Annotated in this window: 53 protein-coding genes and 1 tRNA gene; 22 read left to right on the top strand and 32 right to left on the bottom strand. The window is 69.6% G+C overall.

The features are described from left to right. Window positions 1-51 precede the first annotated feature (51 nt). Complete coding sequence (locus ACIBQX_RS38830; protein WP_397013579.1) at window positions 52-429, top strand: DUF4267 domain-containing protein; 378 nt, start codon at window positions 52-54, stop codon at window positions 427-429. A 421-nt stretch (window positions 430-850) separates the two neighbouring features. Next, a complete protein-coding gene (locus ACIBQX_RS38825) occupies window positions 851-1114 on the top strand; it encodes a hypothetical protein (RefSeq protein WP_397013577.1) in 264 nt (87 codons plus the stop codon). Between the two features lie 231 nt (window positions 1115-1345). Here the strand turns inward: ACIBQX_RS38825 and ACIBQX_RS38820 are convergent, their stop codons facing one another. Together ACIBQX_RS38820 and ACIBQX_RS38815 are read right to left on the bottom strand one after the other, a co-directional pair. After that, window positions 1346-1687: a DoxX family protein gene (locus ACIBQX_RS38820; protein ID WP_397013575.1), complete on the bottom strand. Its 342-nt coding sequence runs from the start codon at window positions 1685-1687 to the stop codon at window positions 1346-1348. 179 nt (window positions 1688-1866) lie between these two features. Further along, a complete protein-coding gene (locus tag ACIBQX_RS38815) occupies window positions 1867-2748 on the bottom strand; it encodes a sigma-70 family RNA polymerase sigma factor (RefSeq protein WP_397013573.1) in 882 nt (293 codons plus the stop codon). A 112-nt stretch (window positions 2749-2860) separates the two neighbouring features. Between ACIBQX_RS38815 and ACIBQX_RS38810 the strand changes: the two genes are divergently transcribed. After that, window positions 2861-3103 carry a hypothetical protein gene (locus ACIBQX_RS38810; protein WP_397013571.1) on the top strand — a complete coding sequence of 81 codons (243 nt, stop codon included), beginning with the start codon at window positions 2861-2863 and terminating at the stop codon, window positions 3101-3103. Window positions 3104-3226: 123 nt separating this feature from the next. Here ACIBQX_RS38810 and ACIBQX_RS38805 read toward each other — a convergent pair whose 3' ends face one another. Further along, window positions 3227-3556 (bottom strand): hypothetical protein, encoded by a 330-nt coding sequence (locus ACIBQX_RS38805; protein ID WP_397013569.1) that lies wholly within the window; start codon window positions 3554-3556, stop codon window positions 3227-3229. A gap of 489 nt (window positions 3557-4045) precedes the next feature. On the opposite strand from ACIBQX_RS38805, the gene ACIBQX_RS38800 reads away from it, so the two are divergent. The 5 genes from ACIBQX_RS38800 to ACIBQX_RS38780 all read left to right on the top strand — a co-directional run bounded on the left by ACIBQX_RS38800 (window position 4046) and on the right by ACIBQX_RS38780 (window position 8575). Then, the gene (locus tag ACIBQX_RS38800) at window positions 4046-4804 is read left to right on the top strand and encodes a DUF4241 domain-containing protein (protein ID WP_397013567.1); all 759 of its coding nucleotides are present in this window, start codon (window positions 4046-4048) and stop codon (window positions 4802-4804) included. Window positions 4805-4897: 93 nt separating this feature from the next. Further along, a complete protein-coding gene (locus ACIBQX_RS38795) occupies window positions 4898-5284 on the top strand; it encodes a hypothetical protein (protein ID WP_397013565.1) in 387 nt (128 codons plus the stop codon). Between the two features lie 380 nt (window positions 5285-5664). Further along, a complete protein-coding gene (locus tag ACIBQX_RS38790) occupies window positions 5665-6090 on the top strand; it encodes a hypothetical protein (RefSeq protein WP_397013564.1) in 426 nt (141 codons plus the stop codon). Between the two features lie 536 nt (window positions 6091-6626). Beyond that, window positions 6627-8399: a carbamoyltransferase gene (locus tag ACIBQX_RS38785; protein ID WP_397013562.1), complete on the top strand. Its 1773-nt coding sequence runs from the start codon at window positions 6627-6629 to the stop codon at window positions 8397-8399. Then, window positions 8399-8575 carry a hypothetical protein gene (locus ACIBQX_RS38780; RefSeq protein WP_397013561.1) on the top strand — a complete coding sequence of 59 codons (177 nt, stop codon included), beginning with the start codon at window positions 8399-8401 and terminating at the stop codon, window positions 8573-8575. The genes ACIBQX_RS38785 and ACIBQX_RS38780 overlap by 1 nt, the downstream gene beginning before the upstream one ends. A gap of 10 nt (window positions 8576-8585) precedes the next feature. On the opposite strand, the gene ACIBQX_RS38775 is transcribed toward ACIBQX_RS38780, so the two are convergent. The 9 genes from ACIBQX_RS38775 to ACIBQX_RS38735 form a co-directional block, all read right to left on the bottom strand. Further along, window positions 8586-9176 (bottom strand): malonic semialdehyde reductase, encoded by a 591-nt coding sequence (locus tag ACIBQX_RS38775; RefSeq protein ID WP_397013559.1) that lies wholly within the window; start codon window positions 9174-9176, stop codon window positions 8586-8588. Beyond that, complete coding sequence (locus tag ACIBQX_RS38770; RefSeq protein WP_397013558.1) at window positions 9173-9739, bottom strand: aspartyl/asparaginyl beta-hydroxylase domain-containing protein; 567 nt, start codon at window positions 9737-9739, stop codon at window positions 9173-9175. Before ACIBQX_RS38770 ends, ACIBQX_RS38775 begins: the two co-directional genes overlap by 4 nt. 21 nt (window positions 9740-9760) lie before the next feature. Further along, complete coding sequence (locus ACIBQX_RS38765) at window positions 9761-10579, bottom strand: hypothetical protein (protein WP_397013557.1); 819 nt, start codon at window positions 10577-10579, stop codon at window positions 9761-9763. A 133-nt stretch (window positions 10580-10712) separates the two neighbouring features. After that, window positions 10713-12473: a glycosyltransferase gene (locus tag ACIBQX_RS38760; protein WP_397013555.1), complete on the bottom strand. Its 1761-nt coding sequence runs from the start codon at window positions 12471-12473 to the stop codon at window positions 10713-10715. After that, window positions 12466-13395, bottom strand: a complete 930-nt coding sequence (locus tag ACIBQX_RS38755) for a hypothetical protein (RefSeq protein WP_397013554.1) — start codon at window positions 13393-13395, stop codon at window positions 12466-12468. Before ACIBQX_RS38755 ends, ACIBQX_RS38760 begins: the two co-directional genes overlap by 8 nt. Before the next feature lie 2 nt (window positions 13396-13397). Further along, a complete protein-coding gene (locus ACIBQX_RS38750; RefSeq protein ID WP_397013553.1) occupies window positions 13398-14582 on the bottom strand; it encodes a DegT/DnrJ/EryC1/StrS family aminotransferase in 1185 nt (394 codons plus the stop codon). Further along, a complete protein-coding gene (locus ACIBQX_RS38745) occupies window positions 14572-15639 on the bottom strand; it encodes a GDP-mannose 4,6-dehydratase (RefSeq protein ID WP_397013552.1) in 1068 nt (355 codons plus the stop codon). Before ACIBQX_RS38745 ends, ACIBQX_RS38750 begins: the two co-directional genes overlap by 11 nt. After that, window positions 15620-16447: a sulfotransferase gene (locus ACIBQX_RS38740; RefSeq protein ID WP_397013550.1), complete on the bottom strand. Its 828-nt coding sequence runs from the start codon at window positions 16445-16447 to the stop codon at window positions 15620-15622. The genes ACIBQX_RS38745 and ACIBQX_RS38740 overlap by 20 nt, the downstream gene beginning before the upstream one ends. Before the next feature lie 8 nt (window positions 16448-16455). Then, window positions 16456-16662, bottom strand: a complete 207-nt coding sequence (locus ACIBQX_RS38735) for a hypothetical protein (RefSeq protein WP_397013549.1) — start codon at window positions 16660-16662, stop codon at window positions 16456-16458. 356 nt (window positions 16663-17018) lie between these two features. On the opposite strand from ACIBQX_RS38735, the gene ACIBQX_RS38730 reads away from it, so the two are divergent. After that, on the top strand, window positions 17019-17213 hold the full coding sequence (locus ACIBQX_RS38730) for a hypothetical protein (RefSeq protein ID WP_397013547.1): 195 nt from the start codon (window positions 17019-17021) through the stop codon (window positions 17211-17213). Between the two features lie 180 nt (window positions 17214-17393). Further along, complete coding sequence (locus tag ACIBQX_RS38725; protein ID WP_397013546.1) at window positions 17394-17804, top strand: Imm10 family immunity protein; 411 nt, start codon at window positions 17394-17396, stop codon at window positions 17802-17804. A gap of 86 nt (window positions 17805-17890) precedes the next feature. Here the strand turns inward: ACIBQX_RS38725 and ACIBQX_RS38720 are convergent. From ACIBQX_RS38720 to ACIBQX_RS38710, 3 genes are all read right to left on the bottom strand, one after another. After that, window positions 17891-17963 (bottom strand) — tRNA-Ala (locus ACIBQX_RS38720). A gap of 17 nt (window positions 17964-17980) precedes the next feature. Then, the gene (locus ACIBQX_RS38715; protein WP_397013545.1) at window positions 17981-18709 is read right to left on the bottom strand and encodes an HAD family hydrolase; all 729 of its coding nucleotides are present in this window, start codon (window positions 18707-18709) and stop codon (window positions 17981-17983) included. A gap of 15 nt (window positions 18710-18724) precedes the next feature. After that, window positions 18725-18844 carry a DLW-39 family protein gene (locus tag ACIBQX_RS38710; protein WP_210157488.1) on the bottom strand — a complete coding sequence of 40 codons (120 nt, stop codon included), beginning with the start codon at window positions 18842-18844 and terminating at the stop codon, window positions 18725-18727. A gap of 427 nt (window positions 18845-19271) precedes the next feature. On the opposite strand from ACIBQX_RS38710, the gene ACIBQX_RS38705 reads away from it, so the two are divergent. The 3 genes from ACIBQX_RS38705 to ACIBQX_RS38695 are packed head-to-tail and all read left to right on the top strand — an operon-like array spanning window position 19272 to window position 22755. Further along, window positions 19272-19484: a heavy-metal-associated domain-containing protein gene (locus ACIBQX_RS38705; protein ID WP_397013544.1), complete on the top strand. Its 213-nt coding sequence runs from the start codon at window positions 19272-19274 to the stop codon at window positions 19482-19484. Further along, window positions 19481-20515, top strand: a complete 1035-nt coding sequence (locus ACIBQX_RS38700; RefSeq protein WP_397013542.1) for a hypothetical protein — start codon at window positions 19481-19483, stop codon at window positions 20513-20515. The genes ACIBQX_RS38705 and ACIBQX_RS38700 overlap by 4 nt, the downstream gene beginning before the upstream one ends. A 35-nt stretch (window positions 20516-20550) precedes the next feature. After that, on the top strand, window positions 20551-22755 hold the full coding sequence (locus tag ACIBQX_RS38695; protein WP_397013541.1) for a heavy metal translocating P-type ATPase: 2205 nt from the start codon (window positions 20551-20553) through the stop codon (window positions 22753-22755). A gap of 10 nt (window positions 22756-22765) precedes the next feature. On the opposite strand, the gene ACIBQX_RS38690 is transcribed toward ACIBQX_RS38695, so the two are convergent. Further along, window positions 22766-23215 carry a carboxymuconolactone decarboxylase family protein gene (locus ACIBQX_RS38690; protein WP_397013540.1) on the bottom strand — a complete coding sequence of 150 codons (450 nt, stop codon included), beginning with the start codon at window positions 23213-23215 and terminating at the stop codon, window positions 22766-22768. Window positions 23216-23283: 68 nt separating this feature from the next. On the opposite strand from ACIBQX_RS38690, the gene ACIBQX_RS38685 reads away from it, so the two are divergent. Further along, complete coding sequence (locus ACIBQX_RS38685; protein WP_397013538.1) at window positions 23284-24774, top strand: PLP-dependent aminotransferase family protein; 1491 nt, start codon at window positions 23284-23286, stop codon at window positions 24772-24774. Here the strand turns inward: ACIBQX_RS38685 and ACIBQX_RS38680 are convergent. Beyond that, window positions 24727-25278 carry a universal stress protein gene (locus tag ACIBQX_RS38680; RefSeq protein ID WP_397013537.1) on the bottom strand — a complete coding sequence of 184 codons (552 nt, stop codon included), beginning with the start codon at window positions 25276-25278 and terminating at the stop codon, window positions 24727-24729. The two genes, ACIBQX_RS38685 and ACIBQX_RS38680, sit on opposite strands and share 48 nt — an antisense overlap. An 84-nt stretch (window positions 25279-25362) precedes the next feature. After that, window positions 25363-26163 carry a hypothetical protein gene (locus ACIBQX_RS38675; RefSeq protein WP_397013535.1) on the bottom strand — a complete coding sequence of 267 codons (801 nt, stop codon included), beginning with the start codon at window positions 26161-26163 and terminating at the stop codon, window positions 25363-25365. Window positions 26164-26296: 133 nt separating this feature from the next. On the opposite strand from ACIBQX_RS38675, the gene ACIBQX_RS38670 reads away from it, so the two are divergent. From ACIBQX_RS38670 to ACIBQX_RS38655, 4 genes are all read left to right on the top strand, one after another. Continuing rightward, window positions 26297-28651 (top strand): MFS transporter, encoded by a 2355-nt coding sequence (locus tag ACIBQX_RS38670; RefSeq protein ID WP_397013534.1) that lies wholly within the window; start codon window positions 26297-26299, stop codon window positions 28649-28651. 60 nt (window positions 28652-28711) lie between these two features. Then, the gene (locus ACIBQX_RS38665; protein ID WP_397013532.1) at window positions 28712-29293 is read left to right on the top strand and encodes a copper chaperone PCu(A)C; all 582 of its coding nucleotides are present in this window, start codon (window positions 28712-28714) and stop codon (window positions 29291-29293) included. Beyond that, window positions 29293-30435, top strand: a complete 1143-nt coding sequence (locus ACIBQX_RS38660) for a Dyp-type peroxidase (protein WP_397013531.1) — start codon at window positions 29293-29295, stop codon at window positions 30433-30435. Before ACIBQX_RS38665 ends, ACIBQX_RS38660 begins: the two co-directional genes overlap by 1 nt. Window positions 30436-30510: 75 nt before the next feature. Next, window positions 30511-32793 carry a xanthine dehydrogenase family protein molybdopterin-binding subunit gene (locus ACIBQX_RS38655; protein WP_397013529.1) on the top strand — a complete coding sequence of 761 codons (2283 nt, stop codon included), beginning with the start codon at window positions 30511-30513 and terminating at the stop codon, window positions 32791-32793. Window positions 32794-32836: 43 nt separating this feature from the next. Here the strand turns inward: ACIBQX_RS38655 and ACIBQX_RS38650 are convergent, their stop codons facing one another. From ACIBQX_RS38650 to ACIBQX_RS38635, 4 genes are read right to left on the bottom strand one after another with little or no spacing between them, the layout of a single operon-like run. Beyond that, on the bottom strand, window positions 32837-34060 hold the full coding sequence (locus ACIBQX_RS38650) for an ABC transporter permease (RefSeq protein ID WP_397013527.1): 1224 nt from the start codon (window positions 34058-34060) through the stop codon (window positions 32837-32839). Next, window positions 34060-34851, bottom strand: coding sequence for an ABC transporter ATP-binding protein (locus ACIBQX_RS38645; RefSeq protein WP_397013525.1), 792 nt, complete (start codon window positions 34849-34851; stop codon window positions 34060-34062). Before ACIBQX_RS38645 ends, ACIBQX_RS38650 begins: the two co-directional genes overlap by 1 nt. Further along, window positions 34848-35963 (bottom strand): peptidoglycan-binding protein, encoded by a 1116-nt coding sequence (locus ACIBQX_RS38640; protein ID WP_397013523.1) that lies wholly within the window; start codon window positions 35961-35963, stop codon window positions 34848-34850. The genes ACIBQX_RS38645 and ACIBQX_RS38640 overlap by 4 nt, the downstream gene beginning before the upstream one ends. Beyond that, window positions 35963-36457: a hypothetical protein gene (locus ACIBQX_RS38635; protein WP_397013521.1), complete on the bottom strand. Its 495-nt coding sequence runs from the start codon at window positions 36455-36457 to the stop codon at window positions 35963-35965. The genes ACIBQX_RS38640 and ACIBQX_RS38635 overlap by 1 nt, the downstream gene beginning before the upstream one ends. 152 nt (window positions 36458-36609) lie before the next feature. Here ACIBQX_RS38635 and ACIBQX_RS38630 point away from each other — a divergent pair, with 152 nt between their 5' ends. Then, window positions 36610-37266, top strand: coding sequence for a response regulator transcription factor (locus tag ACIBQX_RS38630; RefSeq protein WP_397013519.1), 657 nt, complete (start codon window positions 36610-36612; stop codon window positions 37264-37266). Further along, on the top strand, window positions 37263-38501 hold the full coding sequence (locus ACIBQX_RS38625) for a sensor histidine kinase (RefSeq protein WP_397013517.1): 1239 nt from the start codon (window positions 37263-37265) through the stop codon (window positions 38499-38501). Before ACIBQX_RS38630 ends, ACIBQX_RS38625 begins: the two co-directional genes overlap by 4 nt. Here ACIBQX_RS38625 and ACIBQX_RS38620 read toward each other — a convergent pair. The 4 genes from ACIBQX_RS38620 to ACIBQX_RS38605 are packed head-to-tail and all read right to left on the bottom strand — an operon-like array spanning window position 38498 to window position 45077. After that, window positions 38498-39790, bottom strand: coding sequence for an ABC transporter substrate-binding protein (locus tag ACIBQX_RS38620; RefSeq protein ID WP_397013515.1), 1293 nt, complete (start codon window positions 39788-39790; stop codon window positions 38498-38500). The two genes, ACIBQX_RS38625 and ACIBQX_RS38620, sit on opposite strands and share 4 nt — an antisense overlap. Window positions 39791-39812: 22 nt before the next feature. Then, complete coding sequence (locus ACIBQX_RS38615) at window positions 39813-40637, bottom strand: carbohydrate ABC transporter permease (protein WP_397013513.1); 825 nt, start codon at window positions 40635-40637, stop codon at window positions 39813-39815. Further along, the gene (locus ACIBQX_RS38610; RefSeq protein WP_397013511.1) at window positions 40627-41550 is read right to left on the bottom strand and encodes a carbohydrate ABC transporter permease; all 924 of its coding nucleotides are present in this window, start codon (window positions 41548-41550) and stop codon (window positions 40627-40629) included. Before ACIBQX_RS38610 ends, ACIBQX_RS38615 begins: the two co-directional genes overlap by 11 nt. Continuing rightward, window positions 41547-45077 carry a carbohydrate-binding protein gene (locus tag ACIBQX_RS38605; protein WP_397013509.1) on the bottom strand — a complete coding sequence of 1177 codons (3531 nt, stop codon included), beginning with the start codon at window positions 45075-45077 and terminating at the stop codon, window positions 41547-41549. The genes ACIBQX_RS38610 and ACIBQX_RS38605 overlap by 4 nt, the downstream gene beginning before the upstream one ends. A gap of 801 nt (window positions 45078-45878) precedes the next feature. Between ACIBQX_RS38605 and ACIBQX_RS38600 the strand changes: the two genes are divergently transcribed. After that, window positions 45879-46457, top strand: coding sequence for a hypothetical protein (locus tag ACIBQX_RS38600; RefSeq protein ID WP_397013507.1), 579 nt, complete (start codon window positions 45879-45881; stop codon window positions 46455-46457). Window positions 46458-46793: 336 nt separating this feature from the next. Further along, the gene (locus ACIBQX_RS38595) at window positions 46794-49544 is read left to right on the top strand and encodes a SpoIIE family protein phosphatase (protein WP_397013505.1); all 2751 of its coding nucleotides are present in this window, start codon (window positions 46794-46796) and stop codon (window positions 49542-49544) included. Between the two features lie 3 nt (window positions 49545-49547). Here the strand turns inward: ACIBQX_RS38595 and ACIBQX_RS38590 are convergent, their stop codons facing one another. The 6 genes from ACIBQX_RS38590 to ACIBQX_RS38565 all read right to left on the bottom strand — a co-directional run bounded on the left by ACIBQX_RS38590 (window position 49548) and on the right by ACIBQX_RS38565 (window position 56006). Beyond that, window positions 49548-49826: a hypothetical protein gene (locus ACIBQX_RS38590; RefSeq protein ID WP_397013503.1), complete on the bottom strand. Its 279-nt coding sequence runs from the start codon at window positions 49824-49826 to the stop codon at window positions 49548-49550. Window positions 49827-49953: 127 nt separating this feature from the next. Continuing rightward, complete coding sequence (locus ACIBQX_RS38585; RefSeq protein WP_397013501.1) at window positions 49954-50865, bottom strand: thiopeptide-type bacteriocin biosynthesis protein; 912 nt, start codon at window positions 50863-50865, stop codon at window positions 49954-49956. Continuing rightward, complete coding sequence (locus tag ACIBQX_RS38580) at window positions 50862-52028, bottom strand: thiopeptide maturation pyridine synthase (RefSeq protein WP_397013499.1); 1167 nt, start codon at window positions 52026-52028, stop codon at window positions 50862-50864. Before ACIBQX_RS38580 ends, ACIBQX_RS38585 begins: the two co-directional genes overlap by 4 nt. 5 nt (window positions 52029-52033) lie before the next feature. Beyond that, complete coding sequence (locus ACIBQX_RS38575; RefSeq protein WP_397013497.1) at window positions 52034-54673, bottom strand: lantibiotic dehydratase; 2640 nt, start codon at window positions 54671-54673, stop codon at window positions 52034-52036. A 106-nt stretch (window positions 54674-54779) separates the two neighbouring features. Further along, window positions 54780-54971, bottom strand: a complete 192-nt coding sequence (locus tag ACIBQX_RS38570; protein ID WP_397013495.1) for a thiomuracin/GE37468 family thiazolyl RiPP peptide — start codon at window positions 54969-54971, stop codon at window positions 54780-54782. 141 nt (window positions 54972-55112) lie between these two features. After that, window positions 55113-56006: a hypothetical protein gene (locus tag ACIBQX_RS38565; protein WP_397013493.1), complete on the bottom strand. Its 894-nt coding sequence runs from the start codon at window positions 56004-56006 to the stop codon at window positions 55113-55115. Window positions 56007-56103 lie beyond the last annotated feature (97 nt).

Here is a 56103-nt window from a genome sequence, read left to right as displayed (position 1 = left end):
CTATCATTACTAGCGTCGCTAGAGAGACGCTGCCATCGAGGGGACAACCTCATGCTCAGCAACATCGCCACTGTGCTCGCCGGACTGATCGGCGCGGGCATCATGTTCATTGGCGCCCGCGTCTTCTGGGCACCGCAGGCCGCTGTCGGCTTCGGGATCCCCGATACGCCGACCGAGGAGCGGAGCTTCCAGGCCTGGCTAACCGTCAAGGGCGTACGCGACATCGCCTCAGGGCTCTTCGTCTTCCTCCTGCTGGCCGGCGGGACAACCCACCTGCTGGGCTGGTTCATGCTGGCCGCCAGCGTCATACCCGTCGGCGACGCGCTGATCGTGCTGCGCAGCAACGGGCCCAAGACGGCCGTCTACGGCATCCACGGCGCTACTGCAGTGGTGATGCTGGCGATCAGCGCGCTCCTGCTCATCGCGTAACCACTCCTCAAGCCACCTTGGCCGGGTATCAACAGGAGGCGTTCTGGACCGTACGCGACGGCTCGGCCACGATGAGGGCATGACGGAGAACCGACCAGGGCAGCCGCCGACGGCAGGCCGAGGAGCCGGCTTTCGCCTGGACTGGGCGGCAGTGAGCGGTCTTACGGGTGCGGCCGCCGTCGTGATCGCGCTGATCGCTTACCTGGCGCCGCCTCCACCGTCCGAACCCGAAGGAAAGATCACCACCCCCACCTCTCAGTCATCGTCACCAGATCCGGTCATCATCCGGACCACACCGCCGACCTTGACTCCGTCGCCTGAGTCCAGCACCCCCCGGCGACCAGTGCCAAGTACCACGCGGGAGGGCCCGGATTCCTTCTCACCGCTGCCGGCGGTCCGGCCTGGCGGCTGCGACGCAGCTATGACGGCGCTGACCGCATACCGCCGGAACGCCGGGACCAGCCGCAGCAGCCAGGCAGCCGCGGCTCGCCAGACGTACCAGGATCTGATGGGCGCGGGCCTCGACGCGCAAGGAGTCGTGCAGACGACGATCAGTCAGCTGGCCAGAAAGTTCCAGGAGCTGAACTTCCGCTTGACCGGCATGGTCGTCGCCGATCCCGACCCGGTGATCGCGGATATCAACACAGACTTGAGGGAGCTCCAAGGGCTATGCGGATCCACCTGACCTGAAGACACGTCACGGCCCAAGTCGGCGCGCGATGACTGCAGTGCAGCGGGGCCACTGGTCCGCGCTGAAGCGCCGTAACCGTGCCCATAGGCACCGGCCCTTCGCGAAGGCGCGGCGGGCAACTCCCCAGACGGTCAGCGGGTGGGTGACCCCGGTTCTCCTCGCGCGCGGTGAGGGGAACCGGGGTGGGTTCTGGGTGGACAGTCGGCCCGGGCGCTGACTGTGCTGTCAGGCGGCCGATCCCAGCAGGAGTGCGGCGACGACCGGCACGAGGTACAGCATCGGGTAGGCGACCGTCGCGTAGGACCGGGCGCGCAGCACCGTGATGACGGCCCCGACGAAGTACAGAACCAGGCCGATGCCGGCCAGCAGGCCGATCACCGGCACGAACAGGCCGACCAGCAGCCCCGCCGCACCCGCGGCCTTGGCTGCACCCAGCCAGGGCCACCATGAGCGCGGGACACCGTACGATGCCAGCGGCTGAACGACCCACGCGGCGCGGGTGAGGACGGCGTAGGCGGAGAAAGCCACCCAGGCGGCGGCAAGAACGGTGACGATGATGTGAACCATCGGAGTGCCCCTTGCTTCGGTGGACGCTGGGCCGGGCCGCAGCGACGTGATCGGTGAGTCCGTCGCTGCCTTGACCCGGCGCCACAGGGCGATGTGACCGATGGCTAATGTGATGTGCGCCACACCTGAGGAGCCCGGCGTTGGGAGGCGAATCCGGGCGATTCACCTCCCAGCCGTTGTCAATCGAGGACTGCCAGGTCGAGTCGATCGAGGCGTTCGGATTCCGCGATGACGTTGATGTCGGTGATGAGCCCATCGACGACCGTGAACGTGATCGCCACACGCAGGTGTCCGTAAGGAGCCATCACCAGACCGACGGCACCGTCGAGGAGAGCGAGTCCGGTGAACTGGGCCCGCTGCATGGCGGCCATCGCGCCCTTGGCGACGGCCTCGGCTCCCTGGACCACGACGGGCGCGGCGGTCAGCATGACGGCCTTGTCCGCCCGGAGCAGGACATCGGGGTGAAGCAGCGTGATCAGCGCTTGGAAGTCCTGGCTGCGGGTGGCGGACAGGAACGCTGTCACGATCTCCCGCTGGCGGATCAGATCGACACGCGGCGCGGGTGCCGCTCCCTTGACGCGACGGCGGGCGCGGCTGGCCAGTTGCCGGGTCGCCTCCGGGGAACGCTCCAGCATGGGGGCGATCTCCTCGAACGGCACAGCGAACAGATCGTGCAGCACGAAGGCGACCCGCTCGGCCGGGCTCAAGGTATCGAGCACCACCAGCAGCGCCACCCCGACCGAGTCGGCCATCTCCACTTCTTGCTCGGGATTGCCCATGGACGCGGCGCCCAGCAGCGGATCAGCGGCCTGGATGTCCAGTGGTTCCTCACGGCGGCTGCCGCGCGAACGCAGCATGTTCAGGCACACCCGGGCAACCACCGTGGTCAGCCAGCCGGCGAGGTTCTGCACCTGGCTGATATCGGCGCGGCTGGCGCGCAGCCAGGCGTCCTGCAGCGCGTCATCCGCCTCACTCAGCGAGCCAAGCATCCGAAAGGCCACTGCGCGCAGATGCGGGCGATGCTCGACGAACCGCTCTGTCAGCCCATGATGTTCGTCCACGTCATATTCCTCCTGTTAACCAGGCCACCCGTTAACCGGGTCAAAGGAGAAGGATACGTACGACATGTCGGGATATTTCCGAGGGAGTCATGACGTCGGGCGAACTGCCCTGGTGGCTCGCTTTCACAGCGGATTCACCTGCTGGATCGAACAGCGTCTCCTTCGCGAGGACCCCGACGACCTCACCGAGGCGATCGGGGCCCTCGCCCGCACCGAAGGCCTCTCACCCCAGGTAGCAGACCACGTCGCGGCCATGAGCGGCACCACGTCCAAGGACGTCGTCACCACCTGCCAAGGCGACGACACCGAGTGTGCCGGCGCTCCAGAGACCTTCGACCGCCCCGACCTGACCTGACCACCCCGGACGACCCTCTCGACACGATCGTGTACTGCCACCCGTCCTGACGAGTGTCCATCTGACCGCGGGACGGAGTCAGAGCGGCGGCTTGCGCCGGACGCGAGTCACTGAATCAGCACACTAACAGGAGTAAATTCCCCGGCCTGTAGGGGCGGCGATCCCGGCGTAACGCTGCGACTTCGTCGTGTTGCCGGAGATCGTGAAGGCACCCTTGTCCGGCCAGTTATTGATGTCCACGCAGTAGGACTTCGTGCTTGAACAGGTGTTCTTCACCTTCACATACTGGCTGATCTTCTCATTGTACCAATCCACGACGGACAGACAGCCTGCCGCGGCGGCATCGGCGCCTGAGGAAATGGTGGTCGACGCCATGGTGGGACTCGGTCCCCCCATCAGTACGGTTGCGGTAACGAGCCCTGCGGCCAGAGTGCCGATCTTACGTACAAGCATGATGTCCTCCTTTTCGCGGCGCCCGGTGGCGCACTTTAAGGCCACCAGGCTTGCTCATGAGAATCAGCGTAGAGGTCAACGGTATATTCGCGGTATATCGGCGAAGCTCGCTGATAAGCGGCGCGAATGTCCTTTCCCGATGCCTCCATCTTGTGGACGCCGCATCGTAGCTGTTCGGTGGATAATCCGGCGAACCAGCGTTTCGATCGCAGGCGATTTGTACATGGCACAGGTGTCGCACCTTGGTGGACACCGGCAAGCCGTCCTCACCGGTCGCCTCGCACGCCAGGATCAGCTTGGCCCGCAGCGCCATGTCCTGGGCGCCCTCAACCCGCTCGTCATCGGTCAAATCCACAACGGCTCAACCTTCGATCCCGGACGTCCCATGTACCAAGAACCCGGACGAATCACTGGCACAGGGCATCAGATGCAGTCCTGATCCCATGCTGTAGATTTCCCGGCAATCAAGGTGGCGACTGGAGGATCGACGTGAGTCCGCAACGTTCCGAAGCACTGCGCCCCGCTCACCCGGACGCGTTCTTCAGCGGCGGCATCCGGTTCGGCTTCCCGTCCGGCCAGGTGGTCGTCACCGAGATCCACGACAAGGGAGACCTGGCGCTCCCGACTGGCAGCCTCATCGCCGCCGACCCGACGGGCCTCATCTTCCCGGAGGAGTTCGAGGCCTTCACGCAGACGGTCCCCGCCGGGCGGTATCCGTTGCGGCTGTCGGTTGCACGGTTCTCCGATGATCCCGGCCACGTGCGGGTCTGCGCGGCCGTACTCGTCGTGCAACAGGTGCCCACCGTGCGCTGGGAGCAGGCGTTGCTTCCCGGTCAGGATCCCGCCAAGCTCGGCGAGGGTGAGTTCTTCGGTTTCGGGGTCGACGGCGGAGTGGGGTGCCTGTTGGACGCATCGCTGCTGGACCATTTCGCCGCTGTCCTCGACGACCGCGAGGACGGGACGACCGGCTGGGTCGAGTTGGTGAGCGGCGACGGACCCGGCCTCCACATCGCCGGAACCCGAACCGCGACGCTGCCGGGACCCGCGGGCGAGCCGTCCTTGACCGCCTTCGAATCCGGGTTCGGCGACGGCGCCTATCCGGTGTGGTTCGGCCGCGACGACAACGGTCAGGTCACCACCGTCGTCGTCGACTTCCTCGTCCTCGCCGGCGCCGAACGCCTTGATTCGATCACGGCTTCTGGGGGCGCTGAGCTGGACGTACGGCGAGACGTGAGCGACCGTGGCTGACCGCTCGTCACCCCGTGTCTGATCACACGCCACTTGCACGACCATCATGCAAGATCTCTTGCCATGCGGGTCCGGCCGTGTTGGGCTCCTGCCGTGAGTAAACATTGGTACCCCGACGAGCTCGCGCTTCCTCTTGCCTTCCCGAACCGCCGCTTCCGCCTCTGGAGCTATGTGCCCACGCACAGCGGACTCGTCGTGCGGTCGGAGTTCAAGACTGACGCGCCCCATGTCGAACTGCTTTTCCAGTCCGTCCACCTGATCAACCTTCCGACCTGGATGAACGGGCTCGTGGTCGCTGTCGGTCAGGACAGTGGAGCGTCAGGCGTGACATTCACCGTGAGCGGCGATGACTTCTCAGGCCACGTCATCGCGTCCTACCTATGTCTTGGTGTAGAGGAACGATCAAAATACAGTCCGGTCTCGATTTTCCACGGCTTGCTGAGCAGTGAATTCCCACCCGAGCCACGCGCTCCCGCCTGACCATCCCGTCCGCCGTCGACCCGCCCGAAGTGAAGCTGCTGATCACACCCCAGGCACAGAGAGGTACGGGAACGAAGCTTCGGATCTCGGACCGCGTCCCGGTTGAATGAAAGTTTCACCCCGTCAGACCGGTATTACGGCTCTGCAGGACAAATTCCCGACCTGGTGGCACGCCTGGCCTCCCCTCGCGAGAGCTGCCGAGGCAAAAGTTAACGCCGGGCCGAATGAGTGGCTCTCAATCGTCTCTCTGGACGCCTGGCGGCCCCGACAATAGTCTCCGTGCGTGCTTCGCCCACATCATGAAAGAGATGAGGTCGGAATTGACACATTCCAAAGCACGTCGTGCGGCCAGCTCTGTCGCCATCGCCATCGCAACACTCGTGGCATTCCTGGTGCCCGTCACTCCGGCGCACGCCACCTACGGCCCAGACCAGCCCGTGTCCATCACGGTGACCTCGAACGCCGGCCCGTCGATCATGCTCGCCCAGCTGACCGGCACGCTGGCGTTCGACGACGGGAACACGAAGTTCAGGTACGCGCTGCGCCTGTGCTGGGGGAGCGGGTCCTACCCCAAACCGAACTTCTACGTCTCCGTCAACGGCAGCACCATCTTCTACCCGACCCAGACGGGCACGGCAACTGCTCCCCCCGGGTGCCAGTTGTCCCTATCCCTCTACGACGGTGAATACACCCACCCCACCACCCTCACGAATGTCACCTTGTACGTGACCGGCGGCTGGTTCTATCCCGGCAACACCTACAACAGCCGCACCAAATCCGTGACCTACGACAACCCCTACAACTGAGCCGTCCGAAAGGCCGCGAATACACGACCACCCGGCGTACGTAACTCGTGCGCGCGGGGTAATAGCCGAACGTGCGCTCTCGCGCTGGACCACCTCTGGACAGGCACCACGCAGCCTCGCTGAGGCAGCGTGTCCGGACAGCTTGCCGACGCCGAAATACTGGTACACGACTTCTCCCGGAAGAGAGATCGTAGTCACTCAGATAGTCACGCACCCTCGCCGACCACCATCGGCGAGAGTGCGTTTGAACCGGTGGAGCCCAGGAGATTCGAACTCCTGACTTCCTGCTTGCGAACGGGAGCCCGCCACGACGCCGAGCGGTCTTCTTCCTGGTCGAGCGGCACATGGTGGCTGGTGACGTGAGCCCGTGTGCGTCAGCGTTGCTGTAGTTGCTGCTGTACAGCGCTTCCGGAGGTGACCAGACTTGGCGTTCAGTGACAGAGGACTTCGACCAACTTCGAATACCCCTTTCCGGACATCTCGTGAATGGCACTGAAATGTCCGCCTGAAGCGTTCCGTGCGACGGGCTTCGGCGCGTGTTACCTTCAGATGTGGTCTACGTCCTCGGCATTTCGGCGTTTTTTCACGACAGCGCCGCATGCCTGGTACGCGATGGTGAGATCGTCGCGGCCGCCGAGGAGGAGCGCTTCAGCCGGATCAAGCACGACGCGGGTTTTCCACGCGCGGCCGTCGCCTATTGCCTGCGCGCCGCGGAAATCGAGATGGCGGACGTCGACCTCGTCGTGTTCTACGAGAAACCGCTTCTCAAATTCCAGCGGCTGTTCGCGACGTACCTCGAACACGCGCCGCGCGGGTACCGGCAGTTCCGGCTCAGCGCGGCCCGCTGGCTGGGGCGGCGGTTGCGCATCCGGCGGGAACTCGACCGCGGACTCGGCCACGGCTACCGCGGGCGCTACTACTTCACCGAACACCACGAGTCGCACGCCGCCAGCGCGTTCTTCCCCTCTCCCTTCGACGACGCCGCGATCGTCACCCTGGACGCGGTGGGGGAATGGGCGACGACCTCGATAGCGCATGGCCGGGAAGGCCGCGTCGAAATGCTGCGCGAACTGCGGTTCCCGCATTCACTCGGCCTGCTCTACTCGGCCATGACGGCGTTCACCGGATTCCGGGTCAACAGCGGCGAGTATAAACTCATGGGGCTCGCGCCGTACGGCGAGCCGATACACCGCGACACGATCCTCCGCGAACTGATCGAACTGCGGGACGACGGGTCGTTCCGCCTGAACATGAGATATTTCGCCTTCGACCGCGCTGACGTCATGACGTCACCGGCCTTCGACCGGCTGTTCGGCGGGCCACCCCGGCACGAGTCCGCGCCGATCACCCGCCGGGAGATGGACCTCGCCGCCTCCGTCCAGTCCGTCACCGAGGAGGTGGTGCTGCGGATCACCCGCCACGCGCGTGAGCTCACCGGCAGCCCCGATCTGGTGCTGGCGGGCGGCGTCGCGCTGAACTGCGTCGCCAACGGCCACCTGCTGCGGTCGGGCGTGTTCGACCGGATCTGGGTGCAGCCGGCGGCGGGAGACTCCGGTGCGGCGCTCGGGTGCGCCCTGTTCGCCTGGCACCATCTCCTCGACAACCCGCGCCCGGCCACGACCTCCGACGCCATGCGGGGCTGCTTCCTCGGTCCCCGCTTCGGCAACGACGAGATCCGGCGGTATCTGGAGTCCGTCGGGGCTCGGTTCCACGTGAAGCCCGACGAGGGGGCGCTCTGCACCCGCGTGGCCGAGCTGATCGCGGACGGGAAGATCGTCGCCCATTTCGCGGGGCGCATGGAGTTCGGGCCGAGGGCGCTCGGCAACCGGTCGATCCTCGCCGACGCACGTGAACCCGACATGCAGCGCACGCTGAACCTGCGGATCAAGTTCCGGGAGTCGTTCCGGCCCTTCGCCCCGGCGGTCCTGCGCGAGCGCGTGCACGAGTACTTTGTGTGGGCCGAGGGCATGGACAGCCCCTACATGGGTTTCGTCACGGACGTCCGCTCACCGCAGGAGCTGCCCGCGATCACGCATGTCGACGGCTCGGCGCGGATCCAGACCGTCGATCCGGACCGGCACCCACGCCTGCACGGGATCCTGAGAGCGTTCGAGCGACGCACCGGATGCCCGCTGATCATCAACACCAGCCTGAACGTCCGGGGGGAACCGATCGTGCACACCCCCGCCGAGGCCTACCATTGCCTGATGTCGACCGGTATCGACGTGCTGATCTTGGAGAATACACTGGTCTACTTCGAGGAGCAGCCCGCGGCGAACCGGCGCGCGACGAAGGTGGCGGCGGACTGATGACGACAAGGCGCGCGGCGGCATCCATCGGCACGCGGATCGGCCTTTTCCTGGTGTTCGCCGTCCTGATCACTCCGCTGGCGGTCGCCTACCGGTTGTTCCGGCGACGCCGCGGTCCTGGCTGGCGGCCCGCCCGGCCGGCCCCGGGAAGGCACCGGTACCGCCAGCCGTGGTGACCCGCCCGGGTCACCGGATAGAGCAGACCTCGTCGAAGTCCAGACGCGGATCGCGCCAGTAGCGCAGCGCCCGCGGATCCCCGTAGCCCAGATTGCACAGGAAGTTGCTCTTCACGGTGGTGCCCGCGAAGAACGTCTCGTTCACGCGCCGCGGGTCGAAGCGAGACCGCGGGCCGCAGTCGAGGCCGAGCGATCGCGCGGCGAGCATGAAGTACGCCGCCTGCAGTGAGGCGTTCCGCAGCGCGATGTACTCCAGGCGCTCCGCCGGGAGGTCGGCGAACCAGGACCGCGCGTCGGTGTGCGGGAGGAGCTTGGGCAGATCCTCGTAGAAGTGGACCTCCATGCCGAGAACCGCGGTGACCGGCGCGCTCAGGTCCCTGCTGCCCTCGTTGAGGCAGGGCCGGAGCAGGTCCTTGGCCTCCGGCGACTTCACGAAGACGATGCGCAGCGGGCACATGTTCGCCGAGGTCGGGCCCAGCTTCGCGAGGTCGTACACCCGGCGCAGCAACGCGTCGTCCACGGGTCTGTCCATCCAGGCCCGGTGCGTACGGGCGCGCCGCCAGAGCAGGTCGAGGCCCGCGTCCGAGAGTGGCGGGCTCATGAGGCCAGCCGGACGAGTTGGTCGGCCGGTACGTAGTCGAAGATGAGATGGACGCGGTCGTCCTTCCCTGCGTTCGTGACGTAGTGCGTGCGCTGGTTGTTGATCTCGACGATCCGGCCCTCCCGCATCGGGACGACCTGGTTCCCGATGACGAACACGACCGCCCCGCTGGTCACCAGGGGGATGTGGACGCGGTGGCTCACCTTCAGGACCGGCAGGTCGTCGGTGTGCGGCTCGACGCGGTAGCCGGGGAACAGCCTGACGATCATCAGCCGGATCAGCTTGCCGCCCTTCCCGAAATGGTCGGTGATGATCGGTTGGAGCAGCGGGTCCAGCAGCGGCTCCCAGCGCGTCCAGGAATGGGTGAAGTCGGCCGCCGCCAGATCGTCGTCGGGCCCGAAGCACAGGATGATGGAGCTCGTGTACCGGTGCGCCTTGAAGTACCGCTGCCGGGTCACCGAGTCCCATTCCGAGGGCGGCGCGGCGGCGACGGCCACCCGCAGGCGCGCGAGGTCGCAGGCCGGGATCTCACCCAGATCCCGGTAGTTGGCGGCGAAGTCCACGGATCTCTCCCTTCTACGGCCTCAGCCCCGGCTGAGAGCCTCGATGTCGCCCAACGCGACGAACCGGTTCCAGTAGAGCGAGGCGAGTACGTGATGGCTCGTCGGACCGGGATGGTCGCCGTCGCGGGCCCGGTCCACCGCCTGGAGCAGCCCGACGAACCTGGTCTGGTCGGCGTACGCGGGCGTGGGATGCCATTCGGGCCCCGAGTACAGCCAGCGCCGGCCGGCCACCGCGTTCTCGATCGTCTTGTAGTTCCTGAAGTAGTTGAGTTCGTCGTCGTAAGGGCTGGTCAGCGCCTGGAAGTGGCTGTGGATCTCCCGCTCGGAAGCGTCGTCCGGTGCATGCGAGGGCAGATACTTGACCATCCGGTTCCGCACCGAAACGTACTCGCGCCGCGCCAGATGGGTGAAGTTCACCAGCACGAGGTGCGGATCGAGCAGCGGCAGCGCCTGGAGCAGGAGCCGGCTGATGTAGTCGTTGCTGGTTCCGGAGCTGGCGAGGTTCCAGACCACCACGCTGCGGGACAGCTCGATCCGCACGCGCGCGGCGAACCGCTCGTGGAAGAGGTGCTCCTGCGCCAGGCCGATGCCGAAGACGTAGCTGCAGCCGATCGCCACGATGCGGATCTCCGCGTCGCGGTCGAACTCCTCGCACCGGTAGCCGAGCGCGTTGAACCGGTACCGGATGTCGTGCTCTCCGTACACCGGATGCCCGCCGCGCCTGCGATAGTCCTTGCGGGTGTCGCCGTGCAGCCATTCGAGCGTCTCGCCCGGCGGGTAGATCCCCGCCGGCAGTCCGCCCTCCGGGAAGAGGCAGTGGGGCCTCAGGGAAGTGCTCACGGGTCACCACATCGGATAGGTGTTCTTGTCGGCCTTCTTCGCCTTCCGGACGGCGAGCGCCCGCCGCACGCGGAACGCGAGAAGGCGCGGCCAGGTGAGCACCCGCTTGACGGCGTCGAACATCTTCCCCTCCTCAATCCGCGGCCGGAGGCACCGGAAAGGGCCACCCCTGCCGCATGTGGAACAGGTACAGGTTCACCCGCTGCTCGCGGACGCGGCTGCTCTGGAACATGGCGATGCGGGCGTCCTCGGCCGAGGGATCGTAGGCGAACACGTCATCCGCCTTGATCTTCCAGATCCGACCGCGACACAGGTGCGACAGCACGTAGGACAGCCAGTAGTCGTCGACCAGGATGTAGTCGGGGTGCTCCAGGTCAACCTGCGCCGCCTCCCTCAGCAGGGCGCGGGGGATGAGGCAGTTGTCGGCGTGGAAGAAGTGGATCTCGCGGTCCCCGGCGGACTCGTCGTGGAACAGCACGTCCTTCTGCTCCAGCCAGGCCCGGTCCGGCTCGTCGGTGTCCAGGGAGTGCGGCAGGAAGGAGTGCCCGCGCGCGCTGACCACGCTCCGCGGACCGTACTCGCGGTGTTTCGTCCAGAACGTCCGGAGGTAGCCGGGTCCCGGCACCACGTCGTCGTCGCAGATCATGAGCAGGTCGCTGCGCATGAGCGCCGGGGCGGCGAAGCGGATCGCGCAGTACAGGTTCTCGCTGGAGTGCATCACCCGGATCGTCAGGGCGCCCGCGAACGATCCGGCGATCTCGTCGACCTCCTCGTGGGCGTCGGCGTTGTTGTTCCAAATGAGGATCTCGAACGAGTGCGGGAAGTCCTGCCGGGCCAGGTTCGCCAACTGCGTCCGTAGGCAGCCGATGCGCTTGTACGTGCAGATGAGGACGGTCATCTCGAAGCGCGGGAACCGCGTGCGCGTGCTCGCGGGGACCGGCAGTGACCGGTAGACGGCCGTGTTCTGCAGGTGAACCCTGAAATCGTCGAACGTGAGCCGCTTCCGGACCGGGCTGTTCCGCAGGTACCTTCCGGTGGCCTCGATCAGGTCAAGATCGGCGAGCTTCGCCGCGGCCTCGTCGAGGGTCTCGTAGTACAGCGGGTAGTCGTGGCCGAGGTACTCGGCGACCCCACCGACCCGGTTTACCATGACCGGCGTCCCGCGGGCGATGCACTCGACGATCGTCGTGTTGGCGCCGGCGTCGCGCAGGCTGAGGAAGACGACGCTCCGGGTGAGGAGCCGGTCGTAGGCGTCATCGGCGACCGCGTCGAGGGTCCGGACCTCCTGGGGGCCCCGCCGGGGTTCCGCGGGTCCCTCGAGCCCGGGGGCCCGGAGCCGGTACTTGGCGTAGCCGGGCACGACCAGGTCGTAGAACGGCTGCGGCCGCCGCAGGTAGGAGCCGATGAAGAGCAGCGGGCGCGGGGACTGGTCGGCGAACGCCCGGAAGGAGAACCGCTCGGCGGGGAAGACCGTCGGATAGTGCACGAAGCTGACCGGGAACGGGAAGCGGCACGACTCGAGGAACTCCTTGTTGTGGTGCGACAGCACCCAGAGGCCGCGGCACTTGCGGACGCTCGCCTTCCAGGCCGGCAATCGCAGGAGCCGGGTGAGGTCGGGGAAGTCGTAGTGGTGGTCGGGGACCTCGTGCGAGAAGGCGACCCACGGAGCGTCAAGGACCCGGCCGGAGGCGATCGTCTCCTCGAGCGCGTTGACGGTGAGTGTGCCGTCCGGGCAGCTCAGCTCCCGTTCCAGGTAGTCGGTGACGTCGGTCCAGCCGCCGCGGTGGTGTTCCCACCGCACGGGGTGGGCGACGCGCAGTTTGCGCCGGTGGTAGAGGTTGGTTGTCAGGAACCGCTCGCCGTAGGGCGGTCCGGTCTCCGTCGCGCTAGACATAGAGGAACGCCTTCGCGGTGCCGTCCGGCTTGTACCGCGGACGCAGACGGTCGGCGTGATCGTCGCAGAAGTCCCACAGCGCGGACGCGTGCACCTTTCCGTATTCGTTGAACACCAGCAGGGTGCGCTCCGGCTCGAAATGCGGCGAGAACACCTCCCAGATGATGTCGAGCAGCGCGCGGTCTGGCCCCATGTCGTAGACCAGCAGTTCGACGAGTTCGAGATGGTCCCACGCCGGCCGTTCGCCGGAGTCGAGGCTGTCGTCGATCCAGCAGGGGTGCGCGACGACACGGGGATGGTAGGGGCGCACCGTCTCCTGGAAGAGGCTGAGGAAGCTGTCGCCAGGCCGGGGCCAGTCGCCGTACGGCCGCGTGGGGACGTAGGTGTCCATCCACCCCGACCAGACGAACGAGTCGTAGGCATCGACGGACTGCCCAGCTGGTTCGCCCATGCCCTCGCACAGACACCGGGTGGAGGAACCCAGCCACGGTCCGAACTCCGCGATCCGCGCCCGCTCGGAGAGCGTTCCGCCGAGCCACTTGTAGAAGCGCATGGTCGGTTCCGTCAGCATCGTCGGGACGTCCTGGCCGGCCGAGGAGACCACGACGTCCGCCCACGGCGCTTTCGGCCAGTCCGGCTGACGCAGCAGCGTGCGGACGTGGCTCCGCAGACCGGCGAGCAGTTCGAGCCGCTCCGGGCCGAGGGCCGTGGACGGCGCGTCCAGCAGCCGGTCGAGGAGCGCCGAGACGGCCAGGCCCTGGGTCCTGTCCTCGGTGCGCAGGAACTCGGACGCCTCCAGGACGGCGGCCGCGGCGCGGACGGTCTCCGCCACCGTGGAGCGGCGGTCCAGCCAGTCCACCTGTTCGCAGACGTGCGTCAGTACCCGTGCGGCGGTCTCTCGGGCATGCGGAAGTCGCGGCATGATCACCTCGTCCTGGTCCGTGTGCGGGAAGCCGACTGGATCTCGCGGGCCACCCGGTCGACGTCCGCCTCGGTCATCCCGATGTAGGACGGCAGGTAGAGCCCGTGCCGCGAGAGGAACCGCGTGCGGGGGAAATCGGGCTCGCCGCCGGTTCGGTTGATGAAGGGCTGTTCGTGCACGGGCGCGAAAAACCGGCGGGTCTCGATGCCGCGTGCGGCGAGCCGGCGCTGAAGGCCGTCGCGGGTGGAGCCGAACTCCGGTCGCACCACGATCCCGTACACCCAGTAGGCGTTGGTCGCCCAGTCCGCCTCCGGCGGCAGCAGCAGGCCCGGCATGCCGGCGAGGCGGGCGCGGTACCACCCGGCGATCTCGACCTTGCGGCGGAGCGCCTCGTCGAAGTGCTCGAGCTGGGCCAGGCCGACCGCGGCCTGCAGGCTGGTCAGGCGGTAGTTGAAGCCGACCTCCGCGTGGACGAACCGGCTCGCCTCGTCCGGGCCGAAGCACATGTCGCGCTTCCACTTCGCGCGGCGGTGGAGGGTCGGGTTGTCGGTCACGACCATGCCGCCCTCGCCCGTGGTGATGAGCTTGTTGGCGTAGAAGCTGAAGCAGGTCAGCACCCCGAACGAGCCCGCGGGCCGGCCCGAGACGGTCGCGCCCAGCGCCTCGGCGGCGTCCTCGACGATCGGCACGCCGGACCGCCGAGTGATCTCCGAGAGCTCGCGCATGTCGGCGGGGTGGCCGTAGGCGTGGACCACGAGGATGACCCGGGTCCGCGGCGTGATCGCGGCGGCGACGGCCGCGGGCGCCATGTTCCAGGTTTCGTCGACGTCCACCGGGACGGGGCTGGCGCCGCAGTACGTCACGGCGAAGACCGGTGCGACCATGCAGAAGTCGGGGACGATCACCTCGTCGCCGGGACCGACCCCCAGGCACTCCAGAGCCAGGTGGACGGCGGCCGTCCCGCTGGAGACGGCCAGAGCGTTGGCGCGTCCGAGGCGGCGCGCGAACCGGTCCTCGAACGCCTCCACCACCGGGCCGCGGGAGGAGATCCACCCGCCGCCGAGCGCCTCGCGCAGATGGTCGAGCTCGTTCCCCCACAGGTGCGGGCGGCCCACCGGGATCGGCTCGCCGGGCGGGTCCGCGAGAGGGTTCTCGATCGAGGCCTCGAGCGCGCCGTCAGCCGACACGGTGGCCCGCGGGGGCGTCGTCGCCGACCGGGACGTCGTTGGTCCGCTCCTCCCAGGACCAGCGCCGCTCGCTCGCCACGTAGAAGTCGATCGTCCGGCGCAGGCCCTCGGCCATGTCGACCTCGGGCTCCCAGCCGGTGAGCCGCCGCAGTTTCGCGTTGTCGCAGCGGAACGCGTCGATGTCGTGGCGGCGCAGGCGCCCAGGGCACCGGTGGATCTCGGGCCGCTCGACCCGCATCTGCGCGGCAATCGCGCCGGTCAGCCACTCGACGGAGTAGCTGACGTTCGAGCCGACGTTGACCGTCTCCCCGTCGGGCATCGGGCACACCAGCAGCGCGATCAACGCGCGGGCCGTGTCGTGGACATAGGTGAAGTCGCGCTCGGCCCCCACGTTGCCGAGGCGGACCGCGTCGCCGCGGGCGAGCTGGGCGATGATCTCGGGGATCACGTAGGCGTGGGTCTCGCGCGGCCCGTAGCAGTTGAACAGCCGGGCGACGGCCACCGGGAGGGCGTGTTCCAGGTGGTAGGTGTAGCTGAGCCGGTCGGCGGCGGCTTTCGACACGGCGTAGGTGTTCACGGGGTTCAGCACCGCCCGTTCGGAGATCGGCTGCTCCCCGGTCACGCCGTACACCTCGGTGGAGGACACGTACAGGAAGCGGCGCACCGCGCCGTCCCGCGCGGCGGCGTCGAGCAGGTTGAGATGGCACCCGACGTTGATGTCGAAGAACCGCTGCGGCTCGTCGTAGGCGCTCGGCACGTAGGTGTCGCCGATGCAGTTGATGATGAGCTCGGGCCGGGCCGCCTCGACCGCCTGGCGGGCGACAGCCGGGTCGCGGGCGTCGCCCTCGACCACGGTGAGATCGCCGGACACGCCCGCGAGGTTCTCCCTGGTGCCGTGGAAGAAGTTGTCGAGCACCGTCGTCGGGGCCCGCAGGTCCAGGAGTTCCCGCACGATGGCCGAGCCCACGAAACCGGCACCGCCCGCGACGAGCACGCGCCGGTCCTCGACGCGCCGGAGCAGGGCGGCGAAGCGGGACCTAGCTGTGGCGTCGGGCATGGCCGGCTCCTGTTCCGTCGAAGAACGCGCGGGCTGGCGTGGGCGCGAAGTGGCGGCTCAGCTCGGCGTAGTTGGCGATCAGGACGTGCGCCGGCCGGCGGGACAGCTTCCGCAGGCGCTGCGGAAGCGGCCTGGCCGGGACGCCGAGGAACTCCTGGACCCGGCGGAGCGTCCCGTCGAAGTCGCTGTGGACGTCCCTCTCGTACTCGATCTCCAGGACCGCCCGTCCGGGCGCCGCGAGCTCCGTGGTCGCCCGGCGGCGCAGTGCCGTCATCTTCTCGAAGTACGCCGCGCAGTCGGCCGGCGGGATGACGAAGGGCGGCGGTTCCGGGGTCTTCTCGTAGGTCTCCGCCTCGATCTCCCAGACCCGCGTGTGCTCGGCCGTCATGGTCGAGATCAGGCAGTCGAGCAGGTTCTCCCGAACGAGGTGCACGATCCGCACCTCGGGGTCGTCCCGCAGGTAGTCCCACGCGGAGATCGCGCGCGGGGCCCGCGCGTGGTCGTAGAAGAACTTGAAGCCGATGGCCGCGGGGCGGTCCTCGCTCGGATCCCCGAAGACGAGATCCTCGAGGAACCGGTCCCCGCGCTGGTGATCGGTGTACACCCAGTCCTGCGTCCGCTCGCTCGACATGTACGTCGAGGGGCGGCGCGATATGCCCCATTGATAGGCGATCAGCCGATTCTGGAACTCGGCGTGGAACAACTCGCCGAACATGCGGATATCCGGATGTTCCTGGAGTGCGACCGTCACCAGAGTTGATCCCGACCTCGGATGCCCCAACAGGACGAACTTGACCGGCGAGTCCATCGACGCTGTTACGTTCGCAGTTCCCGGAGGACGTCTTTGGCTTTGCCGCCGAGCATCTCGTGGATCTCGGGAGAGAAGAGGATCTCGCTGCGGATGTGCGCGGCGAGCACTTCTAGTTCGGGCGCGGTGAGTTCGGCGGCCACCTTGGGGTTCAGCAGCCGTCCGATGATCAGGTCTTCGATCCACTCGTTGTGGGTACCGCCGTCACCGGACACTTCCGGCCTCCCTCATCGCAATGTGAATCCGTTTTCCCGGACGGGTCACGCTCGTACGGCCTGTTAGCCAGAGTGAACTCGGATATCGCGCATCTGGCCATATTTGGACGCTGGAGTGTGTCGTTGAGGAAAGGCCACCTACTTATGCGGGTCTTCGAAGTTAAGTGGGCTGGTACTTTGCTTGATCATCTTGGGTTTCCGCTGCTGTAGTGCGCCACGAGGCGCTGTGTGACCGAGACCTCTTCGACGTGACGGATGACCGCCAGGCGCCGCTTGGCTTCACGGTCGAGTGGGGGGTTCGGGGAGGGAGTCGACATAGATGGTCTCCGTAGTGGTCAGAGACCCAAGTGTCAACGATGTCCGTCAGTTTTAGATCCGCTACCCGCAAGACCTGCGCGTCCTTGCTCGTCGCCCTCGACGTCCATCCGCGCGTCGCCATGCAGATCCTCCGTCACTCGCAGATCGCGGTGACCATGAATATCTACAGCGAAGTCTCGTCAGAGGAGACGCGAAAGGCACTGAAGCGCTTGGGACAGCACCTCGGCTCCTGACTGTTTGCGCCCCTTCAAACGGCTGGACGCACGTTGACCGGGTCCCGTCCGACACACCTGGTCGGACGGGATTTCGCGTTTCGGAGGTCCTCGGACCGCTGGAAGGGCCGGTCTGACTCGTGTGGCCAGGGTGGACAACGACGGTCCGGCTCGGTCCTGTCGTGCGGCTACCCTCCCACCATGACGATCACGTTCACCGCTCAGGTCGCCGGAGCTTACGAACACCCTGAGGATGAATGCATGTCCGCCGGTGTGAGCGAAACCGAAGCCGGTGATGGCATGATGCTCACCTTCCAGTGCTGCACCTATGAGCCTGACGATCAGGACATCGCCCTGGGCTGGGACACCTACTGCGTTGTTACCGCCGACCAGGGCACCGCCTATGGAGCCGTCCAAGAACTCACTCTGCGGGGCAACGTGCTGCGTGTTGTCTTCGACGTCGACGCCTTGGAGGCACTCGGTCTACCCGAACCCGAGATGGAGGCCGTTCTCGATGTGGACGAGCAATCCCTCGGACAGCTTCGGCAAGGGCTGCGACACATCCTTGCCTACGGTCGTGCTGACGCCCGCCCTAGGGTTCTGGAGCTGTAGAAGGTTGCCGCTGTAGCTGTACTTTGCAGCTGCACAAGATCAAAAAGGCCACTTCCCGATCATGGGAGGTGGCCTTTGACCTGCGGTGGAGCCTAGGAGATTCGAACTCCTGACTTCCTGCTTGCAAAGCAGGCGCTCTGCCAACTGAGCTAAGGCCCCTTCGAGACGAAGATAGCTTACCCGTCCCCCGGCGGCATCCGCGTCGTCCCCGCCCCCTCGCTGAGGATCAACTCAGGCAGGCCGACGATCGAGTCCAGGATGTGGGTCGCCCCTCCCAGGAGGAGCCGCTCGCGGCTGTGCACCCCGGTCATCACGCCGGCCACGATCGCGGCGCCGGCGCTGCGGCCGCAGCGCATGTCGCTCTCGGAGTCGCCCGCCACCGCCACCTGCCGTACGTCGTCGACGCCGAGCCGGAGCACGGCGTGCAGCACCATGTCGGGCCAGGGCCGGCCGCGGCCGCCCGCGTCTTCGGGGCAGATGGCGAGGTCGACCTGGTCGTGCCACCCGAGCACGCTGAGGACACGGCTCAGGGTGGTACGGCTGAAGCCCGTGATCAATGCGAGGTGGATGTCCGAGCCGCGGAGCTTGTCGAAGACCTCAAGGACTCCAGGCATGGGTACGAGGCCCGTACGCTCCAGCAGACCCTCGTAGGAGCGCTCGAACGTCAGGTTGGCCGCCTGGGCCTGGGCTTCGTCGTCGGGGAAGATGCCGCGGAAGACGTCGATGGTGGGGCGGCCCCGGGACCGGTGCACGTGAACCATGGCTCGTGCGTACGCTCCGGTCCCGGGGACTATGCCCTGGGTGGCGATCGCCTCGGCGAAAGCGCGCTCGACCATGGCGATGTCACCGACCGTCGTGCCTGCCAGGTCCAGGCACACCAGCTTGATGGGGACGACGTCACTCATCGCCTCGCCGGTCGGTTAGTTCTCGCTACCGGTGGCCTCGGTCCAGAGATCGAGCTCGGCGCGGTCAGCCTGCACCTTACGCCAGACCAGCAACCCCCCAAGGGCGACCAGCGCCAGAACGATCAGCTTCTTCACGGTGTGACCCCACTTCTTCGACGGTCTCACCTGCCGGGGTGAGACCCAACGGTTGACAAGCAGCCTAGCAAGGGATGGCTGCGGTCCTTGTGTTTGCCAGAACCAGATGTACGGATTGTTCGAGGAACGGGCCATCCGTCCCAGGTGGGACAGCATGTGCCCGGCCCCTCTTGGATCATGCCGCATGTTGCGGCCGAGTGCGCGCGCCAGGTGTGTGGACATACCCCCTCTCGGTATGTTAAGTTCCCCACAAGTACCCCCTAGGGGTATATGTGACAGCCTGGGCAAGCTGGGAGATTGATCCCCGCACCTCTTCTGGCCGTACAAGGAAGGAAAGGGCGGCGTTTCCCGGCCCGGGAGAATACCCTAGGGGGGTACGGTGTTAGACTGGATAGATCAAGAATACGACCCCGTGAAGGAGCCACCCATGAGCACCGCCACCTACACCGTCAAGGGCATGACCTGCGGCCACTGCGTGAGCTCGGTCAAGGAGGAGGTCGCCGAGGTCGCGGGCGTCACCTCCGTCGAGGTGGACCTGGCGAGCGGCGCGCTGACCGTGGTGAGCGAGAGCCCTGTGGACCAGGCGCGGATCAGCGCCGCGGTGGAGGAGGCCGGCTACGAGCTGGCCGGCGTCTCATGAACACGGCCGTACGCCTCGGACTGTACGGCGCCGGACTGGCAGTGATCTTCGCCGGGGCGCTGGGGGCGGGAAACGCGCTGGGTCAGGCCGGGCCCGCCACGAGCCCGGCCGGCCGGGCCACGGCAGGCCCCACGAACCACGCCGACATGGCCGCGCCCGCCACGGCGAGCCCGACAGGGCACGCCGACATGACGTCGCCGGCGGCCGACGACACAGCCCATGAGCCCACGACAGCCCACGGGCCCACGAAGGACGCCGGGCACACCGACGATCACGGCGAAGCCGCACACAACGAGAGCAATACCCCCGGGGGGCTCCAAGTGTCCCAGAACGGCTACACCCTCACCCCGCTGACCAAGCCGGCGACCGGCAAGGCCGCCGACTTCCGCTTCAACGTCACCGGCCCCGACGGCAAGCCCGTCACCGAGTACGACGTCGAGCACGACAAGAAGCTCCACTTCATCGTCGCCTCCCGCGACCTGACCAGCTTCCAGCACCTGCACCCGACGCTCGGCGCGGACGGCGTCTGGTCGGTCAAGCTGGAGCTGCCCGAGCCCGGCGCCTACCGCGCCTTCGCCGACTTCGCCCCCACGGGCGCCGACAAGCTGACGCTCGGCGTGGACCTGCAGGCCCCCGGCGACTACGACCCGAAGGCTCTGCCGCAGGCCGGCCGCACCGCCAAGGTGGGCGACTACACGGTGACCCTCGACGGGGACCTGGAGCCCGGCCACTCGAGCAAGCTCACGCTGAAGGTCGCCAAGGACGGCAAGCCGGTCAAGGACCTGCAGCCCTACCTGGGCGCCTACGGCCACCTGGTGGCGCTGCGCGCGGGCGACCTGGCCTACCTGCACGTCCACCCGGACGGCGAGCCGGGCGACGGCAGGACCACCGCGGGGCCGGAGATCACGTTCTACGCCGAGGTGCCCAGCGTGGGCGACTACCGTCTGTTCCTGGACTTCCAGCACGACGGCGAAGTCCGTACGGCGAGCTTCACGGCGACGGCCGAGCAGGCGCCCGCCCACACCCACTGAGCCAAGAGCAACACGGACGAGGGAAAGGAGAGGTGATGTCTTCCCTCATCGAGGAAAAGGCCGTCGAGCTCACGATCGGTGGCATGACGTGCGCGTCCTGCGCCAACCGCATCGAGCGCAAGCTCAACAAGCTCGAAGGCGTGACGGCGACGGTCAACTACGCGACAGAGAAGGCGAAGGTCACCTTCCCGGACGACCTCGACCCCCAGGAATTGGTCGCCGAGGTGGAGAAGGCCGGCTACTCGGCCGAGCTCCCCGCCCCGCCGCGCACCGACGATCCACAGCCTGTGGACAAACCTGACAACGGACTGCGTGACCGGCTGATCACGGCGGTGGTGCTGAGCGTTCCCGTGGTCGCGATGGCGATGATTCCCGCGCTGCAGTTCACGTACTGGCAGTGGTTGTCGCTGACGCTGGCGGCGCCGGTGGTGGTGTACGCGGGCTGGCCGTTCCACAAGGCCGCCTGGACCAACCTGCGGCATGGCACGGCGACGATGGACACGCTGGTCTCGATGGGCACGCTGGCCGCGCTCGGCTGGTCGCTGTGGGCGCTGTTCTTCGGTACGGCCGGCGTTCCTGGCATGTCGCACCCGTTCGAGCTGACGATCCAGCGGACCGACGGCTCCGGCAACATCTATCTGGAGGCCGCGGCGGGGGTGACGGCGTTCATCCTGGCCGGGCGTTACTTCGAGTCGCGGTCGAAGCGGCAGGCGGGGGCTGCGCTGCGGGCGCTGATGGAGCTGGGCGTCAAGGACGTCGAGCTGGCCGACGGCCGGCGGGTGTCCATCGACTCGCTGGAGCCGGGCGACACGTTCGTCGTACGGCCTGGTGAGAAGGTCGCCACCGACGGCGTGATCGAGGAGGGCACCTCCGCCATCGACGCCTCGATGCTCACCGGCGAGTCGGTGCCGGTGGAGGTGAGCCCGGGCGATGCCGTGGTCGGCGCGACCGTCAACGCGGGCGGGCGGCTGCTCGTGCGCGCCACCCGGGTGGGCGGCGACACCCAGCTCGCCCAGATGGCCAGGCTGGTGGAGGAGGCGCAGACGGGCAAGGCGGCCGTCCAGCGGCTGGCCGACCGGATCTCCGGCATCTTCGTGCCGATCGTGATCGGCCTGGCCGTCGCCACGCTCGGGTTCTGGCTCGGCACCGGCAACGGCACGGGCGCGGCCTTCACCGCCGCGGTCGCCGTGCTGATCATCGCCTGCCCGTGCGCCCTCGGCCTGGCGACGCCCACGGCGCTGCTGGTCGGCACCGGCAGGGGCGCCCAGCTCGGCATCCTGATCAAGGGGCCGGAGGCGCTGGAGTCCACGCGCAGGATCGACACGATCGTGCTGGACAAGACTGGCACGGTCACCGAAGGCCGGATGACGCTCGTCGGCGTGCACCTGGCCGAGGGCGAGGACCGCGACGAGGTGCTCAGGCTGGCCGGTGCGCTGGAGCACGCCTCCGAGCACCCGATCGCCCGCGCCATCGCCAAGGCGGCCGGGTCCACGGCCACGGTCGAGGACTTCGCGAACGTCGAAGGGCTCGGCGTGCAGGGAGTCGTCGACGGCCACGCGGTGCTGGTCGGACGGCCGAAGCTGCTGCGGGAGTGGTCGCAGCACCTGCCGGCCGAGCTTGCGGACGAGCTGGCGCGGGAGCAGGCCGCCGGGCGCACCGCCGTCGCCGTGGGGTGGGACGGCCGTGCGCGCGCGGTGCTGGTCGTGGCCGATGTGATCAAGGGCACCAGCAAGGAGGCGATCGAGCGGCTGCGCGCCCTCGGGCTCACGCCGGTGCTGCTGACCGGTGACAACGAGGCGGTCGCCAGGACCGTGGCGGCCGAGGTCGGCATCGACGAGGTCATCGCCGAGGTGCTGCCCGCCGACAAGGTGGACGTGGTCAAGCGGCTGCAGGCCGAGGGCAAGGTGGTGGCCATGGTGGGCGACGGCGTCAACGACGCCGCCGCGCTGGCCCAGGCCGATCTGGGGCTGGCCATGGGCACCGGCACCGACGCGGCCATCGAGGCGTCCGACCTCACGCTGGTCCGCGGCGACCTGCGGGTGGCGGCCGACGCCCTGCGGCTGTCGCGCAGGACGCTGGCCACGATCAAGGGCAACCTGTTCTGGGCCTTCGCCTACAACGTGGCCGCCCTGCCGCTGGCCGCCGCGGGGCTGCTCAACCCGATGATCGCGGGTGCCGCGATGGCGTTCTCCAGCGTCTTCGTGGTGAGCAACAGCCTGCGGCTGCGGGCCTTCAAGTGAACGGGGCCGGTCAGGCCTGGTAGGACTCCGGGGTCATCCTGGTGGCCACGCCCATCCGGTTCCACGCGTTGATGGTGGCCAGGGCGACCACCAGGGCGGCCAGTTCCTCCTCGGTGAACTGCTCGGCGGCCCGCTGCCAGATCTCGTCGGTCACGTCGCCGGTGGACAGCCTGGTCGCGGCCTCGGTGAAGGCCAGGGCCGCACGCTCCTGGGCGGTGAAGAAGGGGGCCTCCTGCCACACCGCCACGGCGTGCAGCCTCGCGTCGCTCTCGCCCGCCCGCTTGGCGTCCGAGCTGTGCGAGTCCACGCAGTACACGCAGCCGTTGATCTGGCTGGCGCGCAGCCGTACCAGCTCCAGCAGCGGCTTGGGCAGGGTGCTCGCGCTCACGAACCGGTCGAGTCCGGCCATGGCCCGGTAGGCGTCGCCGGCGAGCTTGCCGAGGTTCATTCGTTCTGTCATGCCGCCCACGCTAGGCCGGAGCTTGTCCCGATATAAGCTCCAATTTCCGGCGAAATGATTGGGCCAAGATGGACGTACACGTGACCCTGTCGGAGCGGGGCGACCTGACGGCGCAGATCTACCGCCAGCTCCTGGAGGCGGTTCTCGACGGGCGGCTCAGGTCCGGCGAACGGCTGCCGCCGACGCGTGAGCTGGCCCGGCGGCTGGACGTCTCACGCAACACCGTCGCCGTCGCCTACGACCGGCTGGTCGCCGACGGCTTCCTGGTCGGCCGCGCGGGCGCGGGCACGTTCGTGTCGGCCGAGCCGGTGCGCGGCCGAGCCGCCCCCAAGGGCGTCGTACGCCCCCGCGCCGTGTGGGAGGACATCACCGGCCCCACCGCCAGCGTCTCCCCCACCCCCGGCACGAACCGCCCGGACGCGCCGTACATCCCCGGCACCGCCCACCCCGACGCGCCGTACGGGTCGAGAGCTCGACGGGCCGCGTACGACTTCCGCGTCGGCGTGCCCGACGCGGGGCTGTTCCCGATGGAGAGCTGGCGTCGGCTGGTGAGCCGCGAGTTGCGGCGCGGCGCCGGGGGCTACGGCGACCCGTCCGGGCACGAGGGCCTGCGGGAGGCCATCGCCCGGCACATCGGCGTCAGCCGGTCGGTGCGCGCCGGCGCCGGGGACGTGCTCATCACCAACGGCGCGCAGCAGGCGCTCGACCTGGTGGGCCGGGTGCTGATCGAGCCCGGCGCCTGCGTGGCCGTGGAGGAGCCCGGTTACCCGCCCGCGCGGCTGCTGTTCCGCTCGCTCGGCGCGCGGGTCGTCGGGGTGCCCGTGGACGGGGAGGGGCTGGACGTCTCCGCCCTTCCCGGTGCGGCACGGCTGGTGTACGTCACGCCGTCGCACCAGTTCCCGCTGGGCACGCCGATGTCGCTGGGCCGTCGGGCGGCGTTGCTGGCGTGGGCCGAGCGGCGGAACGCGGTGGTGATCGAGGACGACTACGACAGCGAGTTCCGCTTCGGCGAGCGCCCGCTGGAGCCGCTGCAGAGCCTGGACCGGGCCGGCCGGGTGATCTACGTGGGCTCCTTCTCCAAGACCCTGCTGCCCATGCTCAGGCTCGGTTTCCTGGTCGCCCCGGCCTCGCTCGGGCCCGCGCTGACCGCCGCCAAGCGGATCTCCGACTGGCACGGCGAGCTGCCGACGCAGGCCGCGCTGGCCCGGTTCATCGACGAGGGCCTGCTGGCCAGGCACATCAGGAAGGCCACCCGCGTGTACGCCGCCCGGCACGCGCTGATCGCCGACACCCTGTCCGGCGAGGACCGGCTGCGCGTGGTGCCCTCCGCGGCCGGCCTGCACCTGTGCGCCCGGCTCGCGCCCGGGGTCACGGTACGGCAGCGGCCCGGCCTCGGCGTCGAGCGGCTCGACGCCTACTGCGGCGAGAGCCCGGCCCAACCCGGCCTGGTCATCGGCTACGGCGCGATCGAGCAGAGCGCTATACCCGGCGGCCTCGAACTGCTGAGAAGGTCACTGATAGTGCCCGCGACCCCAGAACCGCCGGCCCCGCTCACCTGACAGCTGCGGGTCGTCCGGCGGCACCGGCTGACGCACGATCACCACCGTGGCCCGCGCGTGGCGCGCGCAGTACATGGACGTGGAGGGCAGGAACAGGCGGCTGACCAGCCCGCGCCGCCCCCGGCCGAGCACCAGCAGGTCGCCCTCGCGCGCCAGGTCGACGAGGTGATACCCGGGATCGCCGACCCGTGATACCGCGGCGGTGGTGAGGTCGTCGGGCATCCCGCCCGCCACGTCCTCGAACACCCTGGCCACCACCTCGCCGCCGCGAGCCTCCTCCCCCTGCCTGATGGCCTGCTGCACGGGCAGCGCCTCAGGGAAGGGATGCACGGGCGCCCGGCTGACGTGCACCGCGACCAGCGCCATGCGGTGCAGCCGCGCCGCGCCGATGGCCCAGGCCAGCGCCCAGCGCGCGGCCGGAGACTCGTCCACTCCCACGATCAACCGCGCACCACCGGGCAGGTCCTGATCCACCACACTCTCCTCGTAGAGGTACTTGACCATAGTGCGCTCATCTGGTGGTTACCGGGAGGTGGCAGTTTGCGAACTATGCCCAAGTCGTAGTCGCACCGTGCTCTGAGCGCCGCCTCACGCCAGGCGAAGCAGCCCGCCGTACATGAACGCACGCTCCGACTCCGTGAGGTTTCTGTACGGCTGGGCGGCGCGCTGGTTCGTCCGGGATTCGATGCGTTCGCGTGCCGGGCCGGGCTTCAGGGCGACGATTTCGGCCACCGACAGGCCCGCCTCCCGCCAGGCCGCGGCATGCGCGTCCGCCCGGTGGTAGCGGAGGGCGGCGAGCCGGTTGAACAGCAGCACGCCTGGCGGGGTGCCCTGCGGCTCGTACGGCGGCACCACCACCGCGAACGCGCCGCCCCCAGCCTCCCCCGAGCGGCCGGACCCGGGGTGGCCGGGCGTGATCCGGCCGGGCGTCATCTGGCCGGGCGTGGCTTCGAGGTGGTCCTGCTGGGCCTGGGTGAGGACTTGGGCGGTGAGGGCGGCGAGGGCGGGGACGTCGGGACCGGGCCAGACTCGCTCGACGGCGGCGGCGTGGAGCGCGTACAGGCTCTGGATGGTCGCCAGGCCGCGATCCGTCGCGTGCAGCAGGCCGTCGGGGGCCTCGGACAGGGTGCCCTGTTTCAGGTGGTCCTGGATGGCGCTCTCGCGTTCGGCCGCGGTGGCGTACCTGTAGACGGCGGCGAGCCCGGTGCGGGTGAGGGGGCGAAGCGGGAGGGTGAAGCGGAGGTCGTTCAGGAAGCCGGGGGACGGGTCCGGCGCTCCGGCGAGCTGTTCGCGGACCGCGCGGGCGGCGGCGTGCACGTTGACGTGAACCGCGTCGATGACCGGCGCGATGTCCGCCGCATACGTCGAGAGGTCAGGAAATTTCGGCATTGCGGGTCATTATGCCGCCGGTCCGTAGCCGATCCATGGGAAACCGTAACCGGCCCCTCCGAGGGTGAGGTCAACCGATTCCGGGCTCGCGGTGTTCATCCACCGCCCCCGTCCTCACCCTCAGGAGACCCTCGTGCCCGTCCCGAACCGCTGGTGGGCGCTGCCCGTCGTGCTGGTCGCCGTCTTCATGACCACGCTCGACTTCTTCATCGCCAACGTCGCCGTCCCGTCGATCCGCGCCGGGCTGGGAGCCGACGCGGCGGCCGGGCAGCTGGTCATCGCCGGGTACGGGCTGGCGTACGCCACCGCGCTGATCATCTCCGGACGGCTCGGCGACCTGTACGGGCCGCGTCGCGTCTTCGTGATCGGTCTGGCCCTGTTCGCGCTGGCCTCCGCGGCCTGCGGCGCGGCGCCGTCCGCGGGGGTGCTGGTGCTCGCCAGGGTGGCGCAGGGCATCGCGGCGGCGCTGCTCGGGCCGCAGGTGCTGACCCTGCTCGGCGTGCTGTACCCAGGCGCTGACCGGGCTCGGGCCTTCGGCTGGTACGGCACCACCGTCGGCCTGGCGGGCGTCAGCGGCCAGGCGATCGGCGGGCTGCTGATCGCGGCCGACCCGTGGGGGCTGGGCTGGCGAGCCTGCTTCCTGGTGAACGTCCCCCTCGCCCTGACAGCCCTGGCCCTGGTCCCCCGCCTCCTCCCGACGACCGGCGCGGCGGTCCACCGCGTCCGCCGGAGGGCTCGGCTGGATCTTGCCGGGGCGGGGCTGGTGGCGACGGGGCTGGTCGCCGTCGTGCTGCCGCTGACCCTGGGGCGTGAGTACGGGTGGGCGATGTGGACCTGGGTGTCCTTCGGCGCCGCGGTTCCCCTGCTGGCCGCCTTCGTCAGGCGGCAGCGCAGACTGACGGTGACGGGTGGGGAGCCGCTGCTGGACCTGGTCGTGCTCAGGGAGCCGGGGTTCGCCGCGGGGCTACCCGCGATCGCGCTCCTCTTCGGCACCTCGGCGGGGCTGTCGTTCGTGCTGGCGCTGTTTCTGCAGGACGGGGCCGGGCTCAGCGCCCTGGCGGCCGGGGTGCTGGGCACAGCGCTCAACGCGGGGTTCTTCGTGACCTCCCTGCGGACCGGGCGGCTGATGGAGCGGTACGGCAGGCGGGTGCCCGTGTCCGGGGCGCTCACCCTGCTGCTCGGGCTGGGCCTGCTGCACCAGGTGATCGGCGCCGCACCCTACTGGTCGGCCGTCGCCCTCGTCGTGGCCGGGGGCGGGATGGGGTTGCTCATGTCGCCGCTGATCTCCGGCGCGCTGGCCGGCGTACGACCGGAGCGGTCGGGGGCGGCGGCCGGCGTGCTCGGCACCGTACAGGAAGGCGGAGGCGTGCTCGGCGGCACGGTCACCGGGGCGGTGCTCCTCGGCTCCCTGGGCGACGGCTGGCCGGCCGCCGCCCAGGCGGGCCTGACCGTCCTGCTGGTGTGCGTGCTCGCGATCCTGGCCGTGCTGATCCTGGCCGTGCTCGATCCTTCCGTGCTTGATCCTTCCGTGCTTGATCCTTCCGTGCTTGATCCTTCCGTGCTGAGTCCTTTCCTGCTGGATCCTTTCGTGCTCAGCCTGAAGGACGGCGGTGGCCGGGAGCGTGGACGGGTCACGCCTGGGGGTGCTTCATGGCGCCGTGCAGGAACACGTCGACGAGGTCCGGCACCGGGAGGTCACTCGGCGTGGCGCCGTGGTCGTCACGGCCGTGCCGTACTCGGCGACCAGGGGGAGGGCGGCGGCGACGATCATGGCGCGCCGCTCCTCGGGGCTCATTCCCGGCGCGCTGCGCCGGGTCGGTGTGTCACTCATGCCGACCATGGTGCGGAGTGGGTACTCACTCCGATGGATGTGCGGGGGATTAGGCGGGTTCGGAAAGGGGGCGGGGGTGTGGCGTGTCATGATGTCGGCATCGTGACCCCGAGCATGCCGTTTCGCCTTCTTCGCACCATGGTGTTCGCCGTGGTGTGCCTTGGGCTGGGCGCGGGCGCGCATGTCTTCGGCGGCGGGACGGTGTCCGGGGACGCCATGGTGGCCGCGTTCTGGATGGCCGCCTGTGCCGCGTTCCCGGTGGCGGGGCGCGAGCGGACCGTGCACGCCATTCTGCCGCTGCTGGGCGGGCTCCAGCTCGCCCTGCACCTGCTGTTCTCGCTGTCGCATGCCGGCTCCCCCGGCCAGGCCGTCGCGCACGCCGTGCACGGTTCCGGCGGGCTGGTGCCGGATCTCGGGATGCTGGTCGCACACTCCTGGGCGACGCTGCTGACCGCGCTGTGGCTGGCGCGCGGAGAAGCCCTGCTCTGGGCGCTGCTGCGCCGGCTGGCCGTACGGCTGCTCGCCGTGCTGCTGCCGCCGGTGCCCGAGACGCCCTTCTTCGCCGGAGCCGTGGCCGAGCCGCCGGTGCTGCGGTCGGCCGTGCTGCGGCACGTGCTCAGCAGGCGGGGACCGCCGATGGTCGTCGAAACCAGCTGACCCTTTTCGACGACCCACGCCTGCGGGGATGCTCCGCCGCGGGCGCAGAAAGGCATGTTCATGTACTCCCGTCCTGTGATTCTGCTCGCCACCGCCACCGCCACCGCCACCGCCGCCGTCGTGGCGCTGAGCGGGTGCGGCTCCACCACCGACACAGCCGACACCACCGACACCGCTGCCGCGACCCGGTCGACCGCCGCCGCTGAGGCCCGGCCGCCTGCCGCCGCCGCGACGACCGCCGCGGGGCTCTCCATCACCGATCCCTGGGTGAAGACGGCCGAGAAGGGGATGACCGCCGCCTTCGGCACCCTGGTCAACAACACCGACGCCGAGGTGACGATCGTCTCCGGCGCGTCCCCGCTGTCTCCGAAGATCGAGCTGCACGAAGTGGTGGACTCCGACGGCAAGATGATCATGCGGCCCAAGGAGGGCGGCTTCGTCATTCCCGCGCGCGGCACCCACGAGCTGCGGCCCGGCGGCGACCACATCATGCTGATGGGGGTCGCCGAGGCGGTGAAGCCGGGCGCGCACATCCCGTTCACGCTGACGGTCAAGGACGGGCAGCCCCTGGAGTTCACCGCCGTGGGCAAGGACTTCGCCGGAGGCAAGGAGGACTACCAGCCCGGCATGGGGCACGAGTGATGGCCGGTCGGATCACCAGAAGAGGACTGATCACCGGGGGCGCCGTCACCGCGGCGGGCGCGCTGGTTCCTGCCGCGAGCACCACCGTCACCGGGCCTGCCGTGGAGCCGTTCCACGGCGTGCACCAGGCGGGGGTCGCCACGACTCCGCAGGCGCACGCGGTCTTCGTGGCCTTCGACCTGCTGCCGGACACCGGGAAGGAGGCGCTCGGCCGGCTGCTGCGGCTGCTGACCGATGACGCGCGCCGCCTCACCCAAGGGCGGCCCGCCCTGGCCGACACCGAGCCGGAGCTGGCCACGGACCCGGCCCGGCTGACCGTGACGTTCGGCTTCGGGCCGGGGCTGTTCGCCGCGGCGAAGGTGGACTCTCCGGTCCGGCCGCTGCCCGCGTTCGAGACGGACAAGCTGCGCGAGGAGTGGAACGGCGGGGACCTGCTGGTGCAGATCTGCGCCGACGACGCGCTCACCGTGGCGCACGCGCTGCGGATGATCGTCAAGGACACGCGGTCCTTCGCCCGGGTGCGCTGGACCCAGCGGGGCTTTCGCCGCAGTGCCCATCTGGGGACGCCCGGACACACCCAGCGCAACCTGATGGGCCAGCTCGACGGCACGGTCAATCCGACCGATCTCGACCGTGCCGTATGGATCGGTCAGGGGCCCGCCTGGCTGCGCGGCGGCACCACGCTGGTGTTGCGGCGCATCCGGATGGAGCTGGAGTCGTGGGACGCGGCCGACCGGGTGGCCAGGGAGTTCACCGTCGGGCGGCGGCTGGACACGGGGGCTCCCCTGACCGGCCGGGCCGAACGCGACGAGCCGGACTTCGAGCGGCTCAACGGGCTCGGCTTCCCGGTCATCTCCGAGTTCGCCCACATCAGGCGGGCGCGGACGGCCGATCCCGCCGCCCGGATCCTGCGGCGTCCGTACAACTATGACGAGGGCCTGTCCAAGGACGGCACGTCGGACTCGGGGCTGCTGTTCGCCTCCTACCAGGCGGACGTGGAGCGGCAGTTCGTCCCGGTTCAGCGTCGGCTGGCCGAGGGGGATCTGCTCAACGAGTGGGTGACGGCGATCGGCTCGGCCGTCTTCGCCATCCCGCCGGGCTGCGCGCCCGACGGGTGGATCGGCGACGGCCTGCTGGCCTGAGCGGAACGTCCATGGGCCGCACGGTCACCGTGCGGCTCATGGACGCAGGCTCTCGCCGCGCACAGAATCGAGGTCATGGCTGACCACGCGTACGTAGGTTCCAGGACTCCCCGTCTAGAGGACGCCCGGCTCCTGGCCGGACGTGGACGATATGTCGGCAACATCCGGCTGCCCGGCATGGCGTACGCGGTCGTGGTGCGCAGCCCGATCGCGCACGGGCGGCTCGTGGCCTGCGACACCAAGGCGGCGCGGGCCGCCGACGGCGTGCTCGACGTCATCACCCCGGCGGACGCGGCCGGGGTCCGACTCCCCTGTGCCGGGCTGTCGCCGGGGCAGCGGCTGGCGGCCTATCCGGTGCTGGAGGAGGCGATCCGGTACGTGGGCCAGCCGGTCGCGGTCGTCGTGGCCGACACCCCGGAAGCCGCCGGGGACGCCGCCGACCTGGTCGACCTGGAGTTCGACCAGCGGCCCGCGGTCGTCGGCGTGGAGCGCGCGCTGGCCGCCGACGCCACGCTGCTCTACCCCGAGTGGGGCACGAACGTGGTCACCGACTTCCCGATGGGAGACGACTGCGAGGAGGCGATCGGGGCCGCCGAGCATGTGGTCGAGATGACGTTCAGGCTGGGCCGCGTCTCGCCGTACCCGATGGAGACGCGCGGGGTCGTGGCCTCCTACGACGGCGAGGAGCTGACGATCAGGATCTCCACGCAGGCCGCGCACAACGTGCGCGAGCACGCGGCGGACGCGCTGGGGCTCGGTCACGACCGGGTACGGGTGATCGGCGCGGACGTCGGCGGCGGGTTCGGGGCGAAGGAGCACCTCTATCCGGACGAGCTGCTGGCCTGCCTGGCCTCGGTGCGGCTGGCGCGACCGGTGAGCTGGACGGAGTCGCCCGGCGACCGGCTGGTGGCCAGCCTGCCGTCGCGGGCCGCCGTGCACCGGGGGCGGCTGGCGCTGGACGGGGATGGCCGGTTCGTGGCGCTGCACGCCGACATCGTGGCCGATCTCGGGGCGCATCCCTCCAACGTGGGCGCGGGGCCGGCCGCGGTGACGGCCATGCTGCTGCCGGGGCCGTACCGGTTCGACCTGGCGGGGGCCCGGGTGCGCGGCGTGGTCACCACGACCACGCCGACCGGCTCCTATCGCGGGTACGGCCAGCCGGAGGCTGCCTGGACCAGGGAGCGGCTGGTCGACGAGGCCGCACGGCGGCTCGGGCTGGACCCGGTCGAGCTGCGGCTGCGCAACATGCTGCGGCCCGAGGACCTGCCCTGCGGGAACCGGATCTGGCTGACGTACGACTCGGGCGACTATCCGAGGGCGCTGCGCACGCTGCGGGAGCTGGTGACGCCGCCGAGCGGGGACGACGGGCGCAGGAGGGGCGTGGGCTACTCCTGCCATGTGGAGAGCACCGGCATGGGACCGTCCATGGGCCTGAAGGCGTCGGGCATCCAGGAAGGCGGCTACGAGGCCGCGCTGCTGCGGATGAACTCCGACGGGTCGGTGGTGGTGTCGACCGGGTTGTCCGGGATCGGGCAGGGCATCGAGACCGCGCTGGCGCAGATCGCCGCCGACCGGGTGGGGGTGCCGATGGAACGGGTCCGGGTGGTACTGGGGGACACCGCGTCGACGCCGTACTCCCCGGTCGGTTCCATCGCCAGCCGGGCCCTCGCGGTCGGTGGCGCGGCCCTCGGCGAGGCGGCCACCCGGCTGCACGACAAGATCATCGCCCTCGCGGCGCACCGGCTCGAAGCGGCCCCCGGTGACCTGGAGATCGTCGCGTCCGCCGTACAGGTCAAGGGGGATCCGCAGACGGCGCTGCCGCTGCGGGAGATCGCCACGTCGGCGTGGCGCGGCTGGGACCTGCCGGACGGCTTCTCCCCCGGCCTGGAGGAACGGGCGACGTACGACCCGGCCGACTACACCTACGCCTACGGCGCGCACGCGGCGGCCGTCGCCGTCGACCCGGAGACCGGCGCGGTGGAGCTGGAGGGGTACTGGGTGGTCAACGACTGCGGCGTGCAGGTGAACCCGGACATCGTCGAAGGGCAGATCCGGGGCGGGGTGGCGCAGGGCATCGGCATGGCGCTGACCGAGGAGGTCGGCTACGCCGAGGACGGGCAGCCGGTCGTCGACTACCTGCCGCCCACCGCGCACGAGGTGCCCGAGGTGCGGATCGTCTCCCTGGTGACGCCCTCGCCGATCACGCCGGGCGGCATGAAGGGCGTCGGCGAGGCGGGCACGATCGGCCCACCGGCCGCCATCGGCAACGCGGTCGCCGCCGCCGTACCGGAGATCGCGGATCGGATCACCGACACGCCGCTCGCCCCGCAGACCCTCTGGCGGCTGCTGGCCGAGTGATCGGGTCCGTCATGCCCCGTGCGCGGGGCATGACAGACCGGTGCTACGTGGTGGCCAGGGCCTCGGTCGGGGAGAGGCGGGAGGCTCTGACGGCCGGGTAGAGGCCGGCGATGACGCCGATCAGCAGGGTCGCCGCCAGGCCGGCCGCCGTGGCTTCGGCGGGGATCACCGCCTGCCAGCCCTTGACGTAGGCGTAGCCGATGGTGACGCCGGCGCCGATGAGGACGCCGCCCGCGCCGCCCATCGCCGACAGCAGCAGCGACTCGGCGAGGAACTGCGTGCGGATCTGACCCCGGGTGGCGCCCAGTGAGCGGCGCAGGCCGATCTCCGAGCGCCGTTCCAGCACCGAGATGACCATGGTGTTGGCCACCCCGACGCCGCCGACGATCAGCGCGACCGCGCCGACGCCGAGCAGCAGCGCGGTGAACGCCTGGTCGGTGGCCTGCTTGGCGGCGAGCGCGTCCGAGGGGCGGGACACGTCGACCTCGTTGGGCGCCTCCGGGTTCGCGGTGCCGGGCAGCACGTCGCGGACAGCCTCCATCCGCCGCTCGTCGGCGCGGGTGAACAGGGTGGTGGGGTGTCCGTCGAAGTCCAGCACCCGCTCCGCCACCGGCCAGCCGACCATCGCCCCGGTGTCGAGGTCGGCGGCCAGCGCCACCGGGGCCAGGATGCCGACGACGGTGAACCGCTCGCCTCCGATCACCACCTGGGTGTCATGGCCCGCCGTGGTCACGCCGAGCCGCTCGGCGGCGGTCGAGCCGAGCACCACGGCCGGGTAGGTCTGGGTGGCCTCCGTCAGCCAGGCGCCGCTGCGCACGGTCGCGCCCACGGAGTCGAGCAGGTCGAGGCGGGCGGCGTAGGTGGAGATGCCGCCCGTCTGGGCCTGGGGGATCTGCTCGGAGCGGAAGACCTTGGCGTCCTTGATGTACGCGGTGGCCGAGACCGACTCCACCGGGCCGATCCGCTCGATCATCGCCTCGGCGTCCACCGGCATCTTCGCCTCCTCACCGGTGATCGTCTGCCCGGCGGAGACGGTGAGCAGGTTGGTGCCCAGTGCGGAGAGCTGCCGGTCCAGCTCGGCGCCCGAGGACGAGGAGATGCCGACCACGCCGATCATCGCCGCGATGCCGATGGCGATGCCGAGTGCCGACAGGAAGGCGCGCATGGGACGGGTGCGCAGGCCGACGGCGCCGACCCGCAGCACGTCGCGCGGGCCCATCCGGGGCGGCGACAGCCTGGGCCGGTCCAGGTGATCGACGGCCGCCATCACGCAGCCCCGGACCGAGCACGCTCAACGGCCGCCCAAGAGGGGTCCGCGCCGTCCCCATTAGTCGCCGAGTCCGCGACGCCCCCACCAGTCGCCGAGTCCGCGACGCCCCCACCAGTCGCCGAGTCCGCGACGATACGCCCGTCGCGCATCGACACCTGCCGGGGCAGGCCGGCGGCGATCTCCCGGTCGTGCGTGATGATCAGGACGGTCGTGCCCGAGGCGTGCAGGTCGTGCAGCAGCTCCATCACGCCGGCGCCCGAGACCGAGTCCAGGGCGCCGGTCGGCTCGTCGGCCAGCAGCAGCGGCGGGTCGCCGGACACCGCCCTGGCGATGGCGACGCGCTGCCGCTCGCCGCCGGACAGCTCGTGCGGCTCGTGGTCGATCCGGTGCCCGAGGCCGACCCGTTCCAGCGCGACCCTGGCCCGGCGGCGCCGCTCGGCCGGCCCGAGGCCGGCGTAGAGCAGGCCGTCGGCCACGTTGTCCAGCGCCGGGACGTTCGCGGCCAGATGGAACTGCTGGAAGACGAACCCGATCCGGGTCCCCCGCAGCGCGGACAGCTGGTTGTCCGACAGGGCGGAGACGTCGTAGCCGTCGATGCGCACGGTCCCCGACGTGGGGCGGTCCAGCGTGCCGATGGTGTTGAGCATCGTGGACTTGCCCGAGCCGGACGGCCCGACGATGGCGGCCATCTCGCCCCGCGCGATCTCCAGCGTGACCGACGCCAGCGCGGTGACGCCACCGGGATAGACCTTGCTCACCTGCGACAGCGCGATCATGGGGTGGGTCATTTCACGGTCCCCACGGTCATGCCCTCGGCCAGCCCGTCGCCGCTGATCTCGACCCGGCCGCCGGAGAACAACCCCGCCTCCACCGCGACGTACCGGGTGCTGGCGCCCTCGACGACCTCGACGCCGAAGCCGCCCTCGCGCAGCGCCACGAGGGAGACGATCGGCACGGTGAGCACGTCCTCGCGCTTGGCCGCGGTGAAGGTCACGTCCACCGAGGCCTGGTCCAGCCCGGCGGTCGCCTTGCGCGCCTTGGCGCTGATGACGATGAGCGCCTCGACCTTGGTCTCCGGCTCCTCGTTGCCCTCCCCCGGCACGATGACCGTGGCCACTTCAGTGATCTTGCCGGTCACGTCCTCGCCGTCGGGCAGGGTGACGGACACCCGCGCCCCCTGCTTGGCCAGCCGCTGGTCCTCCGCGTCCAGCCGCACGGTGACGACCTTGGTGGTGCCGGTGTGGGAGAGCACCTTCTGGCCGGGCGCGGCCGGCTGGCCGACCTGGCTCTCCAGGGTGTCGACGCGCACCTTGCCGTCGGCGAACACGACCCGGCCGAGCTCGACGACGCCGGTCTCCTCCAGGCCCTGATCGTCCTGCCACTCCATGACCGCCTCGGCCGTGGCCCAGGTGTACTCGTCGTCCACGGTGAAGCCGGTGTAGCCGAGCTCGCTGAGGTTGCGTTCCAGGTTGCGCACGTCCCGGCCCTCCGTGCCGGTCCTCAGGTCCCGGTACGCGGGCGTCCCGCCGTACATGAGCACCACCGGATCGTTGTCGATCTTGTAGAGCGGCTTGCCGCGGGTGATCTGGTCGCCGCTGCCGGGCAGCCAGGTGATCGTGCCGGGCTTGCGGCTGACCGCCGTGGTCGCGGGTCCGTAGCCGAGCTCTCCGTCCGCGTCCAGCGTGTCCTCCAGGGTCTCCTTGGCGATCTGCGTGGTGGCGGGAGGCAGCACGGCGGCGGCGGTCGGCGTCGCGGCACCGCCCTTCAGCAGCCCCGCGTTGCTCGCCGCCACGAGTGCCGCGCCGGCCAGGGCCACCACGGCGAGCAGCCCGACGATCTTCCTCCCGCGCTTGCGAGGGCGGCGCCCGGAGACCTTCTCGTCCAGGGTGGCCGAGGCCATCAAGAACCTCCGAGGTCGAACTGGCACTTCTTCTGGGCCGCCGGGAAGTCGGGGTCGTCGGCGACCTTCTTGGTCATGCGCATGGTGTTGCCCTCAGGGTCGGGGAACTCCTCCACCCCGTTGTCCCGCATGCACTTGGCGAGGGTGCGCATCCGCTCGCCGTTCTGGGGGTTGCCCGCCCCGTCGCCGCCCGACGGCTGCCACTCCTTGCAGGCCTCCCTGGCCTTGTCCATGGCCCCCTCGGAGCCCGGGCCCATCGTCATCCTGACGCCCTGGCCGGGCTTGGGGTCGGGCACGTCGACGCCGTTCTCGCGCATGCACTGCGCCCACTTGAGGCCCCGATCCTCCCTGCTGAGGCTCGGCGCGGCGGAGCCGCCGGTGGTCGGCCGCGCGCCGTCGGCCGACGCCACGTCGGCGCCTCCGTCGCCGCCCGAGCCGCATCCGGCCAGGGCCAGCACGAGCAACGCGGTCACGCCGAGGATTCGTCCTCGCATCGGTGTTCTCCTCGTCCAGCGGCCGGTCCTGTCCCGGCCGTCGGGACAGATGCAACCGAAGGAGCGGTTTCCTCACGGTTTCCATGAGCGCTAACAGCGAACAAACAGGACATGCGCCACCATCGGCCCCAGGTCAAGGGAGGGCACTGGTCATGCGGGTTCTGGTGGTCGAGGACGAGCCGATGCTCGCCGACGCGATAGCCGAGTGGCTGCGCGAGGAGACACACGCGGTGGACACCGCGAACGACGGCGGGGCGGCGCTGCGGCGGCTCGCGGTCAACGACTACGACATCGTGATCCTGGATCGCGACCTGCCGATCGTGCACGGTGACGACGTCTGCCGGGAACTGGTGGCGTCCGAATCCACCGCGCGGGTGCTGATGCTCACCGCCGCCGGGGAGATCGGCGACCGGGTGACCGGGCTGTCGCTGGGCGCCGACGACTACCTCGCCAAGCCGTTCGCCTTCGCCGAGCTCGCCGCCCGCGTGCACGCCCTGGGCCGCCGCTGCCGGCCGGCCGCGCCGCCGGTGCTGCGGCGCGCCGGGCTCACGCTCGACCCGGCCCGCCGCGAGGTCTTCCGGGGAGAGCGGTACGTCCCGCTGTCGAAGAAGGAGTTCGCCGTGCTGGCCGAGCTGATGCGGGCGGAGGGCGCGGTGGTCTCCACCGAGCAGCTGCTGGAGAAGGCGTGGGACGAGAACGCCGACCCGTTCACCGGCGTGGTCCGCCTCACCGTGCTCAAACTGCGCCGCAAGCTCGGCGATCCGCCGGTCGTGCTGACCGTGCAGGGGACGGGGTACCGGATCCCGTGAAGACGCCGCTCACCCTGCGGGCCCGGCTGACCCTGGTCTACGGCGCCCTGTTCCTCGTCGCGGGGATGATGCTCATCGGCGTCTCCTACCTGCTGTTCAACCAGGAGCTCACCCGGCTCTTCGACAACAAGTACGGCTCCGGGCGTGTCCTCAGGCTGCACACTCAGGGCGCTGTGCTCACCCTCGGCCAGGCTCAGCAGCTGATGGAGGATCAGCAGCGGCTCCTGGAGCAACAGGAGCTGGACCTGCGCGCGGCGGCGGTCACCTCACTGCTCGTCCAGGGGACGGTCGCGGTGGTCGTGGTGGGCGGCGCGGCGATCGGCCTGGGCTGGATCATCTCCGGCCGGGTGCTCGCCCCTCTGCACAGGGTGACCGCCACGGCCCGGCGGATCGCCGCCGCGCCGATGGCCGAGCGCGGCCTGCACGAACGGATCGCGCTGGTCGGCCGGCAGGACGAGGTCAAGGAGCTGGCGGACACCTTCGACACCATGGTCGAGCGGCTGGACCACTCCTTCGACGGGCAGCGCAGGTTCGTCGCCAACGCCTCGCACGAGCTGCGCACGCCGCTGACGCTCAACCGGGCGCTGGTCGAGCTGGCCATGCACCGGCGCACCGCCTCCCCGGACGTGAAGCAGCTCGGCGAGAGCCTGCTGGAGATCAACGCCCGCCACGAGCGGCTCATCTCCGGCCTGCTGCTTCTGGCGCGCGCCGAGCACGAGATCGCCGACCGGTCGCCGGTGGACCTGGCCGACGTGGTCTCCCACGTCGTCTCGCAGGTCGCGGCGGAGGCCGAGGCGGAGAACGTCACCGTACGGGAGCAGGCGTTCCCCGCCCCCACCAACGGCGACGCGATGCTGCTCGAACGGCTGGTGCTGAACCTGGTCGAGAACGGCATCCGGCACAACGTCGACGACGGCACCGGCTGGGTGCGCGTCACCAGCAGGACCGTGGCGGGCGGGCAGGTCACGGTCACGGTCAGCAACACCGGGCCCGCAGTCCCGCCGTACGACGTCCTCGAGCTGTTCAAGCCGTTCCGCCGGCTCAACGCCGACCGGCTGGTGACCGGCAAGAGCGCGGGCCTGGGGCTGTCCATCGTCCGCTCGGTGGCGCTGGCGCACGGCGGCGACGTGGTCGCCCGCCCGCGCGACGGCGGCGGCCTGGAGGTGACGGCCTATCTGCCCCCCGCCCGGCCCCGGCCCGAAGTGTTCACGGGCCGGGGAGACGACCTCGGCTAGCCGGCGATCTCCGTGCCGAGTTCCTTGAGGAAGCCCTCGGCGGCCTGCGCCGGGGTCTGCCGCTCGAACAGCACGTCCTGTGTGTAGCGCTGCAGGATCTTCTGCGCGCCGCCGCCACCGGGCGGCGGGGCGGTCGGCACCGAGCCGAGCTCGTCGGCGATGTCCTCGATGTAGGCCTGCGCGAGCTGCTCGCCGGCCGGCAGCTTGTCGGTGATCGCGGCCCGGACCTTGGTGTTGGGCTGCACGCCGCGGTCGGACAGGATGATGTCGCCGGCCTCGGTGGTGTTGGCGAGGAAGTTGACGAACTTCGCCGCCTCCGCCGGGTGCTCGGTGCGCGACGACACCGACCAGAACATCGACGCCTTGTAGTAGTTGCCGTTCTCCGTCGCCTTGCCGGTGACGCTGGGCAGGCGCAGCAGCTTCATCTCCTTGCCGCTGGCCTTGCTGACCGCGTTGAGCTGGTTGGTCCACCAGTAGCCCATGGCGACCTTGTTGGTGGCCAGCATCGACTGGTCCAGCGGCGCGATCATGTCCTGGGTGGTCGCGTCGGCGCTCGGCAGCGCCTTGGCCTTCTGCAGGTCCAGCAGGTTCTGGTACCACGAGGTGACGGTCGGGACGGTCACGCCGAGCTTGCCGTCGGGGGTGTAGAGGGCCTCGCCGTGCTGCCTGGCCCAGACCGAGAGCCCGGCCTCGTCGTTGCCGTACGCCTGGGAGCCGAACACGCCGTCGGACGACTTCTCGGTGATCTGCGCCGCGATCTTGGCGTACTCCTCCCACGTCCACTTCGTGTCGTCGGGCATCTTCACGCCCGCGGCCTCGAACAGGGAGGGGTTGGCCAGGATCGCGTAGGCGTTGACGCCCGCGTTCAGGCCGTACAGCTTGCCGTCGACGTCGCCCGCGCCCAGCGATGCCGGCTCGATGTCCGCCGTCTGCACGTCCTTCTGGGTCTTGAGGTCCAGCAGGGCGCCGCGGTCGGCGTACTCGCGCAGGTAACGCTCGTCCATCTGGATGATGTCCGGGGCGTCGTTGGCGGCGACGGTGGTGGCCAGCTTGTCCCAGTAGCCGTTCCACTCGCCGTACTCGCCCTTGACGACGATGTTCGGGTTGGCCTTCTGGAACGCGTCGATCGCCTTCTGCGTCACCTGGTGCCGGATGTCCGATCCCCACCAGGTGAAGCGGAGCTCGACCTTGCCGTCGGCGGTCTCGCCGCCTGATCCGCCGCCGCACGCGGCCGTGGCCGCGAGAAGCAGTCCGGCCACCGCGAGCCGGGCTAGGGTTCCTGACCGCATCTGAGCACGTCCTTTCTTGGAGCTACTTGCCGCCGGTCGTGGCGATTCCCTTGATCAGGAAGCGCTGGCCGACGAGGAAGGCGAGGAAGACGGGGGCGAGTGACACCACCGACATGGCGAACAGCGACCCCCACGAGGTGCTCGACGTCGCGTCCACGAAGGAGCGCAGGGCGATGGGCACCGTGTACATCTCCGGGTCAGTGAGGTAGATGAGCTGACTGAAGAAGTCGTTCCATGTCCAGATAAAGGTGAAGATCGCCGTGGTGGCAAGGGCCGGGACCATCAGCGGCAGGATCACCCGCAGGAAGATCCGGGCCCGCCCGCAGCCGTCGATCCTGGCCGCCTCGTCCAGCTCACGCGGGATGCCGCGGATGAACTGCACCATGAGGAAGACGAAGAACGCGTCGGTGGCCAGCAGCTTCGGCACCACCAGCGGCAGGAACGTGTTCACCCAGCCGACCTCGGAGAACATCACGTACTGCGGCACGATCAGCACGTGGATCGGCAGCATGATCGTCATCAGCATGATGGCGAACCAGAACTTCTTGCCGATGAACTCCAGCCGGGCGAACGCGTAGGCCGCCATCGAGCACGACACCAGATTGCCGACGATCGCGCCGAGCACCACCAGGGCCGAGTTCATCAGATAGTGGCTGAACGGGTGGCCCAGCGCGTTCCAGCCGAGCGTGTAGTTCTCGATCTCCAGCTCGGTGATCAGCAGCCCCGGCTCGCGGAAGATCTCGTCGCCCGGCCGCAGCGAGCTGACCACCATCCAGATCACCGGGTAGAGCATGACCAGGATGGTCGCCGCGAGCGCGAGGTGCTTGAGCACCGTTCTAATCGTCATAGTGGACCCAGTACTTGGAGGCGACGAAGTTCCCGGCGGTGAAGACTCCGATGATCACCAGCAGCACCCACGCCATCGCGGAGGCGTAACCCATGTCGAACTTCCCGAAGCCGCGTTCGTACAGGTAGAGCGTGTAGAACATGGTGGAGTCCGACGGTCCGCCGGTCCCTCCCGAGACCACGAACGCCTGGGTGAACGCCTGGAAGGCATGGATGATCTGCAGCACCAGGTTGAAGAAGATGATCGGGGTGAGCAGCGGCATGGTGATGTTGCCGAAGCGGCGCAACGGCCCGGCCCCGTCCACGGCCGCCGCCTCGTAGTACATCCGCGGGATCTGCCGGAGCCCGGCCAGGAAGATCACCATGGGTGCGCCGAACGTCCACACGTTCAGCGTGACCAGCGTCCACAGGGCCGACTCCGGGTCGGCGATCCAGCTCCTGCCCTCGACGCCGAACCAGCCGAGCACGTGGTTGATCAGCCCCTCGGCGCCGAACACCTGCCGCCACAGGATGGCGATGGCCACGCTGGAGCCGAGCAGCGACGGCAGGTAGAACACCGAGCGGTAGAACGCCATCCCGCGCAGGCCCCGGTCCAGCACCACGGCCAGCAGCAGCGCGAGCGCGAGTTGCAGCGGCACCGAGACCAGCACGTAGACGAAGGTGACCCGGAGCGAGTTGTGCAACCGCTCGTCCGCGAACATCCGGGTGAAGTTCTCCACCCCGATCCAGGTCGGCGCCTCCAGCAGGTTGTAGTCGGTGAAGGCCAGGTAGAGCGAGGCCAGCATCGGCCCGATCGTGATCAGCACCAGGCCGACCAGCCAGGGGGCGAGGAAGAGGTAGGCGGCCAGGTTCTCGCGCCGGGCCGGTTCGGCCCTGGTCTTGCTGAGCGTGCTCAGCTCACTGATCGCGCTCATCCGACCGTCACCGTCAAGGTGGCCGTCGCCTGCTCGGCGAGGTGGCTGCGCGCCCGCAGGACCGCCGTGCCGCGCTTGACCGCCTGGACCCGGCCGTCCTGCCCGGCGATCAGCACGCCCGGCTCGCTCTCCTGCTCGACGGTCCAGAGCACGTACTTCGCGTCCGCGTAGTACTCCTCGAACCGGACGAACTCCACCGTGTACGTCGCGCTCTCGCCGACGGTGAGCCGGTCCTCGCCGGTCATGGTGAGCGCGGGCGCCGGGGTGAGCAGGATCTGGTCGGTGGCCAGCGTGTACGCGGCCGAGGCGGCGTTCCTGCCGGTCACCGTGTAGCGCAGCACCACGTCCCCGGCGGGCAGGTCGGCCTCCCCGTGCGCGAGCTCGCGATACTGGTAGGCGCCGTCCGAGGGCGGCAGGTAGTGGTCGAACTCCTCGCCCACCGCCGCGCCGCCGATCGTCAGCCTGCCGCGGCCCCGGTCCTTGTGCGCCTTCGCCAGCGACGCGATCGTGTACCGGCCGGCGGCGGGCACCTTGACGGTGTACTCCACCCAGTCCCCCACGGCCCCGGCGCGCAACCCGTGCCAGGCGCCGCCGACCGCCGGGCTCGCCGCCGGGTCGGCGGTGGCGCCCACCTCGCCCTGGGCACCGGTGAACACCTGCTCGGCCTCGAACGCCAGCCGGGGCAGGGTCGCGGTCGGGGTGAGCTTGATGTAGTCGACGCCGACCGCGTAACTGCCGCCGGTGCGCCCGGTCGAGGTGAAGCGGAAGGTGTGCGCCCCCTTGGCCAGCCGCACGTTGCCGTGGCGTCGCTCGCGGAACTCGATGCCCTTGTACATGTTGCGCGGCTGGAAGTGGTTGGACTCCGGTCCGAGGACGGCGCCGTCCACCGACAGCTTGCTGCTGCCGCGCGACTCGTTCTCCTTGTAGCGCACGTCCACCTGGTAGAGGCCGTCGGCGGGCACGTCCACGGTGTACTCGACGCTCTGCCCGGTGCCGGTGAAGCCGGCCAGGATCCACGCGGCGTTGCTGGCGTTCGGCTCGCCGATCTCGGTCAGCGTGGCGGTGGACGCGCGGGGCAGGAACTCCGCCTCGTTGTAGATCGGCTCGGCGAACACGCTCGGCACCGCCACCGGCGGCAGCAGGTCGGCGGCGGGCACGGTCACCGAGGCGCGGCCGGTCCCGTCCAGCTTGACGGTCCTGGGCAGCCCCCGGTCGTGCCGGGGGTCCACGACCACGACCACCGCGTCGGCGCCCGGCGTACCGGTCAGCTCCAGCCGCAGCCGGTTCGCCGCGCCGTTCTCCCGGTACGACGCCACGTTCTCGTCGGCGTAGAGCACCTGGCAGTTCTTGCCGTCGGCACGCTTGATCCAGAACGCCTTGCCCCGCGAGGTGTTGGCCCGCAGGTCGATCGGGAAGCCCTTCAACTGCGCGCCCTGGTACGTGCCCCGATAGGCGTAGGTGTGGGAGCCGTCGTCGTCGAGGGTGATGTCGGCGACCGTGTAGGTGCCGTCGTCGTCGAGCCAGCGCAGGTCGGCGAGCACTGTGGAGGCGTAGCCGCCCTTGCCGGTGGCGATCAGGAGCGCGGTGTCGCGGTCGTCGTCGGTCCACATCCACACGAACGGCCCGGTGCTGGAGTTCCACCGCTCGCCGTCCCAGCCGGCGCCCAGGTAGACAGGGCGGAACGGCTGCTCGGTGAGCGCGACCACGCGCGGGTGCTTGCGCCAGCGGTTGAAGCGGGCCATCAGCTGCGCGCCCGCCTCCGGCCAGGTGCCGGGCTTGCCGGGGTCCTGGCCGAACTTCACGTTACGGACGGCGATGTAGGAGTAGTAGTCCTCCATCCGGCCGGTGATCCGGCCGCCGTTCATGTAGGTGGAGTTCATCGGCAGGTGGCCGAATCCGGTGACGGCGGTGCGCAGCGACAGGTCCTCGCCGGTGATCCCGCCGTTGGCGGTGTTCCAGCCGTTGTAGGCGACATGCATCAGGCTGTTGTTCCGGTCGCCCTGGGTGGGGTGGATGTCCAGCTCGCTGGTGACCTTGGGCAAGAAGTGCGGATATTTCTCGACAAGTTGGTTGAGCAGGCGGCGGCTCAGCACGTTCTTGCGGTAGACGTTGTCGCTCGGGTGGGAGTAGGCCGTCGCCGTCCCGTTCTGCCACCACTCGGTCAGGTCGACCATCTGGTGCGACATCCGATACTGCGTGATCAGCGTCTCGATCTGCGCCCGCTTCTCCGCGATCTGGGCCGGGTCGGCCAGGTCCCGGCCCTTGCCGTGGCCGTCACCGCTCAGGCTGTACCACAGGCCTAACCGCATCCCGTTGCCGGTGACCGTGCCGGAGAACTCCTCCAGGCTGCGGATCGACTTCAGCATCGCGGCGCTCGGCACGATGGTGTCGCGGGTGGTGTTCCACAGGTCGTCCAGCATGACCATGTCGAAGCCGGCCTGCTTCGCCTTGGGGATGATGACGTCGTAGTAGTAGTTGTCGGGCAACGTGTCGCCCGGACCGCCGCGGTAGTCCCAGTCGTTGGTGTTGAACAGCGTGGTGACATCGTTGTAGCGGAACCTTCTGCGGAAGTGCTCCTCCTCGGCCATCTTGGCGTCGATCACGTCCCCGCGGAAGACCGTGAGGTTCACCGACAGATACTCGAACTCCTCGCCCTCGAACAGCACGAGCTGCAGGGACTCCGGGTTCGTGACCACCTTGACGTGGTCGGCCTCGTGCCAGGCGTTGAGCGCGGCGAACGGCGGCAGCATGTAGTCGGCCTGGTCGCCGTTGCCGCGCATGGTCTTCCAGTTGGTCTCCGGGCTGAGGCTCCACCCGTGACCGTCGTCGTACACACTGATGACCTTCTTGGGCAGCTCGGCGCGCTTGCCCGCGGACGAGGTGTCCTCTGGCAGCGGCGCGAGCGCGCCGGTGGTGCTCTTCCAGCGCATGTTCGGCGGGTAGTGCAGCGTGTGCGGCCGGTCGGGGAAGGCCAGGGCGAGCACGGTCGAGTTGGTGATCGTGGTGCGCCGGTCGGTGGCGTCGTTGCGGACCAGCGTGTGGAAGCGCAGCCCCGAGCGTCCGTCGTAGATCTCGAACACCGTCGTCACGGTCACCGCGACCGGGCCGGTGCGCCGGAGCGGGATCCGCAGCTCGCGTCCCACCTTCACCCGGCCCCGCGGCGTGTGCATCCACAGGTCGCCGGTGGTCGGCCGCAGCACCGTCCAGCCGCTGTCGGAGCCGACCGTGTCCTTCCCGTCGAACTCGTACTCGAAGAGCCTGCGGCCACCGGGCGCGGTCTGGTACTCCTGCTCCGCCTGCCTGTTGTACACACTGCTGACCGCGATGCCGCCGCGGCCCTGCTTGACCTCGACGCGCAGCACGTCGTTCTCCAGGCGCCAGGTGTCACCGATGCGCCTGACGGTCGCTCCACGTGCCGCGCCCGGCGCAGCGAGCGCCGGCAGGGTGGCGCCGTCGAGCACGATCGCGCCGGCGAACGCGGCGCCCGTGACACCGAGGAACCGGCGGCGATTCAACGGATCCAACACGATCTCTCCTCGGGGGATTGAAGAGCCGAGCCAGGCTTCCCTCCGGAAAGCGCTTGCCTGGCCCGCAAAGCTAGTTCACTCCACCGGATCACACAAGAGGGAACATAATTGAACAGACCAGAGGTCGCTGCGCACTCAGGGCGGGCATCCACGACGGCCGGAATCCGGCCCGCCACGATCTCGCAGAGGAACACGACTCAACAGGATGAGTTATCGGCCGACCGTCGTCAGAAGCCTCGGCCGGAGAAACACGCTCTCGCCACCGGAAGGCATTGTCAAGAACTAATACGGATTATCAGGATCACGATCCAGCACCGTGGCGGCCTTGCAAGACCCAACATGGAGCAACAAGAACCAACGTCGGCGTCGCGTCCGTCAACGCTCCCAACTCCGTGCCGCTCCGCACGCGCTGGGGTCAGATCGCCTTTGTACGGCGACGCGCGCATTTTTGCGGATTTCATAGGGCGATGCGGCATTTATGACGGCCATCTGCGAAACCTGACCGGCGACAATACGGACTAGAAGCCGTAGTGACAATTTTTCACCCGCTCTTTCCCTGTACCAGGAATTGCGGGGCGGCGTGGCGTTGTGGCGTGGCTCATGACAACTGTAAGCATCGTACCGGTCCCGTTGGCTCGCTCAGCGGGCAGTAACGGCCGCATTCGGCCTGCGGGTCAGTCGCGACCAGGGGTCGCAATCCGAAAGGAACGGTACATGTCCACGCCCATTCCCCGGAAATCAGCCAAAGCCATGCCCGCCCAACCCAAGGCGCGTCACTCGCCGAGGCGAGTCATGTTCGCCATGGCCGGCACCCTTTCGATGGCACTGGTCGCCGTCCTGTCCCCGCCGGTGAGCGCGAATAACGACCATGACCACGACCACGACCATCACCACCATCACCACGACGGACGTTGCAGTCCGCACAACTTCTACAAGGTCCACAGGCTCTCACCACGCAACTTCTTCGTCCCCCGCACCCGGTTCATCGACGGCCCCGGTGGCGAGATGACGGTTTCGGTCACGCGGGAGCACGAAGTCCTCGCCTTCCTCGAGACCGAGAAGGAAAGGACGACGCAGTGGACCGATACCCATGACGTGGTCCGCAGCCTGCGCAGGATGGGCCTTCCGCACCTCGAAGAACGGCACATGGTCTTCACCGGGCACGAGTACACCCAGAAGATCAGCAAGGGCATGTACGGAAACATGTGGTACCGCGTTCTCGGTTACCGCATCGGCTGGTCGGCCTGGCGCGTGCTCGGCACCTGCCGCCACGTCGAGGTCGACCGGGGAATAGCCAACGTGCCCTCCAGGGTGGAAGGCTGGCGGTATTGGGAAACCAAGCACCCGAAGTTCAAGGGCCGCCTGATCTCTCTCAAGTAACGCGGCGAAGCCCATGCTTTCCGGGCCGGACGAGGTCCCGGAATTCATGGGCTTTCACGCGTTCGTTCGCGCGCGGGAATTCGCGAGGCCTCACGCCGCCTGATGTGGGGCCCGCGCACGCCCTGGCAGGGTTGTCGCTGACGGACCCGGCCGTGCTCGCTCGCCGGCCTCCGCGCAGCCGCCCGGTGGCCGCTGCTTCGAGGTTCGGGTCCGTACGATCGCGCCGCTCGGCGAGCTCGCGCGCCCGGCACCCAAGGGAGAAATATCACCATTTGTCATATAGTGTCGAGATTGGGATGAGTTGCACTCGGTCGAGATGCGTCGGGGGTAACCCAAGTGGCACACATCCGAGGTGGCGAGGGGCCCTCCGAGGAGGAGTTCGAGCGGTTCCTTCACGGTGAGCAGGTGGGCCGGAGTGTGCGTCCGGTCATCTTGCGGTCGTGGCGGCGATGTCAGGCCGTCGCGTGCACCCCGGACAAGCTCGGATTCCCCGACCCGGTGGAGATCGACCAGAACGCCTTCCTGGTCCGGGCGGCCCGGCCGATCCTCGATCGCGTGCACCACGTCGTCGAGAACGCGGACGCGGCCCTCCTCCTCGTCGACGACCAGGCGAGACTGGTGCTTCGCTACCTGAGCGACCCCGGGATGAGGAGATACTTCGACAAAGTAGGCGCCGTCCCCGGCACGACGTACGCGGAGTCCGCCGTCGGGACCAACGGCACCGGCACCGCCCTGCGCGAGAGGCGGCTGACCCGCGTCGCCGGCTTCGAGCATCCCGCCACCTGCGTGCAGCCCTTCACCGGCACCGGTGTGCCGATCCTGGACCCGCTCACCGGCCACGCCCTCGGCGTCGTCAGCATCGTCTGCCCCAATGAGCGCGACGACCCGGCGATGAGCATCCTGGTGCAGCAGGTGGCCGAGCGCATCGAGCGGCGCCTGCTGGAGCAGAGCAGCGAGCGCGAACGCGACCTGTTCCAGACGTACCTCAGGGCCGGAGGGCTTACCGGCCCGCCGCCTGCCGAAGGCGCCGGTCACCTCCTGCGTGAGCTGCCGCGCGGTGACCGCTTCCTGCTGGAGGAGAAGGCCGTCGGGCTGATCGCGCTCGGGCGGCGGGCGGCCATCGAGATCCCCCTCTCCCACGGGCGAACCGCCATGCTGCGCGCCGTCCCGACGACCGAGCCCACCGCAGTCACCGGGTCGGCCACCCCGGTCGTCGGCGTCGTCGCGCAGGTGCGGATCCAGGACGGCCCGTGGGAGCCGCTCACCGACGTCCCGGCCCCAGGGGTGGCCGACCTGGTGAACGCGCCACCACTCGTGCCCTCGCCGGCCACGAGCGTCGCCGGCGACGAGTCTCCGGATCCAGGCCTGTTGCTGTTCGGTGAGCCCGGCGTCGGCAAGCTCGCCGTAGCGGCCCGCAAACGCATCAGGCTCCTGTACGAAGCCGCGACGAACATCGGCAGGACGCTCGACGTGGAGCGAACGGCCGAGGAGCTCGCCGAGGCGACGGTCCCCCGGCTGGCCGACCACGTCACGATCGACCTTCACGAGTCCGTCCTGCGCGGGGAGGAGCCCGCCGACCCCGGCACGGGCCTGCGCCGCGTCGCGACCCGCGCCGTACGAGAGAATCTTTTTCCCATCGGCTTGGGGAAACCCGTCCACTATCTGCCGACCTCCCCGCAGGCCGACTGCCTCCTCGACCGGGAGGCCGTGCTGTGGCCGGACTCGCCGGAGAACGCGCCGTCCGGGTACGGAATCGGCTCGCTCATCGCCGTGCCGCTGATCGCCCACGACCGCGTCCTCGGCGTGGCGACCTTCATGCGCCTGGGAGGCTCTGGGCCCTTCGAGGACGACGACGTCTCCATCGCGGTGGAAATGGTGCGGCACGCGGCGGTCTGCGTGGACAACGCCCGCCGTTTCACCCGGGAGCGAACCATGGTCCGGGCTCTGCAGCAGAGCATGCTGCCCCGCAGCCTGCCCGAGCAGACCGCGATCGACGTGGCCCACCGCTACCTGCCCGCGCAGGAGGCGGCCGGCCACGATTGGTTCGACGTCATCTGCCTGTCCGGCGCCCGGGTCGCCCTGGTCGTGGGCGACGTCGCCGACCGGGGCCTGCACGGTGTGGCCACCATGGGCCGCCTGCGCACCGCCGTGGGCAACTTCGCCTCGCTCGACATGCTGCCCGCGGACATCCTGAACCACCTGGACGACCTGGTCCGCCGCCTCAGCCATGAGGAGGCCGACCCCGCCGGCGGCGACGAAGGCCACCTGACCAGGACGACCTGCGCGTACGCGGTCTACGACCCGACCTCGCGGCGCTGCGCCCTGGCCTGCGCGGGCCATCCGCCACCCGCCGTCGTCTACCCGGACGGCTCGGTGGAGTTCCTCGACCTGCCCACGGGGCAGCCGCTCGGGCTCGGCGGCTCCCCCTTCGAAACGGCCGAGGTGGAGCTCCCCGAGGGCAGCATGCTCGTGCTGTACACCAAGGGGCTGCTCGCCGACGACCCCCGCGCCGGAGCGGAACGCCTGCGCCTGGCCCTCGGCCAGGCCAACGGCTCGGCCGAACAGACCGCCACGTCCGTGCTGGCCACCGTGCCGCCCGACGACCTCACCGACGACGTCACGGTGCTGGTCGCCCGGACCCGGGCGCTGGAGCCGGACCACGTCGCCTCCTGGGACCTGGCGTCGGACCCCGCCGTGGTGTCCCGCGTCCGCGGCGAGGTCGCCGGCCAACTGGCCGCCTGGGACTTGGAGCACCTCGCCTTCAACACCGAGCTGATCTTCAGCGAGCTGGTGACCAACGCCATCCGCTACGGCAGCGAACCCATCAGGGCGCGGATGATCCTGGACCGGATGCTGATCTGCGAGGTCTCCGACGCGAGCGAGAGCTCCCCACGCCCACGCCGTGCGGTCGCCACGGACGAGGGCGGGCGCGGACTCTTCCTGGTCGCGCACATCGCCGAGTGCTGGGGCACCCGCTACACGCACCGCGGCAAGGTCATCTGGGCCGAGCAGCCGCTGACCGGCGGTGCGGACGAGCCGGCCGATCTGTCGGCGGCCTTCTCCTTCTTCGCCGACGACGACCTGTGACCGTCAGCCCCGATCAGGGTCGCTCCGCCACGTCTCGAACCGGGGAGCGGGCGCTTCCAGGAACTGCTTCGCCCTGCTCACGCAGTCCGGGCAGACGACCTTCTCCACCGCCCTGGCCGACGCTTCCTGTGTCGGCTCACGCAAGGTGCCCAGCACCGTCATCCCCGGCGGAAGACCCGTCTCAGGGTCGATGGAGACCACCGTGACGCTCTCCGGCACGAAACTGAAGGTGCGCTTGCATACGTAGCATCCGCCGATCGTCGTGATCTCATCGTCTGCCATGTGACCTCCTCTCTAGGACCGTACCTCCCATCCTCTTGCAGGTCGCCTAAGCGCTCCGGGTCCGCGACCAGGCGGACGTGACCGGCGACCGGTCGACGCCCATCAGAGTGTTCACAGGCCCCGGCGGTCACCGCAGGTCGCGGAGGGTGAGGACGGCCATGCGGCGCAGCCGCGCCTCCTGCGTCAGCGAGATGCCCAGCCGGTTGAGGTGCAGATGCAGGCAGCGGTCGAGCGCATGGGCGACGGGTTCGGGGAACTCGGAGGAGAAGGCGCCGGCGAGCCGGAGGGCGGCCAGCCTGTCCCGCAGTGCGCGAATCGAGCGTGACCACGCCAGCGCCGGGATCTGCGGTGCGATGGAGAGGTCCGCGGTGCGTAGCCGTTCGGCCATGGCGGTCAGTTCGTTCCGGGAGCGGGCCCAGGCCGCCTTCTCCTCCGTCGCGTCGGAGGTGTCCGGCTCGGGGCCGTTCGTCATCGTTCCAGCCTGCTTGAGGAGGCGGGCGTCGGCCGGAAGAGACAGCAGCGCGGCCAGGGTCATCACCATCGCCGCCGACACGCGCTCGGGTGGAGGCGCCCACAGGACATCGAGGGCCACCGCCGTGGATTCGCAGAAATGGTGTTCCACGGAGGCCAGCGACGCCCCGTGGCCGAAGGAGAGGTGTTCGGGCGGGTAGGGGATGAACCGGATGGTGTCCGGCGGGAGCAGGCGCCGCTCATACCCGAGATGGCCCTCAAGGGCGGCGAAGTCGGCGGCGAGTCGCGTGTAGTCGGCCGGGTTCATCGGGTGGCGGGACGGCTCGGCGCGAAGGTAGGCGCCGAGCCGACCGCTCACCCGCTCGCGCACCTCGCCGAGGTGCGCGGTGGCGGCCCGCATGCGGAGCCGTACGTGCGGGCCGCCTTCCCAGTAGCGCAGATAGAAGAAGCCGAGGACGAGATCGTCGGCCACGAGTTCGGACATCAGGGGGGCGACCTGGGTCAGCAGAAGTTCGTCGAGGTCGTCGTGCCGGAAGACGTGGGCGCTCACCCATGAGGGTTCGGTCACGGCTGTTCCGGGGGTGACGCGACGCGCGGCCCTGGGTGCTCGGCGACGAACTTCCGCAGGAATTCGATCGCCGACACGTCGTACACGTCCTCGATGGCGTTGGCCGCCAGGTAGCACAGGAGGCCGCGTTCGCGCGGCGCGAGGCCCATCCGGGTCAGGTACGAGTACGTGTTGTTCAGCACCACGCGGTAACGCAGGAACGCGGGGTTGCCGTGTCCCCTTCTCAGGAACTCGTCATTGGTCAGCCCCAGGCGGAGGTACTCGCTGAGGCGCGCCGCCTCGAAGGTGACCCCGTCGGCGGCGGAGAGCGTGGTCAGCACGCCGCTGTCGATGATCGGATCGGCGCGTTCGGCGTGGCGGGTGACCAGCTCGGCCCACTCGCGGACGAACGGGAGCGGCTCGGCGGGGAGGCCGTTCGAGGCGCCGCCGGAAGCGTCATCATGGGTGCCGTCCAGGGTGCGGGCGACGGCGCGCATGCGGCCGACGACCAGGTCACGATGTTCGCGGTACTTCGCCTCGAACGCCGACCGCCAGATGTCGGGCCGGCCGCACGCGTCGAGGAAGCCTTCGGAGTGTGCGCGGAAGGACCCGACGTTGCGCCGCAGCCCGCCCACGGCGTGGGCGGTGGTGAACATCAAGGTCAGCATGAGCAGGTCGAGACGATCCCTCCCCTCCCGGATATGACGTGACATATCCAAATAGAGCTTGTTGCTCTCGATGGAGAAGCCCATGATCAGATCCGCCACCTCCTGGTCTCCCCCCACCGCATGCCGACGGGACTGGAACGGCGGAAAGTCGATCGTGTTGTTGGGGCGCCACGGGGTCAGCGGCCCGATCTCCTGCTCCCGCTCGGCGAGTAGCCGGTGCTCCGGGAGCAGGGCCCGCTCGTCGAGCCGGGTCGTGGACGGATGCTCCCGCAGATAGGCCCCGATCGTTTCCTCGATCGCCGGGCGGATCACCTCGAACCAGTCGTGGTCACGCGCGCGGGCGTTGATCCGAAGGTGCGGCCCCTGGCGCCAGTGCGGGGCGACGAAGACCGCCTCCGTCACCTCCGCCAATCCGTCGAGCAGGGGCGCCACGGCGCCGACCAGCAGCCCGGACTTGTCCTTGTCGTGGTAGTAGACGTGCGCGCTGTGCCACGCGGAATCCGTGCGGACGGACATATCCTTCACCTTTTCGTCAGATCGAAGATGTACTCCGTGACGCGCGAGCCGTGATCGCCGTACCGGGGAAGGTCCGGCATGGCCGGAAGCGCCTCCTCCAGCACCACGAGACGATCCGCATCGTCGAGCACTCGAACGAAGTCCTGGAGCAGGAACCAGTTGGTCACGTCGACGTACACAGGTTTTCTGCTCTTGCCGAGCGAACCGGCGCCGTCGCGCACGCTCACGACCCGGGCGAAGAACTCGCGCGGTATCCCGTGCCCATCGAGCCATCGCGCCAGCCGAACCAGGTAGACGCCCCGATCCTCGCCCTTGCCCGGCGCCGGGAACTCCCCCGCGCGCATGCGCCAGCGCTCCCGCGCCAGCACCACGGCGCCGATCGTGAGCCGCGGCGAGTGCTCCACGGCGATGGACGCCAGGGGTTTCAAACCGCCTCGCAAGGCCCAGCCGGGCATCATCACGGTCGGGTTGCCACCGAAGCCGCGGATCAGGAACGACTGCGCGGGCGGGAGGAACATCTCGGAGGTCAGCCCCAGATGCACCGGACGGATCGCCGAGCCATCGGTACCGCGCAGCACCAGCAGCTCGTGGTCCGGGTCGTACTCGACGCGCAGACTGGTCGGCGGGATCACCGCCTCGGCGTCGTCCCCGCCGGTGAAGGGGTAGTCGATGACCGGCAACACTCGCGGATGGAGGTCGAGATTACTGCCGTGATCGATGCGAATCTCCGCGAGCGTCGTATCCCCGTCACACGGAACGGGGTCAGGAGCCCGATCGCCCGCGGTCGTCAGCAGATGCCGTATCCTCCCCACACCTCTGCACGGCCCCGCCAACACCGAGTTGACGACCAGCCGCGGCCCCTCGGGCGCCGTCATCAGCTGCCCGTATACCGATATCGACGCGGTCGGGCGGATGAAGCCCGGCCAGCAGGCCAGCTCATCCAGCGACCGCGGCGGCAGCGGGTTCCCCTCGCCGGCCTTCTCCTGGGCCGCGTGCAGGAAGTCCCATGCCGTACGGCGAAGCTCGCGGAGCCGCGCCACACGCGGGCCGAGGCCGGAACGGCCACTGGCCGCGTCGCCCCCCTGGCCGAGGAATCTCCGGACCGCGAGCCCCGCGGCGCTGCCGGCCAGCGGCCCCATGTCGTGGACGTGCCGGTAGAACGTGAGAAAGGGCACCGAGCCACCCGGCCCGTACGCCAGGAGGAAGTAGTCGGCGAGGGCGATCTTCAGCGGAAGGCTCAGATCGAGCAGCGCGAGGAAGCGGCGGACGCGGTCCATATCGTCGTGCACCTGCCGCAGGCTCTCGCTCGGCCAGCTCACGACCGGACCCGTGAGCACGTAGCTCTCGTGCACGAGGCGGCGGGATGGCAGGCCGGGCCCGGGCGGTCGTGCGTCGGGCGCCATCCGTTCGGCCAGCCGGTCGACGCCCGCTCGCCAGCGGCGTTTCCCTCCGTCCGGTTGGCGCGCGTACGCGTCCACCGCCTCGGCGATCGCCCTCAGCGACTCCAGCGCCCGCGGTTGATCGCCGGTCGACGCCGAAGGCGCCCGCTCAAGCCAGTCGATCAGCTTGGGCAGTGCGTCGGCGGCCTGATCGGAGAAGGGGGTGCGCTGCTCCACCAGGCCACTGTCGATCAGCGTGCCGAGCAGGTCGTCGACGTGCTCGGCAGCGTCGCGGGAGATCAGCCTTCCGGCCACCTCGCCGCGCGTGGCGCCGGGGACGGACCGGATGAGATCGAGGACCGCGCGCAGGGATTCGCTCGCCGGGACCGAGTTGATGGGTTCGGCGGGGCGGTGGCCGAGGAACCAGACGCGGCCGTCCTCCTCGACGGCAGTCGAGTTGACCCGCAGTGCGACGCCGTCCCGCAGTCCCGGCAGCCGTGCCGACCACTGCCAGAAGGCGTGCAGGAGCAACCGATCCGGTTCGGCGACCCCCGACGTCGGGAGTTCGTCGGAGAACACGGCGGAGGCGCCGTCGGCCCGCCACTGTCCCAGGCCGCTGGCGGTGAATGTCGCGTACGGGCTGGTCTTCATGGCGGCCCGTGCGAGGTACTTGGCGAGCCGGAGCAGCGTCTGCCGGGTGGGCGCGACATCGCCCGGCGCGTCCAGCCACGCGTCCAGGCGCTGCGACAGGTCCGGGCTGCTCTGCGCCAGGCCTTGCCGGAACTCGAAGAGCCGGGTGGCATCGCGCAGCACGGCCGTCTTCTCGGCGAGTTCCCGATCCAGCAGCCCGGAGATCCCCGACCGCGCCCGGGTCAGCCGATCGAGATCGTCGAGCCAGGTGGACACCCGCCCGGCCACCGGCCCAGGGAGGAAATCGACGATCACCGGGGTCCAGACGCGGGGCCGGGGCCTGCGCCCGGCGAAAAGATCACGTCGAAGGGCGACGAGGGCCGGTTTGAGTTCCGGTCGCCGCCCCGCCGCGATCACCTCACGTCCGATCAGCTCGTGCAGGATGTCCGCGAGGCGCGCGCCCTCGGCCGCCACCTGCCCGTCCAGCCGGATCACCTCGTCCACCCGCGACCACGTACGGCGGAAGCGGAGGGCGGCCACGCGCTCCACCGGGATGCCGGCGACGCGCACACCGAACACCGCGCCCGCCGCGTATCCCTCGCCTCGCGGCCCCCGCGCTCCCGAGCCGAGCGTCAAGACAACCCCTCCCTCACCCGTCGTTCGCGACGTCCGGGCGTCCCCGATGCACCGGAGACACCCGGACGCCGCCCGCGGTCACCTGGTGACCGGCAGTTGCCAGAAACTAGAGAACGTCGTCTTCGACGAAACTCGGCGAGCTGTTACAGGGGCACGCACAGGCGCATGTGCACGGCCTGCTCGCGCTGAGCTCGGTCATGCCATGGCCTTCGCTGACACCTTCGATGGGCGCGGCCGCCATCACGCTGATCGACTCGACGGTCAGAGCCGACAGGTCGAACAGGGAACTTTCCTGCATGAATACCTCCTGGTCGTTGGGCCTGTACCGGAACGGGAGCTCACTCGAGACACTTCAGGACAGGCCCGGCGGGGCTCGTTGCATGCGCTCTCCTCTCGATCGGCGCTCCCACGCGGCCGGCGTGGGAAGTGTGGGGAAGTGTCAGGTGGGCCTGTACCGGTCGGCGACCGGCCACAGGTCCCATCGGACGGGGGCGCGGCGCGGAGATCTGCCCACGAGCAGGGCACTGAGGCTGCGACGGCCCGCCCCGCGCAGTCCGAGTGTCGTGTCCGTCGCCTCGCCGCAGACGTCGGAGTGGATTCGGGCCGCGAGCCCGAGCGCGGTAGCGGCGAGGGTGGCGCGGTGGACGAGAACCCCGGACTCGATCATCTGGAGGCGGCACCACATGTCGCCGAACCTCGCGACGCCTTCGAGGGGGTCGCCGACCGGGAGGATCACCGCCGCCGCCTCGCGAAGGGCGAGCGCGGTGAGCGGCCGCACCCGCCCGGCGATCTCGTCGAGTCCCTGCCACGGTACGGCGACGCCGAGCCGGCGGCTCCCCGGGTCGTATCGGTAGCCGCCCGGCGGCACGCCGTCCACCCGCAGCGCCCACGCGTACAGCGCGCAGGTGACCGGCCCTTCGGGCGTGCCCTCCAGATCTCCCGGGTAGCCACCTGCCCCAGCTGCGAGGATGCCCGCGAACACGTCTGAGGGGATGGGCGCCGGCTCGAATCCGGCTGGGGCCGACCTGCGGTGGCCGATGCCCGCGCGCAACCGGACGGGCACCGGCTCCGGCAGCCGTACGGAAGGGTCATCGCCGCCCGGCGGTCCCGGGCCGACAGGGCGAGCGGGTCCCTGGCTCGGGCTCCCGCCTGTCCCCGCCCCGCCGCCCGGAACCGTGGCGGCGGTGTGCAGGGCGGCGAGATACGGCAGCGAGGCGGTCACCGACGGAGGCGGGTCGACCGTCTCGGCGGCCTGCCCGGCGATGAGTTCCCGCGCGCTCGGCGCCGTCCCGGTACGGGCCGGCCTCGGGGCCTGTGATGCCGTCCCCGTCACGCCTAGTGGCCTGTCACTCAACGTCGGTCGGGTAATTGATCTCTGGGCGGTGGACCCGGCAGGCTGGCTACTTCCCTAATGAGGAGGTGGTCATGGC

Origin of the sequence: Nonomuraea sp. NPDC049714 (genome assembly GCF_044465295.1) — a bacterium.
In the GTDB taxonomy this organism is placed as follows: Bacteria; Actinomycetota; Actinomycetes; order Streptosporangiales; family Streptosporangiaceae; genus Nonomuraea.
This window is presented reverse-complemented; position numbering and strand designations above follow the sequence as displayed.

Coding starts and splice junctions, on each gene's coding strand:
- ACIBQX_RS38760 (WP_397013555.1), bottom strand. CDS start 12,473: ATGTCTAGCGCGACGGAGACCGGACCGCCCTACGGCGAGCGGTTCCTG.
- ACIBQX_RS38745 (WP_397013552.1), bottom strand. CDS start 15,639: ATGCCCGACGCCACAGCTAGGTCCCGCTTCGCCGCCCTGCTCCGGCGC.
- ACIBQX_RS38570 (WP_397013495.1), bottom strand. CDS start 54,971: ATGCAGGAAAGTTCCCTGTTCGACCTGTCGGCTCTGACCGTCGAGTCG.
- ACIBQX_RS38645 (WP_397013525.1), bottom strand. CDS start 34,851: ATGACCCACCCCATGATCGCGCTGTCGCAGGTGAGCAAGGTCTATCCC.
- ACIBQX_RS38615 (WP_397013513.1), bottom strand. CDS start 40,637: ATGACGATTAGAACGGTGCTCAAGCACCTCGCGCTCGCGGCGACCATC.
- ACIBQX_RS38705 (WP_397013544.1), top strand. CDS start 19,272: ATGAGCACCGCCACCTACACCGTCAAGGGCATGACCTGCGGCCACTGC.
- ACIBQX_RS38685 (WP_397013538.1), top strand. CDS start 23,284: ATGGACGTACACGTGACCCTGTCGGAGCGGGGCGACCTGACGGCGCAG.
- ACIBQX_RS38740 (WP_397013550.1), bottom strand. CDS start 16,447: ATGGACTCGCCGGTCAAGTTCGTCCTGTTGGGGCATCCGAGGTCGGGA.
- ACIBQX_RS38600 (WP_397013507.1), top strand. CDS start 45,879: ATGGCCGGCACCCTTTCGATGGCACTGGTCGCCGTCCTGTCCCCGCCG.
- ACIBQX_RS38820 (WP_397013575.1), bottom strand. CDS start 1,687: ATGGTTCACATCATCGTCACCGTTCTTGCCGCCGCCTGGGTGGCTTTC.
- ACIBQX_RS38780 (WP_397013561.1), top strand. CDS start 8,399: ATGACGACAAGGCGCGCGGCGGCATCCATCGGCACGCGGATCGGCCTT.
- ACIBQX_RS38715 (WP_397013545.1), bottom strand. CDS start 18,709: ATGAGTGACGTCGTCCCCATCAAGCTGGTGTGCCTGGACCTGGCAGGC.
- ACIBQX_RS38775 (WP_397013559.1), bottom strand. CDS start 9,176: ATGAGCCCGCCACTCTCGGACGCGGGCCTCGACCTGCTCTGGCGGCGC.
- ACIBQX_RS38675 (WP_397013535.1), bottom strand. CDS start 26,163: ATGCCGAAATTTCCTGACCTCTCGACGTATGCGGCGGACATCGCGCCG.
- ACIBQX_RS38805 (WP_397013569.1), bottom strand. CDS start 3,556: ATGCTTGTACGTAAGATCGGCACTCTGGCCGCAGGGCTCGTTACCGCA.
- ACIBQX_RS38630 (WP_397013519.1), top strand. CDS start 36,610: ATGCGGGTTCTGGTGGTCGAGGACGAGCCGATGCTCGCCGACGCGATA.
- ACIBQX_RS38830 (WP_397013579.1), top strand. CDS start 52: ATGCTCAGCAACATCGCCACTGTGCTCGCCGGACTGATCGGCGCGGGC.
- ACIBQX_RS38640 (WP_397013523.1), bottom strand. CDS start 35,963: ATGGCCTCGGCCACCCTGGACGAGAAGGTCTCCGGGCGCCGCCCTCGC.
- ACIBQX_RS38580 (WP_397013499.1), bottom strand. CDS start 52,028: ATGTCCGTCCGCACGGATTCCGCGTGGCACAGCGCGCACGTCTACTAC.
- ACIBQX_RS38695 (WP_397013541.1), top strand. CDS start 20,551: ATGTCTTCCCTCATCGAGGAAAAGGCCGTCGAGCTCACGATCGGTGGC.
- ACIBQX_RS38665 (WP_397013532.1), top strand. CDS start 28,712: ATGTACTCCCGTCCTGTGATTCTGCTCGCCACCGCCACCGCCACCGCC.
- ACIBQX_RS38755 (WP_397013554.1), bottom strand. CDS start 13,395: ATGCCGCGACTTCCGCATGCCCGAGAGACCGCCGCACGGGTACTGACG.
- ACIBQX_RS38610 (WP_397013511.1), bottom strand. CDS start 41,550: ATGAGCGCGATCAGTGAGCTGAGCACGCTCAGCAAGACCAGGGCCGAA.
- ACIBQX_RS38655 (WP_397013529.1), top strand. CDS start 30,511: ATGGCTGACCACGCGTACGTAGGTTCCAGGACTCCCCGTCTAGAGGAC.
- ACIBQX_RS38650 (WP_397013527.1), bottom strand. CDS start 34,060: ATGGCGGCCGTCGATCACCTGGACCGGCCCAGGCTGTCGCCGCCCCGG.
- ACIBQX_RS38730 (WP_397013547.1), top strand. CDS start 17,019: ATGTCCGTCAGTTTTAGATCCGCTACCCGCAAGACCTGCGCGTCCTTG.
- ACIBQX_RS38825 (WP_397013577.1), top strand. CDS start 851: ATGACGGCGCTGACCGCATACCGCCGGAACGCCGGGACCAGCCGCAGC.
- ACIBQX_RS38635 (WP_397013521.1), bottom strand. CDS start 36,457: ATGCGAGGACGAATCCTCGGCGTGACCGCGTTGCTCGTGCTGGCCCTG.
- ACIBQX_RS38590 (WP_397013503.1), bottom strand. CDS start 49,826: ATGGCAGACGATGAGATCACGACGATCGGCGGATGCTACGTATGCAAG.
- ACIBQX_RS38680 (WP_397013537.1), bottom strand. CDS start 25,278: ATGGTCAAGTACCTCTACGAGGAGAGTGTGGTGGATCAGGACCTGCCC.
- ACIBQX_RS38700 (WP_397013542.1), top strand. CDS start 19,481: ATGAACACGGCCGTACGCCTCGGACTGTACGGCGCCGGACTGGCAGTG.
- ACIBQX_RS38725 (WP_397013546.1), top strand. CDS start 17,394: ATGACGATCACGTTCACCGCTCAGGTCGCCGGAGCTTACGAACACCCT.
- ACIBQX_RS38620 (WP_397013515.1), bottom strand. CDS start 39,790: ATGCGGTCAGGAACCCTAGCCCGGCTCGCGGTGGCCGGACTGCTTCTC.
- ACIBQX_RS38690 (WP_397013540.1), bottom strand. CDS start 23,215: ATGACAGAACGAATGAACCTCGGCAAGCTCGCCGGCGACGCCTACCGG.
- ACIBQX_RS38660 (WP_397013531.1), top strand. CDS start 29,293: ATGGCCGGTCGGATCACCAGAAGAGGACTGATCACCGGGGGCGCCGTC.